The 56,499-nt window shown below is 70.8% G+C and carries 50 protein-coding genes (2 of these 50 only partly in view); 19 read left to right on the top strand and 31 right to left on the bottom strand.

The genetic code is table 11. The features are described from left to right. The 4 genes in view from ADK64_RS01550 to efeO are tightly spaced (at most 6 nt apart) and all read right to left on the bottom strand, a layout consistent with a single transcriptional unit that may run on beyond the window. A protein-coding gene (locus tag ADK64_RS01550) for a hypothetical protein (protein WP_078992433.1) crosses the window boundary here: on the bottom strand, positions 1-592 show its 5' portion. It extends 401 nt beyond the left edge of the window; 592 of the gene's 993 nt are visible here — the first part of the coding sequence; it begins with the start codon at positions 590-592; the stop codon falls past the left edge of the window. Continuing rightward, positions 552-1,424 carry an iron uptake transporter permease EfeU gene (gene efeU, locus ADK64_RS01545; RefSeq protein ID WP_053654099.1) on the bottom strand — a complete coding sequence of 291 codons (873 nt, stop codon included), beginning with the start codon at positions 1,422-1,424 and terminating at the stop codon, positions 552-554. The genes ADK64_RS01550 and efeU overlap by 41 nt, the downstream gene beginning before the upstream one ends. Positions 1,425-1,430: 6 nt before the next feature. Beyond that, on the bottom strand, positions 1,431-2,678 hold the full coding sequence (gene efeB, locus ADK64_RS01540; protein ID WP_053654097.1) for an iron uptake transporter deferrochelatase/peroxidase subunit: 1,248 nt from the start codon (positions 2,676-2,678) through the stop codon (positions 1,431-1,433). Positions 2,679-2,680: 2 nt separating this feature from the next. Then, on the bottom strand, positions 2,681-3,817 hold the full coding sequence (efeO, locus tag ADK64_RS01535) for an iron uptake system protein EfeO (protein ID WP_053654096.1): 1,137 nt from the start codon (positions 3,815-3,817) through the stop codon (positions 2,681-2,683). Positions 3,818-3,942: 125 nt separating this feature from the next. Here efeO and ADK64_RS01530 point away from each other — a divergent pair, with 125 nt between their 5' ends. Together ADK64_RS01530 and ADK64_RS01525 are read left to right on the top strand one after the other, a co-directional pair. Beyond that, complete coding sequence (locus ADK64_RS01530) at positions 3,943-4,833, top strand: hypothetical protein (protein ID WP_053654094.1); 891 nt, start codon at positions 3,943-3,945, stop codon at positions 4,831-4,833. Beyond that, positions 4,826-5,527, top strand: coding sequence for a PhzF family phenazine biosynthesis protein (locus ADK64_RS01525; RefSeq protein ID WP_053654092.1), 702 nt, complete (start codon positions 4,826-4,828; stop codon positions 5,525-5,527). The genes ADK64_RS01530 and ADK64_RS01525 overlap by 8 nt, the downstream gene beginning before the upstream one ends. Here the strand turns inward: ADK64_RS01525 and ADK64_RS01520 are convergent. Together ADK64_RS01520 and map are read right to left on the bottom strand one after the other, a co-directional pair. Next, on the bottom strand, positions 5,490-6,137 hold the full coding sequence (locus tag ADK64_RS01520; RefSeq protein WP_053654089.1) for a heme oxygenase (biliverdin-producing): 648 nt from the start codon (positions 6,135-6,137) through the stop codon (positions 5,490-5,492). The genes ADK64_RS01525 and ADK64_RS01520 overlap by 38 nt on opposite strands. A 109-nt stretch (positions 6,138-6,246) precedes the next feature. Further along, positions 6,247-7,104 (bottom strand): type I methionyl aminopeptidase, encoded by an 858-nt coding sequence (gene map / locus ADK64_RS01515; RefSeq protein WP_053654087.1) that lies wholly within the window; start codon positions 7,102-7,104, stop codon positions 6,247-6,249. A gap of 58 nt (positions 7,105-7,162) precedes the next feature. On the opposite strand from map, the gene ADK64_RS01510 reads away from it, so the two are divergent. Then, positions 7,163-7,396, top strand: a complete 234-nt coding sequence (locus tag ADK64_RS01510; RefSeq protein ID WP_053654085.1) for a hypothetical protein — start codon at positions 7,163-7,165, stop codon at positions 7,394-7,396. Here the strand turns inward: ADK64_RS01510 and ADK64_RS01505 are convergent, their stop codons facing one another. Both ADK64_RS01505 and ADK64_RS01500 read right to left on the bottom strand, forming a co-directional pair. Next, complete coding sequence (locus ADK64_RS01505) at positions 7,397-8,707, bottom strand: MFS transporter (protein WP_078992444.1); 1,311 nt, start codon at positions 8,705-8,707, stop codon at positions 7,397-7,399. It lies immediately after the preceding gene. 89 nt (positions 8,708-8,796) lie between these two features. Beyond that, a complete protein-coding gene (locus ADK64_RS01500) occupies positions 8,797-9,393 on the bottom strand; it encodes a hypothetical protein (protein WP_053654084.1) in 597 nt (198 codons plus the stop codon). 80 nt (positions 9,394-9,473) lie between these two features. Here ADK64_RS01500 and ADK64_RS01495 point away from each other — a divergent pair, with 80 nt between their 5' ends. From ADK64_RS01495 to ADK64_RS01485, 3 genes are all read left to right on the top strand, one after another. Continuing rightward, positions 9,474-10,556 carry a sialidase family protein gene (locus tag ADK64_RS01495; RefSeq protein ID WP_053654082.1) on the top strand — a complete coding sequence of 361 codons (1,083 nt, stop codon included), beginning with the start codon at positions 9,474-9,476 and terminating at the stop codon, positions 10,554-10,556. A 37-nt stretch (positions 10,557-10,593) separates the two neighbouring features. Further along, on the top strand, positions 10,594-11,298 hold the full coding sequence (npdG, locus tag ADK64_RS01490) for an NADPH-dependent F420 reductase (protein WP_053654080.1): 705 nt from the start codon (positions 10,594-10,596) through the stop codon (positions 11,296-11,298). A gap of 65 nt (positions 11,299-11,363) precedes the next feature. After that, on the top strand, positions 11,364-11,555 hold the full coding sequence (locus tag ADK64_RS01485) for a hypothetical protein (protein WP_053654078.1): 192 nt from the start codon (positions 11,364-11,366) through the stop codon (positions 11,553-11,555). On the opposite strand, the gene ADK64_RS01480 is transcribed toward ADK64_RS01485, so the two are convergent. Then, positions 11,545-12,345, bottom strand: coding sequence for a site-2 protease family protein (locus ADK64_RS01480; protein WP_053654076.1), 801 nt, complete (start codon positions 12,343-12,345; stop codon positions 11,545-11,547). The two genes, ADK64_RS01485 and ADK64_RS01480, sit on opposite strands and share 11 nt — an antisense overlap. A gap of 106 nt (positions 12,346-12,451) precedes the next feature. On the opposite strand from ADK64_RS01480, the gene ADK64_RS01475 reads away from it, so the two are divergent. Then, a complete protein-coding gene (locus ADK64_RS01475) occupies positions 12,452-12,940 on the top strand; it encodes a DUF6578 domain-containing protein (protein WP_053654074.1) in 489 nt (162 codons plus the stop codon). A gap of 38 nt (positions 12,941-12,978) precedes the next feature. Further along, entirely contained in the window at positions 12,979-16,245 is a 3,267-nt protein-coding gene (locus ADK64_RS01470; RefSeq protein WP_234384424.1) for a BTAD domain-containing putative transcriptional regulator, read from the top strand. Between the two features lie 25 nt (positions 16,246-16,270). Here the strand turns inward: ADK64_RS01470 and ADK64_RS01465 are convergent, their stop codons facing one another. The 3 genes from ADK64_RS01465 to panB all read right to left on the bottom strand — a co-directional run bounded on the left by ADK64_RS01465 (position 16,271) and on the right by panB (position 19,192). Further along, the gene (locus ADK64_RS01465) at positions 16,271-17,092 is read right to left on the bottom strand and encodes an ABC transporter permease (RefSeq protein WP_053654072.1); all 822 of its coding nucleotides are present in this window, start codon (positions 17,090-17,092) and stop codon (positions 16,271-16,273) included. Beyond that, positions 17,089-18,114 carry an ATP-binding cassette domain-containing protein gene (locus ADK64_RS01460; protein ID WP_053654070.1) on the bottom strand — a complete coding sequence of 342 codons (1,026 nt, stop codon included), beginning with the start codon at positions 18,112-18,114 and terminating at the stop codon, positions 17,089-17,091. Before ADK64_RS01460 ends, ADK64_RS01465 begins: the two co-directional genes overlap by 4 nt. A 211-nt stretch (positions 18,115-18,325) precedes the next feature. Further along, entirely contained in the window at positions 18,326-19,192 is an 867-nt protein-coding gene (gene panB / locus ADK64_RS01455) for a 3-methyl-2-oxobutanoate hydroxymethyltransferase (protein WP_053654069.1), read from the bottom strand. A gap of 199 nt (positions 19,193-19,391) precedes the next feature. Here panB and ADK64_RS01450 point away from each other — a divergent pair, with 199 nt between their 5' ends. The 4 genes from ADK64_RS01450 (at position 19,392) to ADK64_RS01435 (ending at position 24,240) form a co-directional block, all read left to right on the top strand. Then, on the top strand, positions 19,392-20,978 hold the full coding sequence (locus ADK64_RS01450) for an MFS transporter (protein WP_053654067.1): 1,587 nt from the start codon (positions 19,392-19,394) through the stop codon (positions 20,976-20,978). Between the two features lie 76 nt (positions 20,979-21,054). Continuing rightward, positions 21,055-21,696 carry a TetR/AcrR family transcriptional regulator gene (locus tag ADK64_RS01445; RefSeq protein WP_053654066.1) on the top strand — a complete coding sequence of 214 codons (642 nt, stop codon included), beginning with the start codon at positions 21,055-21,057 and terminating at the stop codon, positions 21,694-21,696. 186 nt (positions 21,697-21,882) lie between these two features. Next, entirely contained in the window at positions 21,883-22,920 is a 1,038-nt protein-coding gene (locus ADK64_RS01440) for an endonuclease/exonuclease/phosphatase family protein (RefSeq protein WP_053654063.1), read from the top strand. A gap of 102 nt (positions 22,921-23,022) precedes the next feature. Then, on the top strand, positions 23,023-24,240 hold the full coding sequence (locus ADK64_RS01435; RefSeq protein ID WP_053654061.1) for an MFS transporter: 1,218 nt from the start codon (positions 23,023-23,025) through the stop codon (positions 24,238-24,240). A gap of 50 nt (positions 24,241-24,290) precedes the next feature. Here ADK64_RS01435 and ADK64_RS01430 read toward each other — a convergent pair whose 3' ends face one another. The 5 genes from ADK64_RS01430 to ADK64_RS01410 form a co-directional block, all read right to left on the bottom strand. Beyond that, positions 24,291-24,758 (bottom strand): hypothetical protein, encoded by a 468-nt coding sequence (locus ADK64_RS01430; RefSeq protein WP_234384423.1) that lies wholly within the window; start codon positions 24,756-24,758, stop codon positions 24,291-24,293. A 453-nt stretch (positions 24,759-25,211) separates the two neighbouring features. Continuing rightward, positions 25,212-25,796: a hypothetical protein gene (locus ADK64_RS01425; RefSeq protein WP_053654057.1), complete on the bottom strand. Its 585-nt coding sequence runs from the start codon at positions 25,794-25,796 to the stop codon at positions 25,212-25,214. A 545-nt stretch (positions 25,797-26,341) separates the two neighbouring features. Then, positions 26,342-28,282, bottom strand: coding sequence for a S53 family peptidase (locus ADK64_RS01420; protein ID WP_053654054.1), 1,941 nt, complete (start codon positions 28,280-28,282; stop codon positions 26,342-26,344). A 245-nt stretch (positions 28,283-28,527) separates the two neighbouring features. Continuing rightward, the gene (locus ADK64_RS01415) at positions 28,528-29,163 is read right to left on the bottom strand and encodes a DUF305 domain-containing protein (protein ID WP_053654052.1); all 636 of its coding nucleotides are present in this window, start codon (positions 29,161-29,163) and stop codon (positions 28,528-28,530) included. Beyond that, complete coding sequence (locus tag ADK64_RS01410) at positions 29,160-29,870, bottom strand: DUF3105 domain-containing protein (RefSeq protein ID WP_053654050.1); 711 nt, start codon at positions 29,868-29,870, stop codon at positions 29,160-29,162. The genes ADK64_RS01415 and ADK64_RS01410 overlap by 4 nt, the downstream gene beginning before the upstream one ends. Positions 29,871-30,022: 152 nt before the next feature. Between ADK64_RS01410 and ADK64_RS01405 the strand changes: the two genes are divergently transcribed. Together ADK64_RS01405 and ADK64_RS01400 are read left to right on the top strand one after the other, a co-directional pair. After that, the gene (locus ADK64_RS01405) at positions 30,023-30,466 is read left to right on the top strand and encodes an RrF2 family transcriptional regulator (protein ID WP_053654049.1); all 444 of its coding nucleotides are present in this window, start codon (positions 30,023-30,025) and stop codon (positions 30,464-30,466) included. 46 nt (positions 30,467-30,512) lie between these two features. Then, positions 30,513-31,307, top strand: a complete 795-nt coding sequence (locus tag ADK64_RS01400) for a hypothetical protein (RefSeq protein ID WP_053654046.1) — start codon at positions 30,513-30,515, stop codon at positions 31,305-31,307. Between the two features lie 128 nt (positions 31,308-31,435). Here the strand turns inward: ADK64_RS01400 and ADK64_RS01395 are convergent, their stop codons facing one another. Together ADK64_RS01395 and ADK64_RS01390 are read right to left on the bottom strand one after the other, a co-directional pair. Beyond that, complete coding sequence (locus tag ADK64_RS01395) at positions 31,436-32,212, bottom strand: MerR family transcriptional regulator (protein ID WP_053654044.1); 777 nt, start codon at positions 32,210-32,212, stop codon at positions 31,436-31,438. Then, positions 32,209-33,306, bottom strand: coding sequence for a serine hydrolase domain-containing protein (locus tag ADK64_RS01390; RefSeq protein ID WP_053654042.1), 1,098 nt, complete (start codon positions 33,304-33,306; stop codon positions 32,209-32,211). The genes ADK64_RS01395 and ADK64_RS01390 overlap by 4 nt, the downstream gene beginning before the upstream one ends. An 87-nt stretch (positions 33,307-33,393) precedes the next feature. Between ADK64_RS01390 and ADK64_RS01385 the strand changes: the two genes are divergently transcribed. After that, a complete protein-coding gene (locus tag ADK64_RS01385) occupies positions 33,394-33,825 on the top strand; it encodes a hypothetical protein (RefSeq protein ID WP_234384422.1) in 432 nt (143 codons plus the stop codon). On the opposite strand, the gene ADK64_RS45755 is transcribed toward ADK64_RS01385, so the two are convergent. Continuing rightward, positions 33,788-33,961 (bottom strand): hypothetical protein, encoded by a 174-nt coding sequence (locus tag ADK64_RS45755; protein ID WP_159046140.1) that lies wholly within the window; start codon positions 33,959-33,961, stop codon positions 33,788-33,790. The genes ADK64_RS01385 and ADK64_RS45755 overlap by 38 nt on opposite strands. 306 nt (positions 33,962-34,267) lie before the next feature. Between ADK64_RS45755 and ADK64_RS01380 the strand changes: the two genes are divergently transcribed. After that, complete coding sequence (locus tag ADK64_RS01380; RefSeq protein WP_053654040.1) at positions 34,268-35,629, top strand: glutamine synthetase family protein; 1,362 nt, start codon at positions 34,268-34,270, stop codon at positions 35,627-35,629. A 48-nt stretch (positions 35,630-35,677) separates the two neighbouring features. Here the strand turns inward: ADK64_RS01380 and ADK64_RS01375 are convergent, their stop codons facing one another. The 4 genes from ADK64_RS01375 to ADK64_RS01360 form a co-directional block, all read right to left on the bottom strand. Beyond that, positions 35,678-35,905 carry a hypothetical protein gene (locus tag ADK64_RS01375; protein ID WP_053654038.1) on the bottom strand — a complete coding sequence of 76 codons (228 nt, stop codon included), beginning with the start codon at positions 35,903-35,905 and terminating at the stop codon, positions 35,678-35,680. A 103-nt stretch (positions 35,906-36,008) separates the two neighbouring features. After that, positions 36,009-37,028 (bottom strand): TolB family protein, encoded by a 1,020-nt coding sequence (locus tag ADK64_RS01370; protein WP_053654036.1) that lies wholly within the window; start codon positions 37,026-37,028, stop codon positions 36,009-36,011. Further along, the gene (locus ADK64_RS01365; protein ID WP_078992431.1) at positions 37,025-38,281 is read right to left on the bottom strand and encodes an MFS transporter; all 1,257 of its coding nucleotides are present in this window, start codon (positions 38,279-38,281) and stop codon (positions 37,025-37,027) included. Before ADK64_RS01365 ends, ADK64_RS01370 begins: the two co-directional genes overlap by 4 nt. A gap of 1 nt (position 38,282) precedes the next feature. Beyond that, positions 38,283-39,170: an alkaline phosphatase family protein gene (locus ADK64_RS01360; protein ID WP_053654034.1), complete on the bottom strand. Its 888-nt coding sequence runs from the start codon at positions 39,168-39,170 to the stop codon at positions 38,283-38,285. Between the two features lie 664 nt (positions 39,171-39,834). Between ADK64_RS01360 and ADK64_RS01355 the strand changes: the two genes are divergently transcribed. Continuing rightward, a complete protein-coding gene (locus ADK64_RS01355; RefSeq protein ID WP_053654033.1) occupies positions 39,835-42,840 on the top strand; it encodes a bifunctional [glutamine synthetase] adenylyltransferase/[glutamine synthetase]-adenylyl-L-tyrosine phosphorylase in 3,006 nt (1,001 codons plus the stop codon). On the opposite strand, the gene ADK64_RS01350 is transcribed toward ADK64_RS01355, so the two are convergent. The 6 genes from ADK64_RS01350 to ADK64_RS01325 form a co-directional block, all read right to left on the bottom strand. Continuing rightward, positions 42,822-43,712, bottom strand: coding sequence for a phosphatase PAP2 family protein (locus ADK64_RS01350; RefSeq protein ID WP_107092892.1), 891 nt, complete (start codon positions 43,710-43,712; stop codon positions 42,822-42,824). The two genes, ADK64_RS01355 and ADK64_RS01350, sit on opposite strands and share 19 nt — an antisense overlap. A gap of 68 nt (positions 43,713-43,780) precedes the next feature. Continuing rightward, positions 43,781-44,815 (bottom strand): LacI family DNA-binding transcriptional regulator, encoded by a 1,035-nt coding sequence (locus tag ADK64_RS01345; RefSeq protein WP_053654031.1) that lies wholly within the window; start codon positions 44,813-44,815, stop codon positions 43,781-43,783. Between the two features lie 25 nt (positions 44,816-44,840). Beyond that, positions 44,841-46,514, bottom strand: coding sequence for a glycoside hydrolase family 13 protein (locus ADK64_RS01340; RefSeq protein WP_053654029.1), 1,674 nt, complete (start codon positions 46,512-46,514; stop codon positions 44,841-44,843). Between the two features lie 86 nt (positions 46,515-46,600). Then, on the bottom strand, positions 46,601-47,509 hold the full coding sequence (locus ADK64_RS01335) for a sugar ABC transporter permease (protein ID WP_053654027.1): 909 nt from the start codon (positions 47,507-47,509) through the stop codon (positions 46,601-46,603). 12 nt (positions 47,510-47,521) lie between these two features. Then, complete coding sequence (locus ADK64_RS01330; protein ID WP_078992430.1) at positions 47,522-48,520, bottom strand: carbohydrate ABC transporter permease; 999 nt, start codon at positions 48,518-48,520, stop codon at positions 47,522-47,524. A gap of 136 nt (positions 48,521-48,656) precedes the next feature. Continuing rightward, positions 48,657-49,943, bottom strand: coding sequence for an extracellular solute-binding protein (locus tag ADK64_RS01325; protein WP_053654025.1), 1,287 nt, complete (start codon positions 49,941-49,943; stop codon positions 48,657-48,659). 464 nt (positions 49,944-50,407) lie between these two features. On the opposite strand from ADK64_RS01325, the gene ADK64_RS01320 reads away from it, so the two are divergent. After that, positions 50,408-51,793 carry an alpha-amylase gene (locus ADK64_RS01320; RefSeq protein WP_199829448.1) on the top strand — a complete coding sequence of 462 codons (1,386 nt, stop codon included), beginning with the start codon at positions 50,408-50,410 and terminating at the stop codon, positions 51,791-51,793. 10 nt (positions 51,794-51,803) lie between these two features. Here ADK64_RS01320 and ADK64_RS01315 read toward each other — a convergent pair whose 3' ends face one another. After that, positions 51,804-53,873, bottom strand: a complete 2,070-nt coding sequence (locus tag ADK64_RS01315; protein WP_053654023.1) for a carbohydrate-binding module family 20 domain-containing protein — start codon at positions 53,871-53,873, stop codon at positions 51,804-51,806. Between the two features lie 189 nt (positions 53,874-54,062). On the opposite strand from ADK64_RS01315, the gene pulA reads away from it, so the two are divergent. Beyond that, positions 54,063-56,499 carry the beginning of a pullulanase-type alpha-1,6-glucosidase gene (gene pulA / locus ADK64_RS01310; protein ID WP_053654021.1) on the top strand. It continues 2,936 nt past the right edge of the window, so 2,437 of the gene's 5,373 nt are visible here — the first part of the coding sequence; it begins with the start codon at positions 54,063-54,065; its stop codon lies off the right edge, out of view.

Genomic DNA, 56,499 nt, shown 5'->3' with positions numbered 1-56,499 from the left:
AGCCCTGGCTCAGCTTGCCGGGCGCGACGGCGAGCCGAGCCGAGTCGGCCGGTACGGCCTCGGCCCAGCCGTCCTTGTCCGTCGTGAACCTCGGTACGGCGTCCGGCGCGAGGAGCGTCAGATACGCCACCTGCCACCGCTCGCCGAGGCCGTGCCGGGTGAACACCAGCAGCCAGCGGTCGGCGCCCGCCTTGTTGCCCCTGGCGTCGGCGACGAACCAGCGCGGCCAGCCGGCCTTCTTCGGGATCGTGATCCTCACGTCCGACAGCTTCAACGGCACGTGATCCGCGTTGCCCGACGGACTGTTGGTGTGCCCGGCCTTCAGCCGGGCGGCGTCGATGTCGCCGAACGGACCGGTGACGTAGGGCGCGTCGAGGGAGCTGTCGAAGGCCTTGTCGGCCTTGTTGTACGCGGTCGTGAACGCGGTGACCGCCCTGGCGGCCTCGGCGCGGGTGGCCGTGGGGAGCACCTCCCGCTCCCCGTGCACCACCACGCACCCGCTCGCCGTCAGCGACAAAACGGTCAGCGAGGCTGCTATGAGTGCGTTTCGGTCACGCCTGCGGAGCCTGCGCGGGCTGCGATCCCTGCTCATCGGGTCCCTTCACCTTCGCCTTCCCGGAGGCGAACCCTACCGGGGCGAAGAACACCGCGAGCGCCGGGACCAGGTACAGCAGCCACACCGTGACCTGGACCACCGTGGGGTCCGGCTGGAAGTTGAACACGCCCTTGAGCAGGGTGCCGTACCAGCTGTCCGGCGGGACGGCGCCGCTGATGTCGAAGGCCAGGCTGTTGATGCCCGGGATCAGGTCGGCCTCCTGCAGATCGTGGACGCCGTACGCCAGCACGCCCGCCGCGACCACGACCAGCATGGCGCCGGTCCAGGTGAAGAACTTCGCCAGGTTGACCTTCAGAGCGCCCCGGTAGAACAGCCAGCCCAGGAGGACGGCGGTGGCGAGGCCGAGGGCGACACCGATCAGCGGGCGCGGGGTGCCGTCGCTCGCCGCGTGCACCGACGCCCACACGAACAGGGCGGTCTCCAGGCCCTCCCGGCCGACGGCCAGGAACGCGGTGGCCACCAGCGCGCCCGTGCCCATCGCGAGGGCGGCGTCCAGCCTGCCGTGCAGTTCCGACCTGAGATGCCGGGCGGTGCGCCGCATCCAGAACACCATCCAGGTCACCAGGACGACGGCGACGACCGACAGCGAGCCGCCGAGCGCCTCCTGCGCCTGGAACGTCAGCTCCTGGGAGCCGAATTCGAGGGCGCACCCGAAGCCCATCGCGAGGGCGATCGCGATCCCGATGCCGACCCAGATCGGCCTCAGGGCGTCCCGGCGGCCGGTCTTGACCAGATAGGCGATGAGGATGCAGACGACGAGCGACGCCTCCAGCCCCTCGCGCAGGCCGATCAGATAGTTGGAGAACACGGGCTGCTACGCCTCCTTCGTGAACAGCGACCGGCCCCACCAGTCGCCGGAGTCCCGGACGCCGGGGGGAACCGCGAAGACCGCCGACCCCACGTGCTGGATGTACTCGCCCAGGGCGTCGTGCGCGGCCAGCCGGCGCTGCAACGGGATGAACCCCTCGCGCACGTCGCGCTGGTAGGCCAGGAAGAACAGGCCCGCGTCCAGGCGGCCGAGGCCGTCGGTGCCGTCCGTGAAGGAGTAGCCCCGGCGCAGGATGGTGATCCCGCCGTTGGCCTCGGGGTGCGCGAGCCGCACGTGCGCGGTCGGCTTCATCGCCTTCAGGAACGGCTCGTCGTGCTCCTTGGCCCGGCCGGCCGGCGCGCCCTCGCGCTTGTCCCGCCCGAACACGTCCTCCTGCTCCTGGAGCGAGGTCCGGTCCCAGGTCTCGATGTTCATGCGGATGCGCCGGGCGACGAGGTACGACCCGCCCGCCATCCAGTGGGGGCCGTCCGCGCCCCCGGCCCACACGTGCTTCGTCAGCCGGTCGCTCTCGGTGCCCGCGATATTGCGGGTGCCGTCCTTGAAGCCGAACAGATTGCGCGGGGTCTGCGCGTCCGGGGTGGTCGAGGACGTCTTGCCGAAGCCCAGCTGGGACCAGCGCACGGCGACCTTGCCGAAGCCGATGCGGGCGAGGTTGCGGATGGCGTGCACGGCGACCTGCGGATCGTCGGCGCAGGCCTGGACGCACAGGTCACCGCCGGTACGGGCCTTGTCCAGGGCGTCCCCGGGAAAGGCGGGCAGGTCGACGAGGGCCGGCGGCCGTCGGTCCTTCAGCCCGAACCGGTCGAAGAGGGACGGCCCGAAGCCGATGGTCAGTGTCAGCCGGGACGGCCTGAGCCCCAGCGCCTCGCCGGTGTCGTCCGGCGGGGCCTCGGCGAGCCCGCCGTAGGCGCCCTCACCGACCGACCTGCCCGCGGTCATCCGCCGGGCCGCCTCCGTCCAGTCCTTGAGCATCTGGACGAACTCTTCGCGGTCGTCGGTCTTCACGTCGAACGCGGCGAAGTGCAGCCGGTCCTGCACCGGGGTGGTGATACCGGCCTGATGGGCGCCGTGGAACTCCACCGCGCCGCCCGCTTCGGCGGCGGAGGCCGCCTGCGTGTCATCGCCCGCGATCGCCACGGCACCGCCGGCCACGGCGGCACCGAGCGCGAGCCCGGCTCCGCCCCAGCCGATCAGCGCCCGTCGCGAGGGGGTGCTGCCGCCTGCCCCGGCCATGCCTACTTCACCACCGTCGCGGCCAGCTCGGACAGCGGCTCGGCGAGCGCGTTCACCGCGTCCGACAGCTCCTTGCGCTGTTCCCCGCCGACCTTGTCGTAGGAGACGAAGCCGTAGGAGCCCTTGTCCGGGCGGTACTTGTCCAGCAGCGTGTCCAGGGCCGCGAACTGCTTGTCCAGCTCCTTGGCGAGAGCCGGGTCGTTCTTCGCGGCGACCGGCTTCAGCAGCTCGTACGCCTTCTGCGCGCCCTCGACATTGCCCTTGAAGTCGACCAGGTCGGTGTGCGAGTAGAACTCCTCCTCGCCGGTGACCTTGCCCTTGGCGACCTCGTCCAGCAACTCCTTGGCGCCGTTGGCCATGGAGGTCGGGGTGATCTCGGCCTTGCCGACCCGCTTCTGCCAGTCCTTGAGGTCGGTGAGCAGCCGGCCGGCGAGGGCCTTCTCCTCGTCCCCGGCCGTCTTCTTCTCCCACAGCGCCTGCTCGAGGCGGTGCCAGCCGGTCCACTTCTGCCCGGGCTCCAGGTCGGGCTTGCGGATGTCGACCTTGGGGTCGATGTCACCGAAGGACTCGGCGACCGGCTCGGTGCGCTCCCAGCCGAGCCGGGAGGGCGCGTAGGCCTTCTTCGCGGCGTCGACGTCACCGGCCTTGACGGCCTTCACGAAGGCCTCCACGAGCGGCAGCGTGGCGTCGGCCTGGTCCTGGGCGTACTGGCGGTACTCGGCGACGGCCCGGTCGAGCGCGGGATCGCGCCGGGCGGTGCCGCCACCGCCGGTCACGGTCAGCTTCTGCCGGACACCGTGCCCCTTCATCCCCGGCCGGCAGGCGATCTCGTACGCCCCGGCCTTCACCTCGGCGGTCAGCGTGTACTTCGTCCCCGGCCCGATGTTCTCCTTCTCGGAGACGATCCGGTCGTCCGGGAACAGGATCTCGACCTCGGTGGCCTTCGACCCCGTGTTCTCTATCTTCAGCGTGACCTGGCCGGCCGGGACCGACGCCGTGGAGGTGTCGCACCTGGAGTCGGCCGCGGTGACCCGGACGGCGTCGCCGTCCTTGGCGTCGCTCTTCGCGGTGCAGGCCGAGAGGGCGGTCAGAGCGGCCACGGTCGTGGCGGCGGTGACGGTCAGTCGGACGGCTCGCATGCAGGCTCCCGGCGAATGGCGAATCTGGTGTGGTGAGGCTGGCCTAACTTACCTGAGCCTTACCTTGCTCATACCTTTCGGGGGCGTGATCCAGGTCTCACAAGGCGCGTGGCAGGGTGGGCGGCATGGGGAACGCGCGCAGGGAAACACCGGCGGCCGGACGGTTGGTACTGGACATCCGGGACCGGCCGGATCCGCCGGCGCTGCGCTTCGAGACCGCCGAGGGCGGACGGCTGAAACTGCTCCGGCAGGGCGAGCGCGCCGTGCTGCTGGGCGCGCTCACCGGAGACGGCTGTTGCCACGACCTCCACCTGCACCGGCTCGGCGCCTACCGCTCACCACTGCCGCCCGTCGACTCCCCCCGGATGCGCTCGGCCGTCGACTGGGGCCACCAGTACGCCCGTTGGCTGGAGCGGTCCGAGGGGGCGCCTCTGTACGACGGCCGCTGGCAGCTGTCCCCGCGCACCGCATTCGCGCCGGGCATCTGGACCACCGACCTCGTCGACACCTGGCCCGGCGGGCTGCTGGAGCTGTACTGCGGCGGTGGCTGGCACGGCATCCTGCCCCTGCGCCGGCTCTCCGCCCCCGACGCCGCCCGGGTGAAGGCGTACCGCAAGCACCTGCGCGACGGCACCCTCGCACCCGTCCTGCTGTGGTGGGTGCCGTTCCTCGACGGCTGGCTCCTCCTCGACGGCCACGACCGGGCGGTGGCGGCCCTGGCCGAGGGGCGGAGCCCGGAGTGCGTCGTCCTGACCCGCCTGCGCGACGAGGAGCTGTGGCGCCGGGACGCGGAGGCGATGGCCGAAGGCCATCGACAGCGCGTGCGCCGGCTGGCCGCACGCCCCGCCACGCCCGAGACCGAGCGGCAGCGCGCGACTTCGGAGCGCGGCGTCGGCGACGTCCTGGCCGAGCTGCCCTACGATCCCTCGGCCATCCGCACCTGGCCCCTTTCCGGCGGAGCCCCCGCCTGGCACGCGCTCGCCGGCCCCGCGATGTTTCAATTCCCGAGTGACTGATTACGACGTACTCCGCGTCTTCTGCGGACCGCACGGTGACCACGGCAACGCACTCGCTGTCGTCCGCGAGGGCTCGGTCCTGCCCGAGCGCGGCGGCCGGCAGGCGCTCGCGGCCGAACTCGGCTTCAGCGAGACCGTGTTCGTGGACGACCCCGAGCGCGGCGTCATCGACATCTACACCCCCACCCTGCGGCTGCCCTTCGCCGGTCACCCCTGCGTCGGCACCGCCTGGCTGCTCGACGTGCCCGAACTGGTCACCCCCGCCGGAGTCGTCGGCGCCCGGCTGGACGGCGAGTTCAGCTGGATCGAGGCCCGGGCGGAATGGGCGCCGCCGCGTACCCTGCGCCGCCACGCCACCCCCGCCGAGGTCGACGCCCTCGACGTACCGCCGCCGGGTGAGTGGATCTATGCCTGGGCGTGGGAGGACGAGGCGGCCGGCCGGATCCGCGCCCGCGCCTTCCCCGGCCGGAACGACGGTATCGACGAGGACGAGGCCACCGGCGCGGCGGCCCTCCTGCTCACCGGTCAACTGGGCCGCGCCCTCAACATCACCCAGGGCAAGGGCTCCCAGATCCTCACCGCCCCGCAGCCGCACGGCTGGGTGGAGATCGGCGGGCGGGTGTTCCTGGAACGCCGGCCGGAGCGCCTAGGCGGCGTCAGGCGCTCAGCGGGAACTCCTCACCCAGGGCCCTGAACACCGCCGTGTTCAGGGCGAACGCCTCCTTGCACTCCGCTATGACCCGCTGCTTCTCCAGGTCGTCGACCCGGATCGCGTCCAGCAGCTCCCGGTAACCCCGCTTGAACGCGGCCGGGTTGGAGACGCCCTCGAAGACGTAGAAGCGCACCCCGTCGCCCTTCCTGGTGAAGCCCCACGTCCGCTCCGCCTTGTCGCGGATGATCTGGCCGCCGGACAGATCGCCCAGATAGCGCGTGTAGTGGTGGGCGACATAGCCGCCGGGCCAGCACTCGGCACACTCCCGGACCCGGTCCGCGTACGCCCGGGTCGCGGGCAGCGCGCTCAGTCCCGCCCGCCATCCGGCACCCCGCAGATGCGCCAGGTCCCGCTCCAGCGCGGCCAGCCGCAGCAGCTCGGGCCGGATGAACGGCCCCGCCACCGGATCCGCCGCCAGCCGGTCGGCGCCGGCCTCCATCGCCTCGTACACGAACCACAGCTGCTCGGTGTAGCGCGCGTACGCGGCCACGCCCAGCCTTCCGCCGAGCAGGTCGCTCATGAAGGACGAGGTCTCTGCCACCACGTGCTGCTCATGTGATGCGGTGCGGATGAGGGTCGAGAAGGAGTCCATGAGGCCGTCCCCTCAGCGTCTTGCCGACACCATGTCGGTAAAAGTCTACAAGAGGAAGCCCGCCCTCGCAGAGGGCGGGCGTCAGGTTCCGGCCGGGGCGGGCGCGGCGCTACGGCAGGGTCAGGATCTCCGCGCCGGTGTCCGTCACCACCAGCGTGTGCTCGAACTGGGCCGTCCGCCTGCGGTCCTTCGTCACGACCGTCCAGCCGTCCTCCCACAGGTCGTACTCGTGGGTGCCCAGCGTCAGCATCGGCTCGATCGTGAACGTCATGCCCGGCTGCATGACCGTCGTCGCGTGCGGGCTGTCGTAGTGCGGGATGATCAGGCCGGAGTGGAACGACGAGTTGATCCCGTGGCCGGTGAAGTCACGGACGACGCCGTAGCCGAAGCGCTTGGCGTACGACTCGATGACCCGGCCGATGATGTTGATCTGCCGGCCCGGCCTGACCGCCTTGATCGCGCGGGTGAGGGACTCCCGGGTCCGCTCCACCAGCAGCCGCGACTCCTCGTCCACGTCCCCGACCAGGTAGGTGGCGTTGTTGTCGCCGTGCACCCCGCCGATGTACGCCGTCACGTCCAGGTTGACGATGTCGCCGTCCCTGAGGACCGTCGAGTCCGGGATGCCGTGGCAGATGACCTCGTTGACCGACGTGCACAGCGACTTCGGGAAGCCGCGGTAGCCGAGCGTGGACGGATAGGCGCCGTGGTCGCACATGTACGCGTGGGCGACGGCGTCCAACTGGTCCGTGGTGACCCCGGGCGCGATGAGCTTCGCGGCCTCCGCCATCGCCTGCGCGGCGATACGGCCGGCGATCCGCATCGCCTCGATGGTCTCGGGGGTCTGCACCTCCGGCCCGGTGTACGGGGTCGGCGCGGGCTTGCCGACGTACTCGGGGCGGCGGATGTTTCCGGGGACCGAACGGGTGGGGGACAGCTCCCCTGGTACGAGCAGCGACTGGCCAGACATGCCAGCGAGTCTATCCAGCGGAGATGGGGGAACATGTCCGTGGCGAGAGGAGCTGTCCATGCCCCTGTTCAAGAAGCGCACCGTCGGCAAGCCGGGCGAGTGGTACTACTGCCTGGTGCACGGCAAGGTCGAGGAGGGGCCGGAGTGCCCGGCCAAGGACCGTTTCGGGCCGTACACCAGCCGCGAGGAGGCCGAGCACGCGATGCGGACGGCCGCCGAGCGCAACCTGGAGTGGGAGACCGATCCGCGCTGGCACGACAAGGCCCAGCAAGGGGATGCCGACGAGGAGTGATCAGCCGACACTCCCCGCGGTGGCGGCGCGCCGCTCGCGCATCCGTACGGCGTGCTCGTTCGTCCGGGCGTCGTACGTCATGAGGCCCGGCAGGCAGAGCGCGAGCAGCCCCATGGCACCCGCGCAGGCCAGACCACCGGAGACGACGGAGGACCGCAGGCCCGCCCAGGCGGCCAGGCCGCCGGCCCGGACCTGGCCGAGCTGCGGACCGACCGAGTAGGACAGCAGCTCGATCCCGGCGAGCCGGCCGCGCAGTTCATCGGGGATCGTCTGGTTCCACATGGCGGCCCGGAAGATCCCGGAGACCATGTCGAAGCCGCCGCCGACGGTCAGGAACAGCAGGACCAGCCACACGTTGCCGCACAGGCCCGCCGCCGCGACCGCCAGGCCCCAGCCGGTGGCCGACAGCACCACCAGCAGCCCGTGCCGGTGTATCCGCGAGGCCCAGCCGCTGGTCAGGCCCACCAGCAGCGCGCCGGCCGGGAGAGCGGCGTACATCAGGCCCAGCGCCCAGTCCGCGTGCAGTTCGTCGGCGAGGAACGGCAGGACGGCGAGCGGCATGGCCAGCGACATCGCCGCGAGGTCGACGACATAGGTGCCGAGGAGTTCCTTGCGGCTCCACGCGTACCGGGCGCCTTCCAGGATGGCGCCCAGCGAGGGCTTCGAGGCCGTGGGGGTCCCCCCGCTCGAGCGAAGCCGAGAGTGGGGGAGCGGGGCGGGACAGGGCGCGATCCGCACGATGTACGCCAGCGAGAGGGCGAAGGTCAGCAGGTCGGCGGCGTAGGCCCAGCCGAGGCCCGCATAGGCGACGATCACGCCCGCGACCGCCGGGCCGGCGACTCCGCCGACGGTCCAGCGCAGCGAGTTCAGCGAGGCCGCGGCGGGCATGTCCGCGTGGGCGACGATCCGGGGCCACAGCGAGTCCAGCGCCGGGCGCTGGACGGAGACCAGGGCGGAGGAGAGGGCGGCGACGGCGTACAGCGGCCAGATCGCCGGGTGCGGGAGCAGGGCGCCCAGCAGCAGGGCCGCGCTGAGCAGCCCCTGACCGGCCTCCGTCCACAGGATGAGCTTCCGCTTGTCGAGCGCGTCCGCGAGGGCACCGCCGTACAGGCCGCAGACGATGAGGGGCAGCAGCTCCACGGCCCCGATCGCGCCGACCGCCGCCGCGGAGCCGGTGAGGTCCTTCAGCTGGACGGGGAGCGCGACGAAGGTGAGAAAGCTGCCGAAGTTGCTGATCAGCCCTGATTTCCACAGGCGGCGGAAGTCGGCGGAGGCCTTCCAGGGGGCGAGGTCGGGGAGGAGGTTGCGCAGCACAAGGGGTCATGCTCGGTGGGCCGGGAGCGGCAGGCAACCGCATTTCCCTCGCCGGCCGGGCTCCCCCCCCAGCCACGACGGGCGGGTCACCAAGGGGCCGGTGGCGGTGCCGTCAGGGCTTCTGCCAGCCTCGACAGGCGGTCGCGGAAACCCCGCCGGGCCCGCGGGGAGCCCCCGTTCTCGCCCGCCGCCGCACTGACCAGGTGCTGGACGGTGTCCAGGTCCAGCTCGGCCCCCTCCGGCACGGCCAGCGCGTCGTGCGCCATCGCGGCCAGCTCGCCGTCGCCGGCGCCCAGAGCCAGTACCGTGACCCCGGCCCGCCGGGCCGAGTGGACACGTTCCAGCAGCGGCGCGGGCTCCTCGGGAGCCACGACCAGCAGGGTCTCGCCGCGCCGCGCCGCCTCGATCCGGCCCGGTCCGACCGCCAGATGGGGCGGGTCGGAAGGGCGCACCCGGTGTCGTACGAGAGTCGGCGCCAGCTCCGGCGTACCCGACCACGCCGCCTCGTCCACCAGATGCGCGGCCAGATGCCACGGCTCGTACGCGGGCGTGCCGACCAGCAGCAGCCCGCCCCCGTGCGTCACCACCGACCCGCGCAGCACCCCCGCGAACCTCCGGGTGGCGCTCAGCCACTCCGTCCCGGCGAGCACTTCCCGCAGCAACGCGACCCGTACGGCGTCCATGCGACCGCATCCTGCCGCAACCGGCCACTCGTGACCCGGAGTTCACCCGGAATTCGCCCGACCCGGGGACGTTGCCGGCCATGACCCAAGGCACCGAAGTCTCCGTCCCCTTCCGCGCCGGACACGAGGGCTACGCCAGCTTCCGGATCCCGGCCGTCGTGGCCACCGGCGCCGGCACCCTCCTCGCCTTCTGCGAGGGCCGCGTCGACTCCGCCGCCGACCACGGCCACATCGAGATCGTGCTCAAGCGGTCCACGGACGGCGGCCGCACCTGGGGCCCGCTCACGGTCGCCGCGAGCAACGGCGTCGATCTCGCGGGCAACCCCGCCCCCGTCGTCCTCGACACCGGCCGCATCCTGCTCGTGCACGTCCGCGCCGCGGCCTGTGCGACCGAGGACGCCGTCCTGCGCGGCCAGGTCAAGGACGCCGACGGACGGCGGGTGTGGGTGCGGCACAGCGACGACGACGGCCTGACCTGGTCCACCCCGAAGGAGATCACCGAGCAGGTGAAACGGCCCGGCTGGCGCTGGTACGCCACCACACCCGGGCACGCGATCCAGCTGAGCGGCGGCCGCGTGCTCGTCCCTGCCAACCACACCCTGCCGCCCACCGGCACCGACACCGGCGCTGAGCCGAAGTACAACAGCGGCCACTGCCTGCTCAGCGACGACCACGGCGAGAACTGGTACCTCGGGTACGTCGACGAGAACACCGACGGGTACATCAACGTGAACGAGACCACCGCGGCCGAACTCCCGGACGGGCGCGTCTACTTCAACACCCGCAACGACTCGCCGTCGCCCGGCAACCGCGCCGACGCCCACTCCGCCGACGGCGGCAGGACCCTTGTCCAGCCGTTCCGGCCGCAGGCGGGGCTCGTCGCGCCCGTCTGCGAGGCCTCCGTCCTCCAGCTCCGCGAACCCGACCTGCTCCTCTACGCGGGCCCGGCCGACCCCGCCCACCGCGCCCTGATGACGATCCGCGCCTCCGCCGACGACGGCACCACCTGGCGCCCGGCGTTCACCGCCGACGGACTGCCCGCCGCCTACTGCGACCTGGTCCGCGCCGACGACGGAACCGTCGGACTCCTCTACGAGACCGGCGACTTCGGCGCCTACGAGACGATCACTTTCCGCCGGGTCCCGCTGCACCGGCTCGCCTGACCCGCTGCCGCCCACGGCACGGACGTAGAGTCGCCCCATGACCTCTACCGACAGCGCACAGAAGGCCCCCGCCAAGGACCCCTGGGACCTGCCCGACGTCTCCGGGTACGTCGTCGGCGTCCTCGGCGGCACCGGGCCGCAGGGCAAGGGCCTCGCCTACCGGCTCGCCCGGGCCGGCCAGAAGGTGATCATCGGCTCCCGCGCCGCCGAGCGCGCGCAGGCCGCCGCCGACGAACTCGGCCACGGCGTCGAGGGCGCCGACAACGCCGAGACCGCGCGCCGCAGCGACATCGTGATCGTCGCCGTACCGTGGGACGGCCACGGCGACACCCTGAAGGCACTGCGCGACGAACTGTCCGGCAAGCTCGTCGTGGACTGTGTCAACCCGCTCGGCTTCGACAAGAAGGGCGCCTACGCCCTCAAGCCGGAGGAGGGCAGCGCCGCGGAGCAGGCCGCCGCCCTGCTGCCGGACTCCCGGGTCGCCGCCGCCTTCCACCATCTGTCGGCCGTCCTGCTCCAGGACCCGGAGATCGACGAGATCGACACCGACGTGATGGTGCTGGGCGAGGAGCGGGCCGACGTCGAGATCGTCCAGGCGCTCGCCGGGCGCATCCCCGGCATGCGCGGCGTCTTCGCCGGGCGGCTGCGAGGCGCCCACCAGGTCGAGTCGCTCGTCGCGAACCTGATCGCCGTCAACCGCCGCTACAAGGCACACGCCGGGCTCCGCGTCACGGACGTATGACCCCATGGGGGACACTGGTGACCTCAGCAGTGTCCCCCGACAGGATCCGACAGGAGCCGACCCCCATGCCCCGCATCGCCCTCTACCCCCTCGTCGTCTGCGTCCTCGCCGTGGCCGCCGCCGTCGTCTCCTTCGCCCAGGGCAGCTGGCTGGGGATCGTCTGGGTGCTGCTGGCCGGCCTGTCGTCCAACATGAGCTGGTACTACATCAAGCGCGGCCGGGCCGCCGCCGGGCAGGGCGGGTCCGTCACGGGCTGACCGTGCAGATCTCCGGGGTGCCGCGCCAGAAGCGGTACAGCTCCTGGCCGCAGTAGCGGGAGTAGTCGTCGACGCCCAGGGCGCGCAGGATGGCGTCGATCGCGTCGAAGAACACGCTGTTGACCGACGGCACCCACAACAGCGCGAACACGAACAGCAGGCCGAACTGGGCGAACGGCGCCACCTGGCGCTTCACCTGGTACGACAGCCACGGCTCGATCACGCCGAAGCCGTCGAGGCCCGGCACCGGCAGGAAGTTCAGGATCGACGCCGTCACCTGGAGCAGCACCAGGAACGCCAGCGCGAACCGGAAGCCGGCGGGCACCCCGTCCAGTCCGTGCAGCCAGAACGGCGCGCTGCACACCACCGCGAACAGCACGTTCGTCAGCGGGCCCGCCGCCGAGACCAGGCTGTGCCTCCAGCGGCCCCGGATCCGGCCGCGCTCGATGAACACCGCGCCGCCGGGCAGACCGATCCCGCCCATGATCAGGAAGATCACCGGGAGCACGATGCTCAGCAGCGCGTGCGTGTACTTCAGCGGGTTCAGCGTGAGATAGCCCTTCGCGCCGACCGTGATGTCCCCGCCGTGCAGGGCCGTGCGCGCGTGCGCGTACTCGTGCAGGCACAGGGAGACGATCCAGGCCGCCGTCACGAACAGGAACACGGCGACGCCCGGCCGCTCCGCGTACCCGCTCCAGGTGGCCCAGCCGGTCACCGCCGTCACGGCCAGGATCCCGAGGAAGACGGGACTGACGCGCCGGTCGCCGCGGCGGGTGGTGGCGGTGGTCATCGGCAGGCTCCTGTGGCTGAGAGGGAATGCGCGAGGATCCGAGAGGATCGCGAGGATACGGGGAAAACGTCTCGCGGTCGCCCCCGGGTTCCGCAAGGGTGGGGGAATGCCCCTGATGAAGGTGTTCTACGAGGACTGGCAGATGGGATGCTGCGGCACGCCGTTCGCGGTGGGCGACGAGGTGGCCTGGAAGCTGGTCGCCGTCGACCGGCCGGCCGTCCAGGGCGAGCACTACGGCGCCGACGCGTGGGTGGAGAACCACGGCGGCCCCGACCACCCGACGACCGGCCGGGTCCACGCCGTCGACCTGGTCCACGAGGAGTTCGCCTTCCGGCCGAGGGATCCCGACCCGGACCCCGACCCCGCCGAAGCACGGCGGGGACTCGTCATCCGGGGCACGGGACGCGGCCTGGAGCCCGTGCCCGGGAGCGTCACGCTGGAGTCCGCCGACGGCTGCCCGAAGTGGTTCCAGGAGGTCGACCGCGGCACGGTGGACGGCCTGGCACGGGTCCGCCGCACCTGCGGCGCCCTCGTCACCCTGGACGCCCCGGACACCACGCACGTCCTGCACGTCCCGCGCGGTGGGCAAGACTGACGACTGACGGTATCCGGGCCTCCGGTGACAATGGACCCGTGCGCCTTTCGCTTCTCGGCACCACCCAGGTACTCCGCCCCGACGGTACGTCCGTCCCGGTCGGCGGGGCGCGGCTGCGTGCCCTGCTGACCGTGCTCGCGCTCAGGACCGGACGGACGGTGCCCGTGGGCGTGCTCGTGGACGAGGTGTGGGGCGCCGACCCGCCCGCCGACGCCGCCGGCGCGCTCCAGGCGCTCGTCGGCCGGCTGCGGCGGGCCCTCGGCGCGGACACCGTCGCCTCCGCCGACGGCGGCTACCGGCTCGCCGTCGCCTCCGACGACATCGACCTCACCCGGTTCGAGCGGCTGACCGGCGACGGCCTGCGCGCGCTCGACGACGACCCGGCCAAGGCCGCCGCCCTGCTGGACGACGCGCTCGCCCTGTGGCGCGGCCCCGCCCTCGCCGACCTGCCCGGCCGCACCGCCGAGGCGGCCCGCTGGGAGACCCGCCGGCTGGACGCGCTGCGCGCCCGGCACACCGCCGCCCTCGCCCTCGGCCAGGCCGAGCACGCTCTCCCCGAGCTGACCGCCCTGTGCGACGGCCACCCGCTGGACGAGCCGCTCCAGGCGCTGCGGCTACGGGCCCTGCGCGACGCCGGCCGCCCCGCCCAGGCGCTCGCCGCCTACGAGGACGTACGCCGGCTGCTCGTGGACCGGCTCGGCGTCGACCCCGGACCCGAACTGCGCGCTCTGCACACCGAGTTGCTGACCGCGCAGTCCCCGGAACACCCGGCGTCCGCGAAGCCGCGGGAGCTGTTGCCCGCAGTGGGCAACCTGCCCGCCCGGCTCACCTCCTTCGTCGGCCGGGAAGCCGACATCGATGCCATCGGCGCCGACCTCGCGGGCGCCCGGCTGGTCACCCTGCTCGGGCCCGGCGGGGCCGGGAAGACCCGGCTGTCCCAGGAGGCCGCCGAGGCGGTACGCCACACCGTCCGGGACGGGGTGTGGCTGGCCGAACTGGCGCCCGTGGACGACCCCGAGGCCGTACCGCAGGCCGTGCTCACCGCCATCGGGGCCCGCGAGACCGTCCTGCACGGCGCCGGCGTCGAAAGCATGCGCGCGGTCACCGACCGGCACGACGAACCCCTCGAACGGCTCCTGGAACACTGCGCCCGGCGCCGGATGGTGATCATCCTCGACAACTGCGAGCATGTCGTGGAAGCCGCCGCCACGCTGGTGGCCCGGCTGCTGGCCCGCTGCCCCGGCCTGGTCGTCCTCGCCACCAGCCGCGAACCCCTCGGCGTACCGGGGGAGTTGGTGCGGCCCGTCGAACCGCTGCCGGAGCCGGTCGCGCTGCGACTGCTCGCCGAGCGCGGCGCCGCGGCCCGGCCCGGGTTCCGTACCGAGGACGACCCGGAGGCCTGCGCCGAGATCTGCCGGCGGCTCGACGGGCTGCCCCTCGCGATCGAGCTGGCCGCGGCCCGGCTGCGCATGCTGACCCCCCGGCAGATAGCCGCCCGGCTGGACGACCGCTTCCGGCTGCTCACCTCCGGCAGCCGCACCGTACTGCCCCGCCAGCAGACCCTGCGGGCCGTCGTGGACTGGTCCTGGGATCTGCTGGGCGCGCACGAACGGGACGTCCTCGCCCGGCTGTCGGTCTTCGCCGGCGGCTGCGACCTGGCCGCCGCCGAGGCCGTCTGCGGCCCCGTCGCACTCGACGCGCTCGGCTCGCTGGTGGACAAGTCCCTGGTGGTGGCCGCTCCTTCGGGCGAGAGCGGTATGCGCTACCGGCTCCTGGAGACCGTCGCCGAGTACGCCGCCGAACGGCTCGCCGAGAGCGGGCACCGTACCGAGGCCGAACGCGCCCACCTGGTGTACTACCGCGAACTCGCCCGCACCACCGACCCGTTGCTGCGCGGCCGCGAACAGCGCACCGCCATCGACCGGTTCCAGCTGGAGTACGAGAACCTGCGCACCGCCCTGCGGCACGCCGTCGCCCTCGGTGACGAGCAGGAGGCGCTGTGCCTGGTGCTGTCCCTGCTGTGGTTCTGGCAGATGCGCGACCAGCGCATCGAGACCCGCACCTGGTGCCGGGAGGTCATGGCGCTCGGCCCCGACCCCTTCGCCGCACCCGTCCGCCCGGCCCGGCCGGTGTGGCACCGCTGCACCGACACCCCGCCCCCGTACACCGGCGAGGTGCTCGCCGAGGCCCGGCGCGGACTCCATCTGGCCCATCTCTCCTGCATGGAGACCGAGTTGGAGGCCTGGCAGACCCCCGCGGCACAGGCCAAGCTGCGGGCCGTCACCGAGGTGTACGAGCCGGGTCTGCCGCAGACCTGCCGGGCCCCGGGGGTGCTGTGGTTCTTCGCCGTGATGCTGACCGGCGGCACGGAGCAGCTGCGCACGATCATCGACGCCACCGTACAGACGTGCCGGGACACCCCCGGCTACGAGTGGGAGCTGGCCGGCGCCCTCCAGACGCGCGCCAACGTCCTCGCCAACCGCACCGCCTGGGCGGGCGACGCCTACCGTGACGCCGACGAGGCACTGGAGATCTACCGCCGCCTCGGCGACGCCTGGGGTACCGCCGAGGCGCTGTCCGCGCGCGGCGAGGCCCACGAGAGCAGGGGCGCCTACCGGGCGGCCGGGGCCGACTACCAGGCCGCCATCGAGTACGCCGAACGCCTCGGCGCCCGCGCCCAGACGGCCATCCTGGGCGCCCGGCTCGGCAATGTGCTCATGGAGGTGGGCGAGCTGGAGCGCGGCGAGCGGATGCTGCGCGAAGTCATCGCCGGCCGGGCCGGCGCCCACAGCGAAGCGATGCCCGCCGCCCGGCTCTTCCTCGCCTGCTGGCTCGGCCTGACCGACCGTACCGGCGAGGCGCGCGAGCAACTGCGGCTGCTGCGCGAGGAGTTCGTGATCGCGCACTTCGTGGTCTTCGACGCGATGATCCTCAACCAGGAGGCCTGGCTGGACGCCCTCGACCAGCGGCCCGAGGAGGCCCTGGAGCGCAGTCGCAGGGCCCTGCGGCTCTCCCGGGATCCGCTGTCCGAGATGGTCACCCCGCAGATGCCCTCGTTCTGCCTCGGTGTCGCCGCGTTGGCCCTGGCCGCACTGGACGGCGGCAGCCGGGCCGCGGACGGTGCCCGCTGCCTGGGCGCCTCGGACGCCCTGTTGCCGGCCGGCCATGTCCCCTCCGGGGTGGAGCGCCGGGTCCACGACCGCATCGAGGCCCGGCTCCGGGAGCAGCTCGACGCGGCCGGATTCGCGGCCGCGTACGCCGAGGGCGGTGGCCTCTCCCTCGCGGAGGCCACCGCCCTGGTGTGACGCACCCGTGCGGACACGGTGAACGTCAGCTCTTGGTACGGAACTTGTGAATCGCGATCGGTGCCATGACCGCCGTGATCCCCACCGACCAGATCACCGTCACCCACAGGTGATGCGCGACCGGGCCGCCCACCATCAGGCCCCGGGCCGAGTCCGCCAGAGCGGAGAGCGGGTTGTATTCGGTGAAGTGCCGCAGCCAGCCCGGCATCGAGTCGGTCGGCGCGAAGATCGAGGAGCCGAACTGCAGCGGGAACAGCACCAGGAAGCCCACGCCCTGCACCGACTGCGCGTTCTTCAGCATCACGCCGAGGGTGAGGAACACCCACATGATCGAGGACGCGAACAGCGCCGACAGCCCCACGGTGGCGAACAGGCCCGCCCAGTGGTGGATGTGGAACCCGACCAGGACGGCGACGACCATCAGGATGGCCGTGGCGAACAGCATCCGCGCCAGCTCCACGGCGATCTTCGCGAACAGCACGGAGCCGCGCCCGATCGGCAGCGAGCGGAAGCGGTCCATGACACCGCTGTTGAAGTCCTGGCTGAATCCGGTGCCGACGCCCTGGGAGAGCGTCATGCTCATCATCGCCAGCATGCCGGGGATGACGTACTGCACGTACTGCTCCTGGCCGCCGCCCAGCGCCTGGCCGATCGAGCCGCCGAAGACGTACACGAACAGCAGCGTGAAGACGATCGGCATGAACAGCGCGTCGAACATCGACTCCGGGTCCTGGCGGATCCAGAGCAGATTGCGGCGGATGAGCGCGCCGGTGTGCCGCAGATGCCCGCGCAGCGGGATCCGGACGTCGGCGTCGGCGGTGGCGGCGGTGGCGGTGGCGGCGCTCATACGGCGACCTCCTCGCGGGTCTCGACGGGCGCGGTTGCCTGCGGGGCACCGGCACGGTGGCCGGTGAGGGACAGGAACACCTCGTCCAGGCTGGGCAGTTCGGTGGTGATGGCGGAGATCGTGATGCCGCGCGCGGTGACCGCGCCGACCACCGCGGTCAGCTGCTCGTCGCTGAGGACCGGCACCAGCAGCGTCCCGGTCTCGGGGTCCACGGTGGTGGCCGCGAGCCCGGTGATGCCCAGCTCGTCCAGCATGGCGGCGAGCGGCCGCAGCTCCAGCGGATCGACGGGGCGCACACGCAGGGCGCGCCCGCCGACCCTGGCCTTCAGCTCCTCGATGCCGCCGCTCGCGATGACCTTTCCGCGGTCCACCACGGTCAGCTCGGAGGCGAGCTGCTCGGCCTCCTCCATGTACTGGGTGGTGAGCAGCACGGTGACGCCATCGCCGACCATGGCCTTCACCTCGTCCCACACCTCGTTGCGGGTGCGGGGGTCGAGACCGGTGGTCGGCTCGTCCAGGTACAGCACGGCGGGCCGCCCGATCATGGAGGCGGCGAGGTCCAGCCGCCGTCGCATACCGCCGGAGTAGGTGCTGGCCGGCCGCTTGGCCGCCTCCGTCAGGGAGAACCGCTCCAGCAGCTCGTCGGCGCGGGCGCGGGCGTCCTTGCGGGACAGGTCCAGCAGCCGGCCGATCATGTACAGGTTCTCCCAGCCGGGCAGCTTCTCGTCCACGGAGGCGTACTGCCCGGTGAGTCCTATGACCCGGCGCAGTTGCCGGGGCTGGCGCACCACGTCGTACCCGGCCACGGTGGCCCGGCCGGCGTCGGGGGTGATCAGGGTGGACAGGATCCGTACGAGGGTGGTCTTGCCGGCGCCGTTCGGCCCGAGCACACCCATCACGGTGCCCTCGCGTACGTCCAGGTCGACGCCGTCCAGCGCCTTGGTCTCGCCGTAGTGCTTGACCAGTCCCCGCACCGTCACGGCGTGGCTCTCGCCGACGGGGTCGTCATCGATTCGCGTCATGCGGACGACAGTGCCAGCCCCCACCGACAAACCACCGACAGGGCGCCGACAGCCTCCGACAACTCTCCGACGCCCACCTCAGCCGTCCATCGAGGAACCACGACGGCGGGCCGCCACGTCCGCGAGCGCGGCGCCGGTTCAGGCGCGAAAGAGCGGCAGCCCCGCTGACGGGGGAAGATCAGCGGGGCTGCCTGGGTGTTGCCGCAATGGTCTAGTGGACGGAGTGCTCCTCCAGCGGGAACGTTCCGCCGACGACGTCCTGTGCGAACTCCTTCGCCGCGTCGGACATGACCTCACGCAGGTTCGCGTACTTCTTGACGAACTTCGGTACCCGGCCGGACGTCAGACCCAGCATGTCCGTCCACACCAGGACCTGCGCGTCCGTCTGCGGACCCGCGCCGATACCGACGGTCGGGATGTGCAGCACCCGCGTCACCTCGGCCGCCAGCTCCGCCGGCACCAGCTCCAGGACGACGGCGAACGCGCCCGCGTCCTGTACGGCCTTGGCGTCGCGCAGCAGCTGCTGGGCCGCCTCCTCGCCCCGCCCCTGCACGCGATACCCCATCGCGTTCACGGACTGCGGGGTCAGCCCGATGTGCGCCATCACCGGGATGCCGGACTCCACCAGCAGCCGGATCTGCTCGTGCGAGCGCTCGCCGCCCTCCAGCTTGACCGCGCCGACCCCGGCCTCCTTGACCAGCCGGGTCGCCGAGCGCAGCGCCTGCACCGGACCCTCCTGGTACGAGCCGAAGGGGAGGTCGGCCACGATCAGGGCGCGCTGCGTGCCGCGCACCACGGCGGCCGACAGCATGGTGATCTCGTCCAGCGTGACGGGCACGGTCGTCTCGTACCCGAGGTGGCAGTTGCCCGCCGAGTCGCCGACCAGGATCACCGGGATCCCGGACTCGTCGAAGACGGACGCGGTCATCGCGTCGTAGGCGGTGAGCATGGGCCACTTCTCGCCGCGTTCCTTGGCGAGGGTGATGTCGCGAACAGTGATACGGCGTGTGCCCTTGCCCCCGTACAGCGCTTTGCTGCCGTCGGTGGGCTTCGTTCGGGCAGCCGAAAGCTGCGTCATTGCAACGGCTCCTTCAGTCATCTCGAGGCGCCCTTACGGCGTCCCCGGACCGCCTCCATGGTGGCACCTCGTGCCTGCCAGGACCAGGGGGACCCCCTGTGATCCCGTCGAGTCCGCCTGTACTCCCGCTATGTAAGGTCTTGGTAAAGGAATTAGATACGAGACCGTTCCGTATCGAAATCATCGTAGCCTCGGACACATGACAAGTCCTGTCCCTGCCTCCCGCATACCGGAAGCGGTACACCGGCGCCGATGGGCGATCCTCGGTGTCCTGATGCTGAGCCTGCTCATCGTGGTGCTCGACAACTCGATCCTGAACGTGGCGATCAAGACGATCTCCACCCCGGCGCCCGTCGGCCTCGGCGCCTCCCAGGGCCAGATCGAGTGGGCGATCAACGCCTACACCCTCGTCTTCGCCGGCCTGCTCTTCACCTCCGGCCTCGTCGGCGACCGCCTCGGCCGCAAGAAGGTGCTGATCGGCGGTATCGCCGTGTTCGGCATCGGTTCCGCTCTGGCCGCCGAGTCCGGCTCGCCGGGCCAGCTGATCGCCTTCCGCGCCCTGATGGCCCTCGGTGCCGCGTTCGTCATGCCCGCCACCCTCGCCGTGCTCATGAACGTCTTCGAGCGCGAGGAGCAGCCCAAGGCCATCGGCATCTGGGCCGGCGGCGTCGGCCTCGCCATCGCCATCGGCCCGATCACCGGCGGCGCCCTCCTCGACCACTTCTGGTGGGGCTCGGTCTTCTTCGTCAACGTGCCGATCGTGATCGTCGCGCTGCTCCTGATGACCTGGCTGGTGCCCGACTCCCGCGACCCCAGGCCGGGCCGCCTCGACCCCGTCGGCGTGGTCCTGTCCGTCGTCGGCCTCGTGCTGCTCGTCTACGGCATCATCAAGGGCGGCGAGCTGGCCGACTTCACCGACCCGAAGGTGCTGGCGACCGTCCTCGGCGGCCTCGCCGTCCTGACCGCCTTCGTCGTCTTCGAGAAGCGCAGCGACCACCCGTCGCTCGACGTCACCTACTTCAAGAACAAGGTCTTCTCGGCCGCCATGAGCGCCATCGCGCTCGTGTTCTTCGCGCTGATGGGCGTCACGTTCTTCGGTGTCTTCTACACCCAGAGCGTGCGCGGTTACTCGCCGCTGGAGTCCGGTGTCCTGATGCTGCCGCTCGCCGCCGCGCAGATGATCTTCGCGCCGCGCGCCCGGCTGGTCGTCGACCGGATCGGCAACAAGGCCACCACCACCGCCGGCCTGCTGCTGATCGCCGCGACGCTGGCCGCCTTCGCCACCTTCGAGGCCGACACCCCGATCTGGCTGCTGGAGGTCGTCTTCTTCCTCATGGGCACCGGCATGGCGCACATCATGACGCCGACCTCGGTCGTCATCATGCAGGCCCTGCCGCGTGAGAAGGCCGGCTCCGCCTCCGCGCTCAGCAACACCTTCCGCCAGGTCGGCGGCGCCCTCGGCATCGCCGTACTCGGCTCGGTGCTCGCCACCGCCTACCGCAACGGCATCGAGGGCAAGCTCGGCCTGCTGCCGCCCGCCCTGCGCGACAAGGCCGGCGAGTCCATCGAGGCCACCCTCGGCATCGCCCAGAAGCTCGGCCCGCAGGGCCAGGCCCTGATCACCCCGGCCAACGACGCGTTCCTGCACGCCATGCACGTCACCGCCCTGTGCGGTACGGGCGTCGCGCTGGTCGGCGCCGTGGTGACCGGCCTGTTCCTGCCGGGCAAACCGACGGCCGGTCAGCAGGGCGAGAAGGAGAAGGAGTTGATCGCGGCCGCGGACTGACGTGGACCGAGGTTCTCACGGGGGAAGGAGGCGGCTGCGGGACAATCACCGCAGCACAGTGAGAGGACGGAACGAAGTGAGCCTTGCCGACACCGACACCGACGGCCGGCTGCGACCGGACGGGCCCGTACGGGGCCGCCCCCGCAGCGAGGCCGTGGAACGCGCCATCATCGAAGGCGTGATGAAGCTCCTGGAGGAGGGCGTCCCCCTCGCCGAGCTCTCCATCGAGCGCGTCGCCCGCACGGCCGGAGTCGGCAAGGCCACCATCTACCGCCGCTGGAGCGGCAAGGAGGAACTGTTCGTCGACGTCGTACGCGCCGCCGAACCCGCCGACCCCGAACTCCCCGGCACCAGCCTGCGCGACGACCTCGTCATCCTGCTGGAGTCCCTGCGCCGGCGCGGCCTCGCCAGCCGCTCCTCGGCGATCCTGCACAACGTGTACGCCCAGATGAAGAGCAGCCCCAAGGTCTGGTCGGCGTACCACACCAGTGTCATCGCACCCCGCCGCGCCCTCGGCATGGAGGTGCTGCGCCGGGCGCGGGACAACGGCGAACTCCGGCCGGACGTCGACCTGGAGCTGGCCAACGACCTGTTCGTCGGCCCCATGCTGCTGCGCAGCACCCTGCGCCCGGAAGGCGACCTGCCCGAGGACCTCGCGGAGCAGATCGTCGACACGGTCCTGGAGGGCCTACGGCCCGTCAGCTCGACAGCCTCGTAGCATCCATGTGCGCGTTTCGTCACAGACCCCAGGTGTCCCGGGGGCAAACGGAACTCGCAGCCCCGCCTCGCTCGTCCTGGACTTCCGACGGCCGTCACCGGACGGCGGGAACGTAGCCGATCATCCCCTAGGGTCGGAAGAGCACGGGGGATGACGGTGTGCACGGCAGGCAGTGAGGCAGACGGTATGGCGCAGCAGGCGTACGTTTCGGAGACGGTGGGCGACGGCTCGGGGCCCGAGCGACCGGGATCCCGGCTCCGGCGCCTGTTCTCCGGCTGGCGCGGAGATCCGCGCGTCTGGCGCCGGGGCATCGTCCTGGCGGTCCTCGCCCTCCTCCTCGCCCTGGTGATGCTGCTGCATTCGCACATCCCGAACCGGGTGGGCAACCTCGGCAGCCTCACGGAGACCTTCCTGCCCTGGCTGGGCCTGGCCATCCCGCTGCTGTTCGGCTGCGCCCTGATCCGGAAGTCGGCCACCGCCCTGATCGCGATCCTCCTGCCGGCGATCGTGTGGCTGAACCTCTTCGGCGGGCTGCTCATCGACCGGACCGGGGCGGGCGGCGACCTGATGGTGGCGACCCACAACGTCAACGCCGACAACCCCGACCCCGCCGCGACCGCCCGCGCCGTCGCCTCCTCCGGCGCCGACGTGCTCGCCCTGGAGGAGATTCCCGGCAACGCCGTGCCCGTCTACGAGAAGGCGCTCGCGCCGACGTACCAGCACCACGCGGTCTTCGGCACGGTCGGGCTGTGGAGCAAGTACCCGATGACCGATGTCCGTGCCGTCGACATCAAGCTCGGCTGGACGCGGGCGATGCGGGCCACGGTCACGACCCCCGAGGGCCCGGTCGCGGTGTACGTCGCGCACCTGCCTTCGGTCCGGGTGAAGATCGAGGCCGGGTTCACCGCGCGGCAGCGCGACAAGAGCGCCGACGCGCTCGGCGAGGCCATCGCCGACGAGCCGGTGAAGCGGGTCGTCCTGCTCGGCGATCTGAACGGTACGATGAACGACCGCTCGCTCAACGCGGTCACCTCCCAGCTGCGCTCCACGCAGGGCGCGGCGGGCAGCGGCTTCGGGTTCAGCTGGCCGGCGAAGTTCCCGATGGCCCGGATCGACCAGATCATGGTCAAGGGTGTCGAGCCCGAGAGCTCCTGGACGCTGCCGCGCACGGGCAGCGACCACCTTCCGGTGGCTGCGCGTGTGAAGCTGGACACGTCGTCGTAACCCGCCGGAATACTGGGCCTGAGAGACTTTGTTCCGCTACTGAACTTAGCCGGGCGGAACTCCGCTCTCCCTGACGTCTCCCCTGAAAGGCAAAGGCCCTTCATGCCCCTGGCCCTGCTCGCTCTGGCCGTCGGCGCTTTCGGAATAGGTACGACCGAGTTCGTGATGATGGGCCTGCTGCCCGACGTCGCGGACGACCTGCACATCTCGATCCCGGCCGCCGGACACCTGGTCTCCGCGTACGCGCTGGGCGTCGTCATCGGCGCCCCGCTGCTCGCGGCGCTCACCTCGCGCATGTCCCGGCGCACGGTCCTGATCGCCCTGATGGCGTTGTTCGTGGCGGGCAACGCCCTCTCGGCCTTCGCCCCCGGCAACGACTCCCTCCTCGCCGCCCGCTTCCTCAGCGGTCTGCCGCACGGCGCCTTCTTCGGCGTCGGCGCGGTCGTCGCGACGGCGATGGTCCCGCCGGAGCGCAAGGCCCGCTCGGTGTCGCTGATGTTCCTCGGCCTGACCGTCGCCAACATCCTGGGCGTCCCCGCGGCCACGCTGATGGGCCAGCACCTCGGCTGGCGGGCGACCTTCCTGGGCGTGAGCGTGATCGGCCTGGCCGCGATCGCCTCGCTGGCGCTGCTGATCCCGCACGACCGGCAGCACGCCGCCTCGTCGGCCGGCCTGCGCGGCGAACTGGCCGCGCTGAAGTCCCTGCCGGTCTGGCTCGCGCTCGGTACGACGGTGGCGGGCTTCGGCGCCCTCTTCGCGGCCTACAGCTACGTCACCCCGATGCTGACGCGGTCCGCGGGCTTCGCCGAGACGAACGTGACGCTGCTGCTGGCCCTCTTCGGTGTCGGCGCGACGGCGGGCAACCTGCTGGGCGGCCGTCTCGCGGACCACTCGCTGCGGGGCACGCTCTTCGGCGGCCTGGCTTCGCTCGGCGTGGTGCTGCTCCTGTTCCCGGTCCTGATGCGGGGGGAGTGGAGCGCGGCACTGGCGGTGACCCTGCTGGGCATGGCGGCGTTCATCACCGGCTCCCCGCTCCAGCTGATGGTGATGGAGAAGGCGGCGGCCGCTCCGTCCCTGGCCTCCTCCGCCAACCAGGCGGCCTTCAACCTGGCGAACGCCGGCGGCGCCTGGATCGGCGGCCTGGCCCTCGCGGCGGGCTTCGGTACGACGTCGCCCGCGCTGGCCGGTGCGATGCTGGCGGTGCTGGGGCTGGGTGTGGCGGGGGTGGCGTACGCGGTGGACCGGCGCCGGGTGACTCCGTCGGCGGGTCGGGTCGTCACGTCCCACGTCCCCGAGGAGTCGGGCGCGCTGCACCACTGAGTCCGGCGCTTTCCACCCCCTTTCCACCCCCTTTCCGTCCCCGGCGGCAGTCAGCGGTGGCGCATGCCGTACAGCGGGCGTGGGTCGCCGCTGCCGGTCGGCACGGCCGGACGGAATCTGTGGCTGAAATCCATGGGGATGTCCAGGGCCAGGAACTTCTTTCCGTTCCCCGTCCGGGCGCGCAGGCGGATCCGCTGCCGGGCCACCGGTACCGTGTCGGGAAGCCGAAGGTTCCACGCCTGTCTCCACGGCCCGGCGGGCCGCCTCGGAGCACCCGACAGTCTCGCGCCCATCCCCGCCAGCAGATCGGGCAGCCGGTAGCTTCTGTCCAGCATCTTCACCGGACCGAACTTCATGGTCACATTGCAGGTGACCCGGGTCAGGTCGACGGTCTCCTTGAGATGGCCGTACATCTCCCAGCGGACCTGGTGCCCGAGCCACGGCAGTGCGGGGGTCAACGTGATGTCGAGGATTTCCAGGACATAGGTGTCGTCGCTAGCGTCCTCCACCAGGCGCATGTTCACCTCGCTCAGCCCGCGGTGTCGCGGATACGGATGTCGCCGCCCGTGGTGTGCGCCCGACCCGGCGGCGAAGTGTCACTCGGGGCCTCGTACCGCCGGGGCACGGCGGCGGCGCGCACAGGCGGCCGCCTCCATCGCCGCTGTCCAGCGGGCGAGGAGGCCGGGAAGGGGCGACTACCCCGCCGTGCACACCCAGGAATGCCGCTCTGCGCCTTCTGTCACCCGATCGGGGGTGAGGGGAACGCCGGAAGGACGGGGGGCGTTCGGGCGCAGGTCACCAGAAGGGTCGGTTGGTGAAGGCGATTCCTGCCGCCCGGCCGCCAGGCTGCGGAGCCTGGCGGCCGGTCCGGGCGGGGTGTGCACGGCGCGGGATTGTCGAACAATGGTCGAGACGGGGGCCCCGGCCCGATTGCGGCGGGCCGGGGTTCCCCTCATTCAGCCGGCGGTGGACTAGTCGTCGTCCCGGTCGCCGCCGCCACCGCCCCAGCCGTGGTGCCGGACCACGCGGAAGCTGGCGATCACTCCGTTCTCGACCTCGATGCCGTCGGGCGGGCAGGCGCGCACACCGAAGCTGTCGCTGTGGGGGCCGACGGTGGCGATGGGGCCGCCGTTGTCGCAGACCGCCCCGCGGAAGACCTCCACCCGCTTGTGGCTGTCGTTGCGGATGTTCAGGGTCCGGGCGCCCAGGCCGCTGATGACGGTGATGCAGTCGCCCGGGTGGGCGGAGTAGGACCGCTCGTTGATCTGGATGCGGCCGTGATCGCGGTGGCGGCCACCTTCGTCGCGGCCACCCCCCTCGTCGTGGCCGCCACCCTCGTTGCCCTTGCTCTGCGTACCACCGTCCCGGGGTGCGCCGGGGGCGGGCGCCGGGGCGGCTGCCTCCGGGGCGGCTGCCACCTGGGCGGGTGCCACCTGGGCGGGTGCCGCCTGGGGCACCGGGACGGAGGCGGCCGAAGCGTAGGTGATACCGGTCGCGACGAGAGCTGCGGCACCCGCGATTCCGGCGGTCACCATGTTGGAACGGGCGAGCTTCATATCTCTTCTCCTGTGTTCTCGTTTCTCCGAGATGCCGGCCCGTCAGCCGGCGTGAGATCAAAAGTACTCATATCCGACTTATCCGCGATATTCGAGAAAGGGGAACATGCTGCCGTTCGGGGTACTCCCGGCCTCGGGCGGCGCGCCTTCGAGGGGGCGGCGGAGACACAAGTGGCCCGAGAAAAAGTGGGATTGACATACTTTTAGGCCTTTGGAGTGATCCTTTGACTCCTGCTCACCTACGGCCGAAGCGTGTCGATGCGAATGTCGTGCCGTGAGCCGTGCTAAGCGACCCTGTCCGGGCCGCCTCCGGTGGCCCAGCTCGCACCACACCGTCCTGCGGCCCGTCCCTGCTCCACGCCCCGCCGCTCGGTCACCTCGATGCGGGTACGGCCACGGTGGTCCGGCATGCCGACGACGCGAACGGTCACCGGTGCGCCCTGGCCGGGGCGGTCGATGACGTGGGTCGGCAACCGCGTTGCGCGCAAAGAAAAAGGGGGGCGTGGGGTCCCAGGACCCCACGCCCCCCGCTGCTCAGCGGAGCGTCAGTGCTTCTTCGCGTACGACTGCACGTAGCCGTTCGCGGGCGAGCCCACACCGGTCACGTCGTCGTAGCCCTTCACCGCGGACAGCGAGCTGTCCTTGCCGAGGCTGCGGACCGAGTACAGCAGGCCGCCCTTGGCGTCCAGGCCGTTGGCGAAGTCCACCCGGGCGACCGCCAGGTCGGTGCCGGTCGGCTGGTCCGTGACGTCGTGGAAGACGCCCTTCTTGCCGTAGTCGGCGTAGATCGACGGGTTGGCGAAGCCGATCGCCTTGCCGTGCGCCTCCTGGGCCAGGGCCTGGATGGCCGCGATCGTCGGCGCGGCCAGCGAGGTGCCGCCGATGCGGTACTCGCTGTACTGCTGCGAGCCGTCCGGGAAGGTCTGGGTCTGGCCGACCAGGAAGCCGGTGTTCGGGTCGGCGATGGCCGCGATGTCCGGGACGACGCGGTTGCCGGCGGCGTTGTTGGCCGTGGCCAGCGCCTTGGGCACGACGCCCTTCTGGTAGTACGGCTGCGGTACGGTCTTGCTGGTGCCGCCGCCCGCGCCGCCGGTGTAGGCGCCGGGGAAGCCGGTCCAGCTCTTGCCGTCGGCCGCCAGGGTGGCCTTCTCGGTGCCCCAGCCGGTCTCCCACTGGTACGTGTCGCCCTTGCCGACGGCCAGCGAGGTGCCGCCGACCGCGGTCACCCAGGCCGAGTTGGCCGGCGAGTCGACCTGCTTCGTACCGGTGTTGGCGACCTCGTCGCCGTTGTCACCGGAGGAGAAGTAGAAGCCGATGCCCTGGACCGCGCCCAGCTGGAAGACCTGGTCGTAGGCGGCCGCGAGGTCCGGCGTCTGGGCGGCCTCGGTGTCGCCCCAGGAGTTGGAGACGATGTCGGCCAGGTGGTTGTCGACGACCTTGCTGAGCGAGGCCAGCAGATCGTCGTCGTAACAGGAGGCCGCACCGACGTAGGTGACGTCGGCGTTGGGTGCGACCGCGTGCACGGCCTCGACGTCGAGGGTCTCCTCGCCGTACCAGCCGGCCGCCTTGCACTCGTCGGTCCTGGTGTAGTTGTCCGGCAGCACCTGGTGCAGCTGGCCGGTCGTCCAGGCCTTGTCGCCGTTGTTCAGCGCGTACTTGCCGGCGTCGAAGGCGATGGTCGGCGAGGCGTAGGCGTCGGTGATGGCGACGCGGACGCCCTTGCCGGTGTACGTGCCGGCGCCGTAGGCGGCGCGCAGCTGCTTGCCGGTGTAGCCCTTGACGGCGTACGGGATCTTCTGGCCGTAGGCGTCCGGCAGGGTGCTGGCGGTCTTCGAGCCGTAGTACGAGGAGAACGGCCCGGCGTTCTTGAACACGGCGTCCGGCGGCGGCAGCTGGTCGTCGTGGGTGGCCGTGTGCGGGGCGTTGTCCAGGCCGGTGACGGTCAGGACGGCACCCTGCAGACCGGCCGGCACGGACGCGGTCTGCTCCGGAGCACGGTAGGTCTTCGTGCCCTTGGTGTAGTTGTGCAGCTGGGTGCCGAAGGCCTTCTCGGCGGCGGCCACGTCACCGGAGACGGCGACGTAGTGCGTGGTGACCGAGGTGATCGTCAGGCCGGCCGACTTCAGCCAGGACTTGACCGCGGCCACCTGGGCCTTGGTGGCCCCGAAGCGGGCCTGCGCCGTCTTGGCGCTCAGGTACTTGCCGTACTGTGGCGAGCTGGGGTCGGACACGGCCTTGGCGTAGGCGGCGAGTCCGGCCGCGTCCTTGCCGGCCAGGTAGACCCGGGCGTTCACCTGGGCGCTGTTCGCGGTAGCGCCCTTGTCCGTCTTGGCCGTGGCCCAGGCGGGCTTGGTGCCCTTCAGTGAGTCACGAGCGGGGCTGTCCGCAGCGTGGGCCGCGGGTATGCCCAGCGCCAGCGCGCCGGCGATCATGGGCAGTGTCGCTGCCATGCTCACGGCGCGCAGCTTGGCGCGGTTGGATCTCATAGAACCCCCTGCGATGCGGTTCGCATGCATGTAGTGGTCGATACGCCGTGGCTCCGCGCGCCGACCCGCGGCGGTGTCGGCCGGCAGCGCTGGATCACACGATGGGGGCCACTCTTACGATGAACCGTTCATGCCAGGGGAACGCAATGGTCAATAGAAGGTCAAGTGACCGTCAGGTAGGGCGATTTGCGCCCTTCATCCGCACGGTCTCTTACGGCGGCGTTACGGAACCGCTCGCCCGATGTTCATGAACGAGGCTTCGCGCCCCGCTCCTTGAGCATCCCGGCCATCACCTGCAGCTCCGACTGCTGCGCGTCGACCATGCCTTGGGCCAGCCGCTTCTCCACGCCTACGGTGCACTGGGCAACGCACCCTTCGGCCATGTGGATACCGCCCTTGTGATGGTCCGTCATCAACTGCAGATAGAAGATCTCGGCCTGCTTGCCGCTCAGCGACTGGAGCTTCCTCAGCTCCGTGTCGGTCGCCATGCCCGGCATCAGCGAGCCGTCCCCGCGCTCGGGCATGTCACCCATGCCCATCCAGGACATCGGCGGCTTGGCCGACACCTTCGGCAGCCCCCACAGATCCAGCCAACCCAGCAGCATGCCACGCTGGTTGGCCTGGGTCTGCGCGATGTCGTAGGCGAGCCTGCGCACGTCCTCGTCGCCGGTGCGGTCCCGCACGATGTACGACATCTCGACGGCCTGCTGATGGTGCACGGCCATGTCCCGGGCGAACCCGGCGTCGGCCGACTCCGCGCCCGGCGCCGTCAGCACCGACGGGCCGCCGGAGTCCTCGGCGACCGCGTACGTGACCCCGCCGGCCGCGACGAGCACCGCCGCCGCGGCCCCGGCGATCCAGCCGATGCGCTGCCGGGTCACTTCATGACTCCACCGGTGCACGAGGCCCCCGGCTCGGGCGTCTGCGGGCCCTGTACGTACGCGGCGAAGAACTTGTCCACTTCCGGATCACTCGCGCTCTTCACGGTCACCTGACGGCCCCACGCCGACAGGATCAGCGGCGCGGCCTGGTCCGCGTACGGGCTCATCAGCGAGTACGGCGTCTTCCGCACCTTCGCCGCGAGCGCGTCCACGTCCGCCTTGCTCGCCTTTCCGGTGTACGTCACCCAGACCGCGCCGTGCTCCAGGGCGTGCACGGCGTTCTCGTCCTGCACCGGCTCGGTGTAGACGTCACCGTTGCAGTCCAGCCAGACCGGGTTGTGGTTGCCGCCGACCGGCGGGTGCATCGGGTACGACACCTTCGTCGTCACATGCGTGCGCGACAGATCGCCGGTCCAGGTCAGCACCCCGTCCTTGCCCTTGACGAAGTGCCCGGAGTCCCCGGAGTTCCCGGCAACCCCGGGGCCCTTGTCGTCGTCGCGCGCGCTGTCCGACTTCACGTCGGCCTGGGACTTCCCGTCCGACTGGGAGTTCACGAGGACCACACCGCCGACCACGAGCCCGACGACGACCACCACACTGGCGGCGATGACGAGCACCCGGCCGCGCCGCTCGCGGGCGCGCTCCGCACGCCGTATCCCCTCCATGTGCGCCTTGCGTGCCTCGGTGCTGTTCTTGACGGGGCCCATGAGGTGTCCTTCTGGGGAAAAGGGACGGCAGTGGGAAGGGTGGGGCCCGTTGATCGTAGTGGGGAGGGGGCGTCTTCCGTAGGCAGGGCACGGCAAAAGAGAGGACGGCGGGATAATTTGAACGGCGGATGCGTATTACCTAGGCTCGCCGTATGCGGCTCCTGCGCTCCACCGACCTGGCCCTGCGGGTCCTGATGCGACTCGCCGTCGCCGCCGACGCCACGCCCACCACCCGGCAGGTCGCGGCGGACATGGAGGTGCCCTACACGCACGCCGCGAAGGTCGTCGCCGAGCTCCAGCACCTGGGCCTGGTCGACGCCCGGCGCGGCCGGGGCGGCGGCCTCACGCTCACCGAGAAGGGCCGTACGGCGTCGGTCGGCGCGCTCGTGCGTGTCTTCGAGGGCGACGGCGACGTGGTCGACTGCGAGGGCCAGACCCCCTGCCCGCTGAACTCCGGCTGCCGCCTGCGGGGCGCCTTGCGGCGGGCTCAGGAGGCGTTTTTCGCCGCGCTGGATCCTTTGACGGTCGCCGAGATCGTGGCTGAGCCGACGGGGCCCTTGCTGCTGGGCATCTCCCGGGGGCCGCAGGCCGGTTGACGGCTCTCCCCGCCCCGCGTTCAACGGCGGGCGCTATGGTGCGCGCGTGACGGAGGGGAACCAGGGGACGGGTGACGAACGGTGGGACGAGTTCGTCAGAGAGTTCGAGCAGAGCAGGGGGGTCCACGAGCCGAGCGCGACCGGGCACACTGAGCGCGGTGCCGCCGCGAAGCGGCCGCGCCGCCGCAGGCTCCTCGCGGCGACGGCCGTCGCCGGTGCCGCACTCGCGGTCGCCGGTGCGGGATTCTGGCTGGGCGCAGGGCACGGGACCCGGCACGAGACGGCGGACAAGGCGGCGGGGCATGCGCCTGCCGTCCCCTCCGGGCGGCCGGCGGCGACCTCCGCGGCGCCGATGCCGATGGTCACCGCGGACCAGGCGTTCCCGGCACGCGTCGCCGGCGACACCAAGGTCACCCAGACGGGCGGCCCGAACTGCGCGGGCTCGGTCGGCCCGGACCTGAGCGCGCTGCTGGGGAAGAGCAAGGGCTGCCGGGGCGTGATCGGGGCCCTGTACAAGGACGCGTCCGGCAACCAGTACACGGTCGTCGCCTTCGGCATGAAGGACCAGCTCGACGTCATGCGGGTGATGACCGCTCTGGCCCCGCACCCGACCGACTACGAGGTGCCGGTGCTGACGCCGCCCGCCGGATCCGGGCTCAGGGCGCTGCCGGCGGACAGCGGGCTGGTGCAGTCGTTCGCCGGCCGGAACAAGCTGCTGGTGATCGGCCTGGCCCAGTGGTCGGACGGTCGCAGTGCCGACTACCAGGCCCTGGTCCACAAGCTCCAGCCGCTCCTGGACAAGGTGACCGAGGCGGCCGGCGGACACGACGGCCGCGGCTGATCCGGTCAGCTGCCCTGCTGGTCCAGCAGGTCCTGGCCGAACCGGCCTGGCCATCGAGGCTGAGCGAGAAGGACCGGCGCGTCCCGACCGCGCTGTTCTGGTGGACCTCACTCCCCATGAGGATTCCGTCATCGGTGCGGCATGGGTACGCCTGCGGAGCGGAGCTTGGTCTCGGTGAGCGCGGTCAGCCGGGCTGAGATCGGTGCCTGGTCCTCGCGGTGGTTGTTGATCAGCTTGTACTGAGCCGAAGCCTTGGCCCATGCCTGAAGGCTGGCGTGATCCCCCAGCAGCGCGGGGTTGGCGAGGTAGCGATCGGCCATCGCCGTCGCGAGTTCTTCGATCCTCGGGTCGTCCGGCGCCCAGGTCTCCGCGTCCCAGCCGCGCTTGGTCAGGGCGATGTACTCGGGGTCGTCCAGCCCGTGTTCGAGTTGTGTCAGGAAGCCGTCGAAGCCCTCCGGCACCAGCGCCCGGGCCAGCACCAGGGCCTCGCGTTGCGCGGCCACGTAGTCGGGGCTGAAGCCGAGGCCGGTCATCCGGTCCAGGACCGCGCAGGCGCGATCGGGCAGCAGGACCCGGTCGCCGTCGGCGAGTCGGTGCAGCATCTCGCGGCGGGCGGCCAGCTCATCGATGCGTTCGGTGAGCTGCCGCTCGACGTCGGTGAGCGCGGCGCCGAACTGCGCGGCGTCGGCGTCGAGCATGGGCCCGATCTCGGCCAGCGGCACGCCCGCGGCGGCCAGCGTCCGTACCTGCACCAGCTGCAGCAGCTGTGCGGATCCGTACCGTCGATAGCCGGAGCTGTCCCGTTCCGGCTCCGCAATCAGGCCGAGCTTGTGGTAATGCCGCACCGTCTTCACTGTGACGCCGACGAACGCCGCCGCCTGCCCGATCGTGACCCCGTTCCTCATCGGCCCAGCTTGCCGCAGAACACCGCGTCGACGAAACGCTGCTGGGCGGTCTGGAATGCCGGTGCTATCGACAGGTCGGCGTCGTCCACCCAGGTCAGCCCGGCGGTCAGGGTCTTGCTCCCGTCGGGGGTGCCGTACATCAGCGCCGCCGAGCCCATGGTGGCGCCGTTGTGGTGGAAGACGGTGCCGCCCTCCGTTTCCTGTGCGAACACTCCCAGGCCGTAGCCGATCGTCGCCTCCGGCGTGCGCATCTCGGCGAGCATCTCGGCCGGCAGGAGCCTGCCGCCCATCAGCGCGGAGAAGTAGGTGTGCAGGTCCTTGGTGGTCGAGATCATGTCGCCGCCGGCTCCGACCCAGGACGGGTTCTGACGGGTGACATCGACTGTCCTCTCCTGCCCGGCGTCCTCGTAGCGGTAGTAGCCGTGGTTGTGCGGCTCGGGGATCTCCGGCGAGGCGCCCGGCGCCACGGTGCCGGTCATCCCCAGCGGCCCCAGGATCAGCCGCTGCAACTCCTCGGCAAACGAACGGCCGGTGACCTTCTCGACCACCAGCCGGGCCAGCACGTAGTTGGTGTTGGCGTAGCTCCAGCCCGTACCCGGCGCGAACCGCGTCGGCTTGGACAACGACAGCCGTACCAGCTCTTCGGGCAGGTAGGTCTTGAATCGGTTGTCCACCCACTCCTTGCCCTGCCAGGGGACCCCCAGCACGATTGTCCCGTCCTCGTAGAGCTCGCCGGTGTGGTTGAAGATCCCGCTGGTGTGCTGCAGCAGCATCCGCACAGTGATCCGCCGATCGAGACCGAACTCGGGCAGGTAGTCATCGGCCGGGGCGTCCAGGCCGATCCTGCCCTCGGCCACCAGCATGAGCACCGAGGTGGCGACGAAGTTCTTGGTGCTGCTGCCGATGCGGAAGTGCCCGTTCGTCAGCGGCTTGGCGCTCTGGCCCAGCTCGCGCACACCGGCGCTGCCGACCCACTCGCCCTGCTCGTCGTTCACCCGGAGCTGGATTCCTGCGAATCCGGACTCGGCCAACTCCTCGATCGCCTTCTGCAGCTCCGGACGATCCTGCCCCTGGCCGGAGAGGTTGGTGGACATCGTTGCTCCTTCACATCGGTCGTGCCCGGGTCGGCGTTGTGTGCCGATGCGACGAGCCTCCACCCTGCCCCAAGGTCAACCTCAACCGTGATCCACCCCACAGTCGCTTCCGGTCACCGTGGCTGGCAGCGAGAACTCGCGGCCCACTCCGGATCCTGGCCGCCCGCTTTGCTGACCCGCCTCGTGCCCCAACTCGCCAAGGCGCTCGGTGTGCCGACCCCTGCCGTACGCAAGCCGGGGTCGGCCTGGACCGAGCCGCCCCGGCCGGTGAGCGCCGGCGCCGAACCGCTCGGGCACGTCCGCCTCGGCCACGCCCGCGCCTCGACCGCCCGGCACTCCCTCGACGCACAGCTCGACTCCCTCGCCGATGCCGGAGTGCCCCGGGTCCTCTCGGAGGAAATCTCTACCCGCGCCACCCGGCGCCCCGAGCTGGAGGGCGCCGTGAAGCTCGCCGGGGAGATCCGCTCCTCCGGCGTCGCCGTCACCCACGAACAGGCCGCCACGGCGGCAGGCGCGTGATCGCCCGGCTGGTTTGCGGCTGGTGTCTGAGCTGGGACACCGGGGCCGCGTAGAAGCGCTCGGTGATCTCGCCGATGGCCGCGCCGGCGGCGGGAAGGGTGGCGCTGACGGTGGCCGCGGACTGCTCGGATGGCATCGGAACTCCTCGGGGTTCGGCTGGGCGGCACGCAACGAAAACTTGCATATGAGATGCAAATTAACAGGGGTGGTGTGAGTCGCCTCGCGCACCGAATCGGCCATTACGCATGTCGGTGCGAGCAGGCAAGATGGGCGACAGAGCGGTACACCTGCCGTGCGAGAGGCGTTCAGCCCGAGGACGCTTCGGCGATCAAGGTCCGCAACGCGCTCGAAATGGTGTTGTGGTGGGATGCTCAGGTGCCCGACCGCCTCCCGCGCTAGCGGGGGACAGGCGGCCTGACCAGCAAGGATGGGGAAGCGGAAGATGGACAAGCAGCAGGAGTTCGTGCTCCGGACCTTGGAGGAGCGCGACATCCGGTTCGTACGCCTGTGGTTCACGGACGTGCTGGGCTTCCTCAAGTCCGTCGCCGTGGCCCCTGCCGAGCTGGAGCAGGCCTTCGACGAGGGCATCGGCTTCGACGGCTCCGCCATCGAGGGCTTCGCCCGGGTCTACGAGTCCGACATGATCGCCAAGCCGGACCCCTCCACCTTCCAGGTCCTGCCGTGGCGCGCGGAGACCCCCGGCACCGCCCGCATGTTCTGCGACATCCTCATGCCGGACGGCTCCCCGTCCTTCGCCGACCCGCGCTACGTGCTGAAGCGCGCCCTGGCCCGCACCTCCGACCTGGGCTTCACCTTCTACACCCACCCGGAGATCGAGTTCTTCCTGCTGAAGGACCGCCCGCTGGACGGCACCCGCCCCACCCCGGCCGACAACTCTGGCTACTTCGACCACACCCCGACCAACGTCGGCATGGACTTCCGCCGCCAGGCGATCACCATGCTGGAGTCGATGGGCATCTCGGTCGAGTTCTCCCACCACGAGGGCGGCCCGGGCCAGCAGGAGATCGACCTGCGCTACGCCGACGCGCTCTCCACCGCCGACAACATCATGACGTTCCGCCTGGTCATGAAGCAGGTGGCCCTGGAGCAGGGTGTGCAGGCGACCTTCATGCCGAAGCCTTTCTCCGAGCACCCGGGCAGCGGCATGCACACCCACCTCTCCCTCTTCGAGGGGGACCGCAACGCCTTCTACGAGTCGGGCGCGGAGTACCAGCTCTCCAAGGTCGGCCGCTCCTTCATCGCGGGCCTGCTCAAGCACGCGGCGGAGATCTCCGCGGTCACCAACCAGTGGGTGAACTCCTACAAGCGCATCTGGGGCGGCTCCGAGCGCACGGCGGGCGCCGGCGGCGAGGCCCCCTCGTACATCTGCTGGGGCCACAACAACCGCTCGGCCCTGGTCCGGGTCCCCATGTACAAGCCCGGCAAGACCGGCTCCGCCCGCGTGGAGGTCCGTTCCCTGGACTCCGGCGCCAACCCGTACCTGGCCTACGCCCTCCTGCTCGCCTCGGGCCTCAAGGGCATCGAGGAGGGCTACGAGCTCCCGCCGGGCGCCGAGGACGACGTCTGGGCCCTCTCCGACGCCGAGCGCCGCGCGATGGGCATCGAACCCCTTCCGCAGAACCTGGGCGAGGCCCTGACCCTGATGGAACGCAGCGACCTGGTCGCCGAGACCCTCGGCGAGCACGTCTTCGACTTCTTCCTGCGCAACAAGCGGCACGAGTGGCACGAGTACCGCTCCGAGGTCACGGCGTTCGAGCTGCGGAAGAACCTGCCGGTGCTGTAGGCGAGGTCAGGGCGGATTTCCGCCGAAACGATCCCTTGGGGCCGGCGGTCACGGACCGCCGGCCCCGTCGCGTCTCGCCGACCCCGGGCCGATCAGCAGGCCGGTGCCGTTGACCGTCCGCCGGCCCTGCGTGCGCGGACGGGGCGGCACCTCGTCGACGATCCGGCCCATCCGGCAGACCGCGCGCGGGTCGTCCGCGTGCTCCGTGACGATCCGCTGCCGCTCGGAGGCCGCGGCGTTCGAGCGACGGGAGAGCCTGCCGGTGCTGTGAGGCACCCGGCGCGGGGCCCGCGTACCTCCACGGGCCCGCGTACCTCCACGGGCACGCGCCCACGCGGGTCCGGGCCGGCGGCAACCGCCGTGCGGCCGTCGGTGGCCTCTACGGCACATACGCGGGTGACACGGCAGCCCCGCTGATCCGCTGCGGCGTCCCCGACCCGTCCGCCGGGACCTGGTACAGATCGGCGCCGTAGTCACCGGGCAGCGCGTACACGATCGTGCGGGCGTCGCGCCAAACCGCCTGGTCGTCCACGCTCCTTTGCTCGGCCAGCGGAGTCTCGCGCATCGTGCGCAGGTCGAGGACGTACAGATGCCAGGGGGCGTCCTTGGACAGCCCCTGGACCCGCTTCTTGTAGACGATCCGGGTGCCGTCGGGCGAGAGGGACGGGCACTCGACGTTCGGGTGCAAGGTGGTGAGCGTGCGGGCGCGCAGGTCGCCGCGGACCAGGTAGGTGCTCCCGCCCGTCGCGAGCGTGGCGTAGAACGTACGGTCGTCCGCCGCGAACGTCACGCCCCAGAAGTTGACGTCCGCCGCGTGGTACGTGCGTCCGTCCTTGATGATCCGGAAGGCCTCCAGCGACGGGATCAGCTCGCCGTTCCTCGTGTCCACGATCGCCGCACGCGTCGAGAAGTTCGTACCGGCGTAGGAGTCGCCGCCCACGAACGCCGTCCAGGCCGCGTAGTGCCCGGTGGGGGAGACGCGGGCACGGGAGGGGATGCCCGGGACGTCGTATCGGCGCAGGGTCCGCAGCCGGTCATCCAGGATCAGCGCCCGGTAGGTGTCCGAAACCGGACCGTGCACGGCCTGGAGGCACACGCCCGTCCCCGAGGCGGCGTAGAAGCGCAGGCACTTGACGCCGGAGGCGGTACGCGGCCCCGACGGATCACCGGCCGGCACGGACACCACCTCGTCGCGATGCGGACCCCAGGCCATGTTGCGGAACAGCATCCGCCCGTGACCGGTCAGCGTGACCGCCCCCGGCGTGACGCGCGGACCGCCCGCCTGCGTGTGGTCACGGCGGTCGGCCCGCGCCGAGGCGTGCAGGACGGACGCGAGCCCGACCGCCGCCAGCACGGCGACGGCCGAGACCAGGATCAGGACGCGGGTGCGCACGCTCATACGGTCACCGGGCCTTTCGGGCGCAGGGTGAGGGAGAAGACCGCACAGCCGACCAGTGCCACCGCCGCGCCGGTCAGCGCCGCCCGGTCGCCCCACACCGTCCATGCCGCACCGAACAGCAGCGAGCAGGCGAACCGGGCCATCGCCTGCCCGGTCTGTACGAGGGCGAGCCCGGACGAACGCAGCGCCTCCGGCACCCCGTCCGAGGCGGCCGCCATCAGCACCCCGTCGGTGGCCGCGTAGAACGTGCCGTGCAGGGCGAGGACGACGTACGGCAGCCCGCTCCCGTGCCAGGACGTGAGCAGCAGCGCGTACGCGACGAGCAGTGCCCCGTGCCCGCCCAGGAAGACCAGCCACCTTCCCGCCCGGTCCGCGAGCCGGCCGAGCGGGATCGCCAGCAGCAGGAACGCGGCGGCCGTCCCCAGCGGCAGCAGGGCGAACCAGCGGTCGGGGACCCCGAGACGCCGCTGGAGCAGCAGGTAGACGAAGGAGTCACTGACCGTGGCGAGCCCGAGCAGCAGTGCGCACACCGTGATCCGGCGCAGGTCAGGGCGCCCGAGCAGCCGTACGGCGGCCGACAGCGTGGGCCGCTCCGCCGCCACCGCGTCGCCCCGCCCACCGGGTACGAACAGGACCAGCACCAGGACGCCCGCCACGGCCACGCAGAAGCTGACGGTGAACACCGCGTCGTACCCGTCGACCGTGGCCCGCAGGATCAGGAACGCCACGAGGGGTCCGAGCAGTGCCCCGGCGGTGTCCATGGCCCGGTGCACCCCGAAGGCCCGCCCCCGGCTCTCCGGCGTGCTGGACAGCGAGATGAGGGCATCGCGCGGAGCGGTCCGCAGCCCTTTCCCCGTCCGGTCGGCGGCGAGGACCAGCCCGATCGGCGTCAGCGCATGGGCGATCAGCAGCAGGGGCTTGCACACGGCCGAGACCGCGTACCCGAACCCGGCGACCCACTTGTGCCGCCCGCCGCCCCGGTCCGCCAGATGCCCGCCCACGAGTCGCACGAGCGCCGAGAACCCGTTGTAGATGCCGTCGAGCAGCCCGAACCCCAGCGGGGACAGACCGAGCCCCGTCACCAGGTACAGCGGCAGTACGGCCGTGACCATCTCGGACGACACGTCCGTCACCAGACTGACCGCCCCCAGGGCGAAGACGGCGGGGGCGACCGCGGCACGGCGCCGCCCGACCACAGGTCGGACGGCGCCGTCAGCGGACGACGACTGCGCGCGGCTGTCCGCTACGTACACGTCAGGACGCCCAGATGCCGGTGATGTCCTGGCCGGAGGCCGCGTTGCCCGCGTGCGTGCTCAGACCCTGGGTGTCCTCCAGGGTGCGCAGCAGGTCGTAGTGGTTGTACGTCGTCGAGGACGTCGCCCCGGCGGTGACCGGCTGCCCGTAGAGGACGGTCGGAATCCGGTTGCCGCTGAGCCGGTTGTCCTCGTCGAAGGTGACGACGAGCAGACTGTTGTGGGTCTTGGCCCAAGTGGCGTACGCGCCCAGGTTGTTCTTCAGCCAGGTGTCACCGGTGGACACCGAGCAGTCGTGCATGTCGCTGCACAGGTTGGGGGTCACGAACGACATCTGGGGCAGCGTCGAGTAGTCCGTCGGGAACTGCGCGAACGTCTTCGCGCTCGACGTCGGCACGTTGCTGAACCCGAACCAAGGGTTGTGCTTCTGCGCGTAGTTGCCGCTGCTGCACGTCGTGGAACCCTGGCTCGGCAGCGACTCGTTGTAGCTGGCCCAGGTGCGGCCGGCGCCGATCACCTCGGACGCCAGATTCGCGGCCGACGAGAACCCGGGGGTGACACAGCTGTCGTCCGTGACCCCCTGCGTCGAACCGGAGAGCAGGGCGTAGTAGTTGGGCTGGCTCGGGTGGGTCTCGGCGTACGACTGCGTCAGGCTGGCACCTCCCGACTTGAGCGAGTTGATGTACGGCGCGCTGGAGGAACCGATGACCTGGCTGTACGCATGGTTCTCGAGGACCACGACGATCACGTGATCCGGGCTCGGTACGGCGCTCGCGGCGTGCGCGGAAGCGCCCCCGAGCCCCGACCACAGCCCGACGGCCGCCGCGGCGAGGGCGGTTGCCGAGGCCGCGACGGTTCGGGCACGGCGGTACACGGAACTGCCGGACACATCAACCTCCGGGTGGGGGGGATGAACGGGGTTGGCGGTGCGGACAGAGCATGCACACGCCAATATTCCCCGCGCCCACCGCACCCAACCCGTGCGATGAAGAACGGATGAACTGCTGATGCCTCCCGGGCCGGGGCCGCATCCGCGCGCGGCGGGAAGGGGACGTGCCGGGCGGTGTCCGCCCGCAGCGGCCGGCGCGAACGCAGGACACCCTTTCGGCCAAGGGTCCGCCGGATCGGGGACGGACACCGCCCGGCACGGCACCGACTCCCCTCTCACGGCAGGCGGGCCCCAAGTCCCTTACGCACCCGGGCGGGCCGCCCCGGGCATGCCCGGCACGGAGCGCGGCACGGAACCTCGTACGCGGCACGGAACCCCGTACGCGGTGCGGCACGGACCCCGCAGGGAACCCCGCGCCCACCCGCCAGGTGTCGCGCCCACCCGCCAGGTGCGGCACCGACTCCTGCGCGCCACAGGCGCGACCCGAGCCCCCGCGCCCCCGAGGACCCGCACGGGCCGCCGAGGGCATCGGCCCGCCCACCGGAACGGACCACCCCTCCGCATCCGCGTCCGCCCGCACCGGCCACCCCCGCATCCCCGGCCACCTCCGCCCGGTCCGGCTAGGCTCAGGCCAGGACGACCGGGATCCCAGGGGAGGCCGAGCATGACGCCGGGGCGCAGGAGCAGTACCTTCACGCGGCTGCTACGGCACGGCTTCACGGACCCCTCCGCGGCCGAACGCCTCCTGGACGGCCCCGAGCTGGCCCCGGTCCGCGACGACCCCGTCCTCCTGGAAGCCCTGGGCGTCACGGCCGACCCCGATCTGGCCCTGCACGGCCTGGTCCGGCTCCTGGAGGCCCAGGCCACCCCGACCGCCCACCGCGAGCTCCTGGACACCCTCATCGCGGCCAAACCCCTGCGCGACCGCCTCCTGGGCGTCCTGGGTGCCTCCGCCGCCCTCACCGACCACCTGGCCCGCCACCCGGCCGACTGGCACGCCCTGGTCACCTACGAGCCCCAGGACCTCCACCCCGGCGTCACCGAGTTCGAGCGCGGCCTGGCCGAGGTCACCGACCCGGTCTCGCTCCGCGTGGCCTACCGCCGCTGCCTCCTCTCCATCGCCGCCAGGGACGTCTGCGGCACCACGGGCCTGGCGGAGACGGCCGCGGAACTCGCGGACCTCGCCACCGCCACCCTCCGTACGGCCCTGGCCATGGCGCAGACGCACGCCCCCGAGGACGCCGCGGCCTGCCGCCTGGCGGTGATCGCGATGGGGAAGTGCGGCGGCCACGAACTGAACTACGTCTCCGACGTGGACGTCATCTTCGTGGCCGAAGCAGCGGAAGGCACCACGGAGGCCAAGGCCCTCACCGCCGCCACCCGCCTCGCCTCCCACCTCATGCGGATCTGTTCGGAGACCACCGTCGAGGGCTCCATCTGGCCGGTGGACGCGAACCTCCGCCCGGAGGGCCGCAACGGCCCCCTGGTCCGCACCCTCTCCTCCCACCTCGCCTACTACCAACGCTGGGCCAAGACCTGGGAGTTCCAGGCCCTGCTCAAGGCCCGCCCGGTGGCGGGCGACGCCGACCTGGGCCTGGCGTACGTCGACGCGCTCGAACCCATGGTCTGGAAGGCGGCCGAGCGCGAGAACTTCGTGGCGGACGTCCAGAAGATGCGCCGACGCGTGGTCGAGAACATCCCCGCGTCCGAGATCGACAGAGAACTCAAACTCGGTCCCGGAGGCCTGCGCGACGTCGAATTCGCCGTCCAGCTCCTCCAGTTGGTGCACGGCCGCACCGACCAGGCCCTCCGCAGCGGCACCACCCTGGACGCCCTCCAGGCCCTGGTCGCGGGAGGCTACGTGGGCCGCGAGGACGCCGCCCGCCTGGACGAGGCGTACCGCTTCCTGCGCACGATGGAACACCGCATCCAGCTGTACCGACTGCGCCGCACCCACCTCGTCCCGGTGGCCGAGGAGGACCAGCGGCGCCTGGGCCGTTCGCTGGGCCTGCGCACCGACCCGGTGGCCGAGGTGAACCGCGAGTGGAAACGGCACACCGGCGTCGTACGACGGCTGCACGAGAAGCTCTTCTACCGCCCGCTCCTCGACGCGGTCGCCCAACTCGCCCCCGGCGAGGCCCGGCTGAGCCCCGAGGCCGCCCGCGAACGCCTCGTCGCCCTGGGCTACGCCGACCCGGCCGCAGCCCTGCGCCACCTGGAGGCCCTCGCCTCCGGCGTGACCCGCAAGGCGGCCATCCAGCGCACCCTCCTGCCCGTCCTGCTGGGCTGGTTCGCCGACTCGGCGGACCCGGACGCGGGCCTGCTGAACTTCCGCAAGGTCTCGGACGCGCTGGGCAAGACCCCCTGGTATCTCCGTCTCCTGCGGGACGAGGGCGCGGCGGCGGAGAACCTGGCCCGAGTCCTCTCGGCGGGCCGCCTGGCCCCCGACCTCCTCATGCGCGCACCCGAGGCGGTGGCCCTGCTGGGCGACGGCGACGGCACCGGCGGCGGCCTGGCGCCCCGCGAGCGCGCTCCCCTGGAGCAGGAGATCCTGGCGGCGGTGGGCCGCGCGCAGAACGCCGAGCAGGGCGTCACCGCGGCCCGTGGCGTACGCCGCCGCGAGCTGTTCCGCACCGCCGCCGGCGACATCGTCGGCTCCTACGGCACCGAGACCACCGCCGCCGAGGCCGACCAGGGCGCCCTGGTGGACCGGGTCGGCGCGGGGGTCTCCGACCTCACCGCGGCCACTCTCGCCGGCACCCTGCGCGCGGTGGTCCGCGACAGCTGGGGCGATACGCTGCCCACCCGGTTCGCGATCATAGGGATGGGCCGGTTCGGCGGTCACGAGCTGGGCTACGGCTCCGACGCGGACGTCCTCTTCGTCCACGAACCGCAGGACGGCGTGGACGAACACGAGGCCTCCGCGGCCGCGAACAAGGTGGTCGAGCAGATGCGCCGCCTGCTCGCACTGCCCAGCGCCGACCCGCCGCTGCTCATCGACGCCGGCCTGCGCCCGGAGGGCAAGTCGGGCCCGCTGGTGCGCACGCTGAAGGCGTACCAGGCGTACTACCGCCGCTGGTCCCTGGTCTGGGAGTCACAGGCGCTGCTGCGGGCGGAGCCGGTGGCGGGAGACGAGGACCTGGGCCGCCGTTTCACGGCCCTCATCGACCCCCTGCGCTACCCGGCGCACGGCCTGACGGAGGACGCGGTCCGCGAGATCCGCCGTCTCAAGGCCCGTATGGAGTCCGAGCGCCTGCCGCGCGGCGCGGACCCCAAGCTGCACACGAAGCTCGGCCCGGGCGGCCTGTCGGACGTCGAGTGGACGGTCCAGCTGCTCCAGCTCCGGCACGGCTGGGAGCTGCCCGGCCTGCGCACCACCCGGACCCGTGAGGCCCTGGCGGCCGCCCGCGAGGCCGGGCTGCTGTCCGCCGAGGACACGGAGGTCCTGGACGAGGCCTGGGTGCTGGCCACCCGGGTGCGCAACGCGGTGATGCTGGTGCGCGGCCGGGCCGGGGACACGTTCCCCACCGAGCCGCGCGAGCTGGCCGCCGTGGGTCGCTATCTGGGCTTCGGCGCCGGGCACGCGGGGGACATGCTGGACGCGTACCGCCGGACCACCCGCAGGGCGCGTACGACGGTGGAGGAACTGTTCTACGGCGACGGCACGTGATGTTTCTGGCCGTCGATGGTCACAGGGTGTGACGGCCGGTCCGGAGTGATCCGCGGCAGGCGGTGGGGCAGCGCGCCGTACCACACCCGGGCGACCGCGAAACCGAAGACCAGGCACAGCACACCCCCCACCGCGTCCAGCCAGAAATGGTTGGCCGTGGACACGATGACCAGGAGCGTGGTCGCCGGATAGAGCAGCCCCAGCACGCGCACCCACGGCACCGACGCCAGCGCGAAGATCGTCAGCCCGCACCACAGCGACCACCCGATGTGCATGGACGGCATCGCCGCGTACTGGTTCGACATGTGCTTCAGATCGCCCGAGGCCATCGAGCCCCACGTGTGGTGCACCATCACGGTGTCCACGAAGTGCCCGCCGCGCATCAACCGAGGGGGAGCGAGCGGGAACAGGTAGTAACCGACCAGGGCCACACCCGTGGTCGCGAACAGCACCAGCCGGGCCGCCGCGTACCGCCCCGGATGCCACCGGTACAGCCACACCAGCACGCCCAGCGTGATGATGAAGTGCAGCGTGGCATAGTAGTAGTTCATGCTGATGATCAGCCAAGTCACCGAGTTCACGGTGTGGTTGACCGACTGCTCGACGTCGATGCCGAGGTGACGTTCGACGCGCCAGATCCAGTCCGCGTTGCGCAGCGCCTCGGCCTTCTGCTCCGGGACGGCGTTGCGGATCATTGAGTACGTCCAGTAACTCACCGCGATCAGAAGGATCTCGAACCACAGCCGAGGCCGTCGAGGCCGCCGCAGCCGGCCCAGCAGACCCCGCGGGCCCCGCCCGACCTCGCCCGTGACGGCCCGCGGAACGGCCACCTCCTCGCGACCTTCCGACTGTGTCACGGTCGAGTCACTCATAGGCATCAAGTCTGCCAGAAAAGACTTCTTCGGCAGATCATCCCAAGGTCGGGTCCGTCGCGCACCTTCTACGACATACGGACGACATTCGGTGCCGAAGCGGTCGAACCGCGCACCACCAGCTCCGGCATGAACACGAACTCACTGTGCGGCGCGGGCGTTCCGCCGATCTCCTCCAGCAGTGTGCGCACCGCGGCCTGCCCCATCGCCGGCACCGGCTTGCGCACCGTGGTCAGCGGCGGGTCGGTGAACGCGATCAGCGGGGAGTCGTCGAAGCCGACCACCGACATGTCCCGGGGCACGTCCAGACCCCGCTGCCGGGCGGCCCGTATCGCGCCGAGCGCCATCATGTCGCTCGCGCACACCACGGCCGTGCAGTCACGGTCGATCAGCGCGTTCGCGGCCGCCTGGCCGCCCTCCAGCGTGTACAGCGAGTGCTGGATCAACTCCGCCTCGGCGGTCGTGGCGTCCAGCCCCAACTGGTCCTGCACGGCCCGGACGAAGCCCTCGATCTTGCGCTGCACGGGCACGAACCGCTTCGGCCCGAGCGCCAGCCCGATCCGGGTGTGGCCCAGCGAGACCAGGTGGGTCACCGCGAGCGTCATCGCCGCCCGGTCGTCGGGGGAGATGAACGGCGCCTGCACCTTCGGCGAGAACCCGTCCACCAGGACGAACGGCACGCCCTGCGCCCGCAGCCGCTCGTAGCGCTGCATGTCGGCGGTGGTGTCCGCGTGCAGCCCGGAGACGTAGATGATCCCGGCGACCCCGCGGTCCACGAGCATCTCGGTCAGCTCGTCCTCGGTCGACCCGCCCGGGGTCTGCGTGGCGAGCACCGGCGTATAGCCCTGGCGGGTCAGCGCCTGGCCGATGACCTGGGCCAGGGCCGGGAATATCGGGTTCTCCAGCTCCGGCGTGATCAGGCCGACCAGACCCTCGCTGCGCTGCCGCAGCCGCACCGGTCGCTCGTAGCCGAGGACGTCCAGCGCGGCCAGCACGGACTGGCGGGTGGTGGCGGCGACGCCCGGTTTCCCGTTGAGGACCCGGCTGACGGTCGCTTCGCTCACCCCCGCCTGCGCAGCGATGTCGGCAAGCCGTGTGGTCACAGGATTGGACTGTACCGGTCGCATCTCAGACTGCCCACCAGACGGCGCAATCCGCGGGGAGCGCGGTGCGTGCCGGGCCCGGTTCGACCTCGGCGCTGGCGAGCAGCAGCGTGCCGGGAGTGGCCACCGAGACGGTGGTGGCGGTGAGGTTGACGGTGCAGACGAACGAGCCGTCGGCCGTGTCGCGGCGGAAGGCGAGCACTCCCTTGGGGGTGTCCAGCCAGATCACCTGGCGGCCGGCACCGAGCGCCGGGTGCTCGCGGCGCACGGCCAGGGCGCTGCGGTAGAACTCCAGGGTGGAGGCCGGGTCGCCCTCCTGGGCCGCGACGGTCAGCCTGTTCCAGTCCGCGGGCTGCGGCAGCCAGCTCGGGCCGCCCTCGACGGGACCGAAGCCGAACGGTGGCGCCTCGCCCGACCACGGCAGCGGCACCCGGCAGCCGTCGCGCGTGCCGTCCTGGCCCGAGCTGCGGAAGAACGCCGGGTCCTGGCGCACCTCGTCGGGCAGGTCCACGACCTCGGGCAGGCCCAGCTCCTCGCCCTGGTAGAGGTACGCCGAGCCCGGCAGCGCCAGCATCAGCAGGGTCGCCGCCCGGGCCCGGCGCAGACCACGCGCCTCGTCCCCTTCCGCGAGGCGCGTGGAGTGCCGGACCACGTCGTGGTTGGACAGCACCCAGGTCGCGGGCGCGTGCACCGCGTTCATGGCGCCGAGCGAGCGGTCGATGACGTCGCGCAGGTCCGCCGCGTTCCACTCCGTGGTCAGATAGGAGAAGTTGAAGGCCTGGTGCAGCTCGTCCGGCCGGATGTACAGGGCGCTGCGCTCGACGGTGGGCGTCCACGCCTCGGCCACCGCGATCCGCCCGCCCGTCTTTCCCTCGTACTCGTCGAGGATGCGCCGCCACCCCCGGTAGATCTCGTGCACCCCGTCCTGGTCGAAGTACGGCACGGCCTCCGTGCCGAGCAGCTTGACCTGCTCCTCACGGCCGATGTCCGGCAGGCCCGCCGCCTTGACCAGGCCGTGCGCCACGTCGATGCGGAAGCCGTCGACGCCCAGGTCCAGCCAGAAGCGCAGGATCGAGCGGAACTCGTCGTGGACGGCGGGGTGGTCCCAGTCGAAGTCGGGCTGCTCGGGCGCGAACAGGTGCAGGTACCACTCGCCGGGAGTGCCGTCCGGTTCGGTGACCCGGGTCCAGGCCGGGCCGCCGAAGATGGACTCCCAGTCGTTGGGCGGCAGTTCACCGCCCGCGCCCTTGCCCGGCCGGAAGTGGAAGCGCTCCCTGAGCGGCGAGCCGATACCTTCGCGCAGCGCCTGCTTGAACCACTCGTGCTGGTCGGAGCAGTGGTTGGGCACCACGTCGACGATCACCTTCAGGCCCAGCGCATGCGCCTCGCGCACCAGGTCGTCGGCGTCGGTCAGCGTGCCGAACATCGGGTCGACGGCCCGGTAGTCGGCGACGTCGTAGCCCGCGTCGGCCTGCGGGGAGGCGTAGAACGGCGACAGCCACACGGCGTCCACCCCGAGCCGCTTCAGATACGGCAGCCGGGAGCGGATGCCGGGCAGGTCACCCATGCCGTCACCGTTGCCGTCGGCGAAGCTGCGCGGATAGACCTGGTAGATGACCGCGTCGCGCCACCACTCCCGGTGCCCGGAGGCGGCGGCGGAGGCGTCGGTGGGAACTGCGTCGGTGACGTGCTGGGTCATGGATTCCCTTAGAGGATGCGGGGGGAACGACAAAGAAGCTTGCGGGGGCGCCGGGCCGGGCGCTCAGGAGGCGGCGCCGCCGGCGCTCAGGACTTGGTCCCGCCGGCGGTCAGCCCGGAGACCAGGCTGCGCTGCACCAGCATGAACACCAGGGCTGCCGGGATCGTGATGATGATCGCCGTGGCGGAGGTCCACGCCCAGTCGGGCCGCTGGTCCTGCGCGAAGGTGCGGATGCCGACGGCGAGCGTGTAGTGGTCGGACTGCATGAACTGCGTGGCGTACGCGACCTCGCCCCAGGCGGTGAGGAAGCTGTAGAACGCGGTCACCGCCAGGCCCGGCTTCGCGAGCGGCACGATCAGCCGCCAGAAGGTGCCGAACGGGGTGAGACCGTCCACCCGGCCCGCCTCGTCTATCTCCTTGGGGATGGTGTCGAAGTACCCCTTCATCATCCAGGCGCAGAACGGCACCGCCGTGGTCGCGTACGCCAGGATCAGTCCGAGGTAGTTGTCGAGCAGGTTCAGATCGGACATCAGCAGGTACAACGGCACGATCAGCACGATACTGGGAAACATCTGGGTGACCAGGAACGTCCACATCAGCTGACGGCTGCCCGGGAACCTCATGCGGGACACCGCGTATCCGGCGGTCGACGCGAGGAAGACGCCGAGGACGGTGGTGCCGCCGGCGACGACGACCGTGTTCAGGAACCACTTCGGCAGGTCCGAATGGGTCAGCACGTCACTGTAGTTGTGCAGGCTGAGGTTCTTCAGCACCTCGCTCGGCTGCTGCCAGGCGTTCTTCGGGCCGAGCGAGATGAACAGGATCCACACCACCGGGAAGGCCGCGATCACCGTGGCCAGGATCAGCGTGCCGTGCAGGGCGACGGACGCCCCCAGGCTGCGCTCCTCACGGCCGCGGACCCTGCGCGGGCGGGCGGCGGCGGGCTGCGCGGCGGAGCGGGCGGGCGCCGCCGTCTCGTGCGTTGCTGCGGTCATGACGTGGGCTCCTTACGCCTGCTCGGACTTCAGGGTGCTGCGGCGGTAGAAGGTCGAGAAGGCCAGCAGGAGGGCGAGGATGATGATCCCGTACGTCGCCGCTCCCGCGTAGTCCGAGATCCCGGTGAAGGCCTTGCGGAAGGCGAAGGTGACAAGGATGTCGGTGTCGCCGGTGGTGTTGTTGCCCAGCAGCAGATAGATGACGTTGAACATGTTGAACGTCCATATGCAGCCCAGCAGGATCACCGTGTTGGACACCGGACGCAGGCCGGGCAGGGTGACGTTGAGGAAGCGCTGCCAGGGCGAGGCGCCGTCCATCTCGGCGGCCTCGTACAGCTCCTTGGGGATGGACTGCAGTCCGCCGAGCAGGGCGACCATGTTGAAGGGGATGCCGATCCAGACGTTCACCATGATCACGGCGATCTTCTGGGCGAGCGGGGTGCCGAGCCAGTTCTGCTCGGGCAGACCGAACGCGGTGATGATGTCGTTGAAGACGCCGAACTGGGAGTTGAGCATCAGCCGCCAGGCGAAGACGCCGATGAACGACGGAACCGCCCAGGGCAGGATCAGCATCGCGCGGTAGAAGGCGCGTCCCCGCACCTTGCGGTTCAGGAGTACCGCGAGGCCCATGCCGAGGCAGACGTGCAGGGCGACGCAGGAGAGGGTCCACACCACCGTCCACACCAGGCGCGGGTAGAAGTCGCCGTCGGCGCCCGACAGGACGTGCCAGTAGTTGTGCAGGCCGACGAAGTCGTAGGTGGCCGGGCGGTGGAAGGCGCCGATGGTGGTGGCGACGTTCGCCTCGTTCGCGTTCGTCAGCGACTGGTAGAAGCCGTATCCGAGCGGATACAGCACCAGTACGGCGATGACGACGGCGACCGGGGTCACCATCGCCCAGGCGTACCAGTACTTGTCCCAGGACCGCCGCAGGGCAAAAACGCGTGCGGGGCGCGGGGACCCGGTGTCCCGCGCCGGCTGGTCGGTCTGTCCGGTGCTCGCTGCGGTGGTCATCCTCATCGGCTCTTTCGCGGCGGAAGTCTGGTGGTACCCGCAGCCCCGGGGAGCCCCGGTCGGGGCGGCAGTGGGGAAACATGATTCCCCGGGGCTGCGTGGTCTTCGGTTGCCTCTCGGTTACTTCAGATGCGGGTCAGCCGACGGAGTAGCCGGGCAGGAGCTGCTGGAACTGCTTGGCCGTGGCGTCCAGGCCGGACTTGACCGACGCGTCACCCTGCAGGATCTTCACGTAGTTCTGCTGGAGCGGGGTGAACAGCGAACCGACCTGCGGCAGGGCGACACGCGGACGGGCCGTCTGCTCCAGGATCGGCCTGAAGCCGGCGATCTTGGCGTCGGAGGTGACCTGCGAGGTGTACGCCGACTTGCGGGTCGGCAGGGTGCCGGTCTTCTCGGCGATGGTGATCTGGCTCTGCGTGGACGTCATGAACTGCGTGAACAGGTAGCTCGCGGCCAGGTTCCCCGAGCCCTGGTAGACGGCGAGGTCGTGACCGCCGGTCGGGGCCTGGGCCTTGCCGCCGGCGCCGGCCGGGACGGGGGCGTAGCCGAGGTTGGACCCGTCCTTGAACGCGGAGCCGGTCAGGTCCTCGCTGACGGACCAGGGGCCCTGGATCAGCATGGCGACCTTGCCGCTCTTGAACGCCGTCTGCATGTTCTGGTAGGCGTTCGAGAAGTCGACCTTCATCGAGGCCTGGTCGTAGATCTTCTTCGCGGTCGTCAGGGCCGTGACGGCCTGGGCGTCGCTGATGGTGATCTTCTTCGTCGAGGTGTCGGCCATGTCCGCGCCGTTGCTGTAGAGCAGGGGCAGCAGGAAGTAGGAGTCCGGGTTGACGTAGGTGCCGTACGCGCCGGTCTTCTGCTTCAGGGTCTTGGCGTCCGCGACGAACTCGTCCCAGGTGGTCGGCGGCTTGGCGATGCCGGCCTTCTTGAACAGCGCCTTGTTGTACAGCAGGCCCAGGGTGTCGGTGACCGACGGGACGCCGTACGTCTTGCCGTTGTACTTCGCGGTGTTCATCGGGGTGGCGTTGAAGTCCGAGGTGTCCTTCAGCGCGGGGGTGCCGTCGAGCGGGGCGATGTAGCCCAGCGAGGCGTACTCGGCCATCAGCCCCACATCGGTGCGCACGACGTCCGGGGCGCCCTTGCCGCTCTTGGCGGCCGACTTGAACTTCTGCTCGACGTCGGTGAACGGGACGCTCTGGTAGTTCACCTTGATCTTCGGGTACTTGGCCTCGAACTGCTTGATCAGGGCCTTGTACGTCGGGGCTTCGGTCGCCGCGTCCGAGGTGTCCCAGTACGTAATGGTTCCGGAGACGTCCTTGGGGTCCTTCGGCTGGCTGGACGCGTTGCTGTCCGAGCCGCCGCAGGCGGTGGCGGACAGGGCGATCACGGTGACCGCGGCGGCGATCGATATGCCACGTCGCATAGGAACTCCTAGAAGGGGATTGCCCGGATCATCCCTTGGGAAGACCGCGGGTGCCGTCTGTCCCGATCGACGGCCGCCGGGCGCGGTTGGAAATTAACAGCACTGCAAGGCCTTGCGAAAGACGTTGCAAGAAACTTTCTTCCCGATCTCGCACTCGTGACGTCCCCGTTACCCGCACATGTCCGCGGGGCTGCGGCGATGCGTGCGCACCGCCGCCCCGCCCGCCCTTCCAGCGGTGGGCGGCCGGTCCTCCGCGAGCCCACGCTCTCTTGCAGGTCGCTGCCCGCGGGCCACCGCGGATCCGGCCGGTGCGGTGCCCGGGCATCGCCGGTGGAGCGCCAACGGACCTCGCTGGGAACGCTGTTGGAATGTGTTTCAACATCTTGCTGAAACCTGACGGCAACCGATAGTTTCCAGCCTCCGCACTCCCTCCCCCACCCGCACGACGAAGTGCAGGAGCACGCATGGCACGCAGGACCCTCCCCACGGCACTCGCGCTCACCATGGCCACGTTCGGCCTCACGGTTGGCATGAACCCGACCATCGCCGAGGCCTCCCCGCCCGGCACCAAGGACGTCACCGCCGTCCTCTTCGAGTGGAACTACGCCTCGGTGGCCCGCGAGTGCACCACCACCCTCGGCCCCGCCGGCTACGGCTACGTCCAGGTCTCTCCGCCCGCCGAGCACATACAGGGCTCGCAGTGGTGGACGTCGTACCAGCCGGTGTCGTACAAGATCGCGGGCCGGCTCGGTGACCGCACCGCCTTCAAGAACATGATCGACACCTGTCACGCGGCCGGTCTGAAGGTCGTCGTCGACACCGTGATCAACCACATGTCGGCGGGCAGCGGTACCGGCACCGGCGGCTCGACGTACACGAAGTACGACTATCCGGGCCTGTACTCGTACCCCGACTTCGACGACTGCACCTCGCAGGTCACCAACTACCAGGACCGCTGGAACGTCCAGCACTGCGAACTCGTCGGCCTGGCCGACCTGGACACCGGCGAGGAGTACGTCCGCAAGACCATCGCCGGCTACATGAACGACCTGCTCTCGCTGGGTGCCGACGGCTTCCGCATCGACGCGGCCAAGCACATCCCGGCCGAGGACCTGGCGAACATCAAGTCCCGCCTGACGAACCCCTCCGCCTACTGGAAGCAGGAGGTCGTCTACGGCGCGAACGAGGCCGTCCAGCCCTCCGAGTACACCGGCAACGGAGACGTCCAGGAGTTCCGCTACGCCTACGACCTCAAGCGCGTCTTCACCAGCGAGAAGCTCGCGTATCTGAACAACTTCGGCGAGGGCTGGGGCTATCTGAGCAGTTCGGTGGCCGGCGTCTTCGTCGACAACCACGACACCGAGCGCAACGGCTCCACGCTGAACTACAAGGACGGCGCCGACTACACCCTGGCCAACGTCTTCATGCTCGCCTGGCCCTACGGCGCCCCCGACATCAACTCCGGCTACGAATGGTCCGACGCGGACGCCGGCCCACCGGACAACGGCCAGGTGAACGCCTGCTGGCAGGACGGCTGGAAGTGCCAGCACGCCTGGCCGGAGATCAAGTCGATGGTGGCCTTCCGCAACGCGACCCGCGGCGAGGCCGTCTCGAACTGGTGGGACGACGGCAGCAACGCCATCGCGTTCGGCCGGGGCGGCAAGGGCTACGTGGCGGTCAACCACGAGTCCTCTTCACTGACCCGCACCTACCAGACGTCCCTCCCCGCCGGGACGTACTGCGACGTCCAGAACAGCACGACGGTGGCGGTGAACTCCAGCGGGCAGTTCACCGCCACCTTGGGTGCCAATACGGCACTGGCGATCTATTCGGGGAAGTCGAGCTGCTGAGCCGCTGGGGCTACTTCCAGGTGTCGCTCGTCGTGTAGCCGGACGAACTGCCCGTCGTGTACGAGCGGTTCGTGCCGGATTCCCAGGTCACGTTCCCGGAGCCGTCCTTTTTCAGGTACTTGTACGTGAAGGACGTGCTCTTGGGGACGATGACCAGCTTGCTCCACGTCGGGTACGCCGCCGAGGAGAGCGGGATCGCGTCGGCCGTGTTCCAGGAGCCGAGGGACGGGTCGGAGCCGACGACGTAGACGTTGGTGCCCAGGTCGGTCGTCGCGGTCTCGTGGAAGGTGACGTCGGTGGCGTCGGTGTCCGCCAGGCTCCAGGAGTTGTTCAGCGAGAGAGCGGACGTGGTCGTCGCCGCCGACCTGTTGGCGTTCGACTCCCAGGTCACATTGCCCGAGCTGTCCTTCTTCAGGTACTTGTAGGTGAAGGACGTGTTCACCGGCAGGCCCACCTCACCCGACCAGACCGGGTACCCGGACGACGACAGCTGGATCGCCTTCGAGGTGTCCCAGGAGCCCAGCGCCGGGATGGACCCGACCACGTACACGTTCGTACCGGACGTGGTCGGCGCGTACGCGTCGAAGGTCGCGTTCACCGTGTCACCGGAGCCGCCGCCCGCGTCGCCACAGCCCACCGTGCAGGTGTAGGACGAGTTGTAGAAGGCGATGGCGCCCTTCGCGGGGATCGTGAGCGACGCGGTGCCGCCCGCCACGCTCACCGTCGTCCTGCCGCCGTCGATCACATTGCTGTACGTGCCGTCGGCCATGCCCGTGGTGAACGTGTAGGTCGCGCTGCTCGTGCCGTTGTTCAGGGCGAAGAAGCCCTTGCCGCTGCGGCCGAAGCCGACCACGTTCGAGGACATGGTCTGCCAGTCGGAGACCGCTGCCGTGTCGGCCGCGTTGTGCCAGGCCACCATGCCGACCACCGCGGTGTCGCGGTCCAGGCAGTACCAGGCGCCGCCGGCGCAGTCCGTGTCCGTCACGAAGCCCGACGAGTTCGGCGGGGCCTGGTCGCTCTGGGTCCATTCCCAGCTGGCGTACACCGTGGGCGTCGACCACTTGTAGGCGAGCTGGAAGAGGTTGGCCAGCTTGTAGGTGTCGCCGTCCTTGTACGACATGTCCGTGCCGTTGCGCTCGGTGTCGTGGTTGGTCACGAACGACACCGAGTCGGCGGCGGCCAGGATGCCGGACGACGACAGCGACGCCAGGTCGCTGACGTTGCCCTGGAAGGCGGACTTCATCCTGCTCGCGTAGGTGAAGTCCAGGACGTCACCGGAGGGGTAGTAGTCCGAGGGCTGCGGGGTCGCGCCCGGGTAGACCTCCTGGAAGACGTACGGCGCCGCGCCGGACGTGGTGGCGGTCAGCCTGGCCTCGATCGCCGCCATGTCGGTCTCGGGGATGTGCTTGGCCGAGTCGACGCGGAAACCGTCGACGCCCAGGGCGAGCTGGCTGTTGAGGAAGTTCGCGAGACCCGTGCGGACCGTGTCCGAGCCCGTTCTGAGGTCGGGCAGGCCGAGCAGTTCGCAGTTCTGGACCTGGGTGAGGTTGGAGTAGTCCTGGATGGTGAGGTCGGAGGTGGGGCAGTCGGACGAGTCGTGGTAGTCCGACCGGCTCCAGTCGGGGGTGCTGTACTTGTCCGTGATCGACGTGCCGTAGTAGCCGGTGCCGGTCTGCGCGGCGGTGTGGTTGATCACCGCGTCCGTGTAGACCTTCACGCCCGCCTTGTGGCAGGCCGTGATCATCGCGGTGAACTGCGCCTGTGAGCCGAAGCGGCTGTTCAGGGAGTAGGAGTACGGCTGGTAGACGTCCCACCAGTAGTAGTTCGTCTGCTTCAGGGACTCCTGCGGAGGCGCCACCTGCACCGCGCCGTAGCCCGCCGGGCCCAGCACGTTCGTGCACTCCGAGGCGATCGAGTCCCAGTTCCACTCCCACAGGTTGGCGATCACATCGCCCTTGGCGGTCGCCTTCGCCTGCGCGGGGGTCGCCGGCAGGGCGAGCGCACCCGCGAGCGCCAGCGCGCCGGCGGCCACGGCTGCGGCCGTCCGGCGGAAGACACCCGGGGGTCGGTGTCCGGTCATATGCGGCTCCGAAGGAAAGGGTTGGGGTTCAACAACCGGTGAGCGTGCGGCAGTTGAGAAGCACACGTCAAGATTGACGTTGAAACTTCTTGCTATGAGTTTCAAGACTCTTGCAGTCAAGCTTTCAGCGGCGATACGGTCGCGCCGGGTCGGACCCAAGAGAGCCGTACGCGCTAGGAGTTACCGCCTGTGATACCGAGAGCCAGACGGGGCGCGGCCGTCACCGCCGTAGCCCTCGCCGCCGCCCTGATCCAGCCACTGGCGGCACAGGCCGCCGGCCCGCCGGCGCCCCCGTCGGACGCGGCCCTCGCCGCCCAGCCCGCCCGGCACGACGACACCCGCGAGCAGTTCTACTTCGTCATGCCGGACCGGTTCGCCAACGGGGACAAGTCCAACGACAAGGGCGGCCTGACCGGTTCACGGACGGTGACCGGCTACGACCCCACCGACAAGGGCTTCTACCAGGGCGGTGACCTCAAGGGCCTGACGAACAAGCTGGACTACATCAAGGGCCTCGGCACGACCGCCATCTGGATGGCGCCGATCTTCAAGAACCGGCCCGTGCAGGGCACCGGCAGCAACGCGAGCGCCGGCTACCACGGCTACTGGATCACCGACTTCACCCAGGTGGACCCGCACTTCGGCACCAACCAGGACCTCAAGACCCTGATCTCCAAGGCGCACGCCAAGGGCATGAAGGTCTTCTTCGACGTCATCACCAACCACACCGCCGACGTCGTGAACCACGAGGAGAAGTCCTCCGACTACCTCTCCAAGGGCGCCTTCCCCTATCTGACCAAGGACGGCAGGCCCTTCGACGACAGCGACTACGCGGATGGCACCGAGAAGTTCCCGGCCGTCTCCAGCGCCTCCTTCCCGTACACCCCGAAGGTCACGGGCGACAGCAAGGTCCCGGCCTGGCTCAACGACCCGACGATGTACCACAACCGGGGCGACTCGACGTTCGCCGGCGAGTCCACCACCTACGGCGACTTCTCCGGCCTGGACGACCTGTGGACCGAGCGTCCCGAGGTCGTGCACGGCATGGAGAAGATCTACGAGCGGTGGGTGAAGGACTTCGCCGTCGACGGCTTCCGGATCGACACCGTCAAGAACGTGAACATGGAGTTCTGGACCCAGTGGGCCACCGCGCTCGACAGGTACGCGGCGGCGCACGGACGGAAGAACTTCTTCATGTTCGGCGAGACCTACGACACCGACACCTCGGTCACCTCCCCGTACGTCACCCAGGGCCGGCTCGACGCCACCCTCGACTTCCCCTTCCAGGACGCGGCCCGCGCCTACGCCTCCCAGGGCGGCAGCGCCCGAAGGCTCGGAAGCGTCTTCGGTGACGACTGGAAGTACACGACCGACAAGGCCAACGCGTACGAGCAGGTCACCTTCCTCGGCAACCACGACATGGGCCGCATCGGCCACTTCATCGAGCAGGACAACCCGAAGGCGACGGACGCCGAGATCCTCGCGAAGGACGCGTTCGCCAACGAGCTGATGTTCCTCAGCCGGGGCAACCCCGTGGTCTACTACGGCGACGAGCAGGGCTTCACCGGCTCCGGCGGCGACAAGGACGCCCGCCAGACGATGTTCGCCTCCAAGGTCCCCGACTACCTCGCCGACGACGAGATCGGCACCGACCGCACCCACGCGAGCGACGCGTACGACACCGCCGCCCCGCTCTACCAGGAGATCGCCGCCCTCTCCCGGCTCCGCAAGGCCAACCCGGCCCTGACCGACGGGGTCCAGACCGAGCGGTACGCGGCCGACGGCGCCGGGATCTACGCCTTCACCCGGACGGACGCCAGGACGGGCGCCGAGTACGTCGTCGCCCTGAACAACGCGGACACGGCGAAGACGGCCACCTTCGCGACCGGGTCCGCCGACATGGCGTACCGGGGGATCTACGGCGCCGAGGACGCGGTGAAGACCGACGGCGACCGTGAGCTGACCGTCTCGGTCCCGGCCGGATCCGCCGTCGTCTACCGGGCCACCGGCCCGCTCGCCGAGCCGACCGCCAACCCGACGATCACCCTCCGGGCCCCGGCCGCCGGAGCCACCGGCACGGTCGGCCTCGCCGCCGACGTCGACGGCGGACAGCTCAACCGGGTCGTCTTCGCCGCCCAGGTCGGGAACGCCAAGTGGCAGGTGCTCGGCTCCGCCGACCACGCCCCGTACAAGGTCACCCAGACCCTCGGCAAGGCCGTACCCGCCGGGACCGCGCTGCGCTACAAGGCCGTCGTCATCGACTCGGCCGGACACACCACGAGCGCCACCGCGAGCAGCACCACCGGTACCCCGCCCGCACCAAAGGCCCCCACCGCCTCCTCGCGCGACTACGCGATCGTCCACTACCGGCGCACCGACGGCGACTACGGCGACTGGGGCCTGTACGCCTGGGGCGACATCGCCGACGGCGAGTCCACCACCTGGCCGGCCGGTCACCCGTTCACCGGCCGGGACGCCTGGGGCGCCTTCGCCTACGTCAAGCTCAAGCCCGGCGCCTCCACCGTCGGCTTCCTGGTCGTCGACAAGGACGGGAACAAGGACGTCTCGGCCGACCGGAGCATCGACGTCACCAAGACCGGTGAGGTCTGGGTCGAGCAGGGCAAGG

Origin of the sequence: Streptomyces sp. MMG1121 (assembly GCF_001280015.1) — a bacterium.
Taxonomy (GTDB): Bacteria; Actinomycetota; Actinomycetes; order Streptomycetales; family Streptomycetaceae; genus Streptomyces.
Note: the sequence above shows the minus strand (reverse complement) of the source record. Positions and strands in the feature narration are given on the sequence as shown.

Excerpts from the sequence above, each read along its gene's own strand:
- efeB (WP_053654097.1), bottom strand. The coding sequence starts at position 2,678 with ATGGCCGGGGCAGGCGGCAGCACCCCCTCGCGACGGGCGCTGATCGGC.
- efeO (WP_053654096.1), bottom strand. The coding sequence starts at position 3,817 with ATGCGAGCCGTCCGACTGACCGTCACCGCCGCCACGACCGTGGCCGCT.
- ADK64_RS01530 (WP_053654094.1), top strand. The coding sequence starts at position 3,943 with ATGGGGAACGCGCGCAGGGAAACACCGGCGGCCGGACGGTTGGTACTG.
- ADK64_RS01520 (WP_053654089.1), bottom strand. The coding sequence starts at position 6,137 with ATGGACTCCTTCTCGACCCTCATCCGCACCGCATCACATGAGCAGCAC.
- map (WP_053654087.1), bottom strand. The coding sequence starts at position 7,104 with ATGTCTGGCCAGTCGCTGCTCGTACCAGGGGAGCTGTCCCCCACCCGT.
- ADK64_RS01510 (WP_053654085.1), top strand. The coding sequence starts at position 7,163 with ATGCCCCTGTTCAAGAAGCGCACCGTCGGCAAGCCGGGCGAGTGGTAC.
- ADK64_RS01500 (WP_053654084.1), bottom strand. The coding sequence starts at position 9,393 with ATGGACGCCGTACGGGTCGCGTTGCTGCGGGAAGTGCTCGCCGGGACG.
- ADK64_RS01495 (WP_053654082.1), top strand. The coding sequence starts at position 9,474 with ATGACCCAAGGCACCGAAGTCTCCGTCCCCTTCCGCGCCGGACACGAG.
- npdG (WP_053654080.1), top strand. The coding sequence starts at position 10,594 with ATGACCTCTACCGACAGCGCACAGAAGGCCCCCGCCAAGGACCCCTGG.
- ADK64_RS01485 (WP_053654078.1), top strand. The coding sequence starts at position 11,364 with ATGCCCCGCATCGCCCTCTACCCCCTCGTCGTCTGCGTCCTCGCCGTG.
- ADK64_RS01480 (WP_053654076.1), bottom strand. The coding sequence starts at position 12,345 with ATGACCACCGCCACCACCCGCCGCGGCGACCGGCGCGTCAGTCCCGTC.
- ADK64_RS01475 (WP_053654074.1), top strand. The coding sequence starts at position 12,452 with ATGCCCCTGATGAAGGTGTTCTACGAGGACTGGCAGATGGGATGCTGC.
- ADK64_RS01465 (WP_053654072.1), bottom strand. The coding sequence starts at position 17,092 with ATGAGCGCCGCCACCGCCACCGCCGCCACCGCCGACGCCGACGTCCGG.
- ADK64_RS01460 (WP_053654070.1), bottom strand. The coding sequence starts at position 18,114 with ATGACGCGAATCGATGACGACCCCGTCGGCGAGAGCCACGCCGTGACG.
- panB (WP_053654069.1), bottom strand. The coding sequence starts at position 19,192 with ATGACGCAGCTTTCGGCTGCCCGAACGAAGCCCACCGACGGCAGCAAA.
- ADK64_RS01450 (WP_053654067.1), top strand. The coding sequence starts at position 19,392 with ATGACAAGTCCTGTCCCTGCCTCCCGCATACCGGAAGCGGTACACCGG.
- ADK64_RS01440 (WP_053654063.1), top strand. The coding sequence starts at position 21,883 with ATGGCGCAGCAGGCGTACGTTTCGGAGACGGTGGGCGACGGCTCGGGG.
- ADK64_RS01435 (WP_053654061.1), top strand. The coding sequence starts at position 23,023 with ATGCCCCTGGCCCTGCTCGCTCTGGCCGTCGGCGCTTTCGGAATAGGT.
- ADK64_RS01430 (WP_234384423.1), bottom strand. The coding sequence starts at position 24,758 with ATGCGCCTGGTGGAGGACGCTAGCGACGACACCTATGTCCTGGAAATC.
- ADK64_RS01425 (WP_053654057.1), bottom strand. The coding sequence starts at position 25,796 with ATGAAGCTCGCCCGTTCCAACATGGTGACCGCCGGAATCGCGGGTGCC.
- ADK64_RS01420 (WP_053654054.1), bottom strand. The coding sequence starts at position 28,282 with ATGAGATCCAACCGCGCCAAGCTGCGCGCCGTGAGCATGGCAGCGACA.
- ADK64_RS01410 (WP_053654050.1), bottom strand. The coding sequence starts at position 29,870 with ATGGGCCCCGTCAAGAACAGCACCGAGGCACGCAAGGCGCACATGGAG.
- ADK64_RS01405 (WP_053654049.1), top strand. The coding sequence starts at position 30,023 with ATGCGGCTCCTGCGCTCCACCGACCTGGCCCTGCGGGTCCTGATGCGA.
- ADK64_RS01395 (WP_053654044.1), bottom strand. The coding sequence starts at position 32,212 with ATGAGGAACGGGGTCACGATCGGGCAGGCGGCGGCGTTCGTCGGCGTC.
- ADK64_RS01390 (WP_053654042.1), bottom strand. The coding sequence starts at position 33,306 with ATGTCCACCAACCTCTCCGGCCAGGGGCAGGATCGTCCGGAGCTGCAG.
- ADK64_RS45755 (WP_159046140.1), bottom strand. The coding sequence starts at position 33,961 with ATGCCATCCGAGCAGTCCGCGGCCACCGTCAGCGCCACCCTTCCCGCC.
- ADK64_RS01380 (WP_053654040.1), top strand. The coding sequence starts at position 34,268 with ATGGACAAGCAGCAGGAGTTCGTGCTCCGGACCTTGGAGGAGCGCGAC.
- ADK64_RS01370 (WP_053654036.1), bottom strand. The coding sequence starts at position 37,028 with ATGAGCGTGCGCACCCGCGTCCTGATCCTGGTCTCGGCCGTCGCCGTG.
- ADK64_RS01355 (WP_053654033.1), top strand. The coding sequence starts at position 39,835 with ATGACGCCGGGGCGCAGGAGCAGTACCTTCACGCGGCTGCTACGGCAC.
- ADK64_RS01350 (WP_107092892.1), bottom strand. The coding sequence starts at position 43,712 with ATGAGTGACTCGACCGTGACACAGTCGGAAGGTCGCGAGGAGGTGGCC.
- ADK64_RS01340 (WP_053654029.1), bottom strand. The coding sequence starts at position 46,514 with ATGACCCAGCACGTCACCGACGCAGTTCCCACCGACGCCTCCGCCGCC.
- ADK64_RS01335 (WP_053654027.1), bottom strand. The coding sequence starts at position 47,509 with ATGACCGCAGCAACGCACGAGACGGCGGCGCCCGCCCGCTCCGCCGCG.
- ADK64_RS01330 (WP_078992430.1), bottom strand. The coding sequence starts at position 48,520 with ATGACCACCGCAGCGAGCACCGGACAGACCGACCAGCCGGCGCGGGAC.
- ADK64_RS01325 (WP_053654025.1), bottom strand. The coding sequence starts at position 49,943 with ATGCGACGTGGCATATCGATCGCCGCCGCGGTCACCGTGATCGCCCTG.
- ADK64_RS01320 (WP_199829448.1), top strand. The coding sequence starts at position 50,408 with ATGGCACGCAGGACCCTCCCCACGGCACTCGCGCTCACCATGGCCACG.
- ADK64_RS01315 (WP_053654023.1), bottom strand. The coding sequence starts at position 53,873 with ATGACCGGACACCGACCCCCGGGTGTCTTCCGCCGGACGGCCGCAGCC.